Genomic DNA, 46537 nt, shown 5'->3' with positions numbered 1-46537 from the left:
TCCAGCGCACCGGCCTCGGCGGTGATCGTGGTCTCGGTCTGGACGGCGAAAGCGGCATCGACGATCGCGACCAGGATGCGGGTAGTGACCCGACGCCCACCCCAGCAGGGCAGTTCGGCGCGTACGTGTTCGCGGAGCCACGCCACCGCCTGTTCCCGGCTGCCCTGGGCGGTCAACGTTTCCGGGGTGCAACCGATGACGGCCATCGCGGCCAGCCAGGTCACCGATTTGAAGGGTTGCCCGGCGCAGTCAAGGGCGTGGGGCCAGGCGCCTTCGAGGAGGTCGCGGGCTTGTTGCTGCGCCGCACCACGGCGGGTGAGTTGCTGGGATCGGCGTACGCCGAGGTGACGTAGCCGGGTCCATTGCTCGTCGGCGTGTTCGGGTAGGTAGATATGAAGTTGGGTGGTCAGTCGTGCGATCAGCAGGGCGTCTTTGTCATCGGATTTGTCGTGGGTGAAGTCTTCGGTCTCTCGGGCCCGTGCCACCGCGATCGGCTGCACACACACCATCTGCACCCCGACCGCCGCGGTCAGGTCTCGGACCGTTTTCCAGCGATGCCCGGTCGGTTCACGCGATGACGATGCCGGCAAACCCGGCAGCGGTAGCGGCGGTACGGCTCCACTCGATCGCGGTGGCCAACTGCGGTGGCGCGCAGTGAAAAGTTCTGCGCGCCACGATGCGGGAGTCGTGATCGACCACAGCGACAACTTGCTTTTTCGACGCCAGATCAATCGCTGCGACCGCGTAGTCACGGCGCACGATGCCCCGGAACTTGCTCAACCGATCGTTGCGACGCTTGTCTCCACGACTCAAACGACTAGACTTAGACATTGACATCCTCCTTTTGTGGTTGGGATAACCAAGCCCCTACGACCACATCAGGAGGATGTCCCAGTTACCAGCCCTTCCAGCTATTACTAGCAGCGCCCGGAGCTTGCGGAGGGTGCGTCACGAAGGGTCTTCGCAACCCGACTCACCTGGACCCTTCGTGACGGCCTCCGCAAGCTCCGGCCTCCTCAGGGAGCAGTGATTGGGCTCGCGCCGAGCACAACGGGTTCTTTCGGAGTCCACGACGGCCGGCAGGCCGCAGACACTGAGGTATGAGGAGCGATAGCCGCCGGGCCGAGCAAGCGACGAAGGAGCGCGTCGAGGTCGGCGAGCTACGACGGGTTGCGTTGCAGCGCAGTCAGTTGCGTGCGAGGTACTCGGCTAGGAATGCTTCGACGAGGGAGGGTCGGAGCTGTCGTTGGCCGGGTCGGGGTGGTCTCACGTCGATGACGTGGCTGGTTCTCGACCATGAGCGACGCGCGTCGTCGTGGTGCCGGTTGTTCGGGCGCGCGTGATCGCCGGACCGCGTTGGTGGCCCGTGGATCTGCTCGCGCACGGTGTTCAGGTGTTGTGTGAATCGCCGGGGTATGTCGGGTCGGCGGTTGATGTGTTCGGGGTTGGGTGGTGCGCCGGGTTCGGCGTTGAGTCGCCAGATGCAGCGGCCTTCGTCTGGTCCGGACCGGGCGATGCGGGTGGTGTATTGGCCGGGTTGGTCACCGACCATCCGGTTGTGGCGTGGGCAGGCCGGTGCGAGGTCGTCGATGTCGGTGAGACCGCCTTTGGCCCAATCCTTCTGGGCGTGATGAAGCTCGATGTGGGTGGCGGGCTGCTCGCAGCCTGGTGCTGAGCATACTTCCCCGTCGGGGCGGGCGAAGGAGACGAGGCGTTGTTCGCGGGTGGCGAGTCGTTTCCCGCGCCCGAAGTGCAGGGGGACGGTGGTGGCGTCTTTGAAGATCGCCAACCATGGCTGGACCTCACCGGCCATGGCGATGAGGTCCGGGATGGGCAGCAGGGTTCCGGTGGCGGTGGTTGCGAGTCCGGCTTCGCGGATGAGGTCGTTGAGGTCGGCTTTGATGATCAGTTGCACGGGCAGTCCGCGGTGCGACTTTCCGAGGGTCCCGTCGGCGAAACCGGCGGCGAGTGCGGCGTCGAGGGCGTCGTGGTTGATCTGCGCGGGAGTGCGGCTGTCGCGGTCGGCTGCGGTGGTCAGGGCGTCGGGGTCGGCGGTGCCGGCCGGTCCGCTGGGTGAGGCGGGGTCGTCGGGGTTGTTGAGTCCGGGTTTGCCCCATACCGCGAACATCATCGTCAGCCGGGCGGCGAGTTCGGGGGTCAGCGTGCCCGATATTTTGGCGGTGCCGTCGGCGCGTTGGCGGCCGATCCACAGGTTGCGTTGCGGCGTCGTTTCTGGTCGGTGTCATCAGCCAATGTGCCGTCGGGGTCGAGATGAGCCAGCAGCCGGGCACCGAGTTGAGTGATGTCGGCGGGTGTGTGGTCGGTGGCGATCTCGGCCATCTGCCGTTCGGCCGCGACTTTCACGTCGTGGTCGATTCCGTGGGGGATCTGGTCGAGGACATCGAGGGCGGCCTGCACGTGCGCGGAACCGACCGCTCCTGCGGCGAAAGCCTCGGCCAGGGTGGGGTGTTCGGGTTCCAGTTTGTCGCCGCCGAGGCTGGTGCGGGTGGCGGTGGCGTCCATCTGCTTACGGCGTCGCATCGGGTTGGAGACGCGTAGCCGGTGGGTCATGTACTGCATGAGTGTTCGGCACCCGGCTTTGCGGGGCAGGTCGCGGGCCTCGACCTGATCGATCTGCCGGTCACCGGCAACAGTCAACCGTGCGATCGCTTTCTCGGTATCGGCTGCCACTTCGGCCAACTCGGCATCGGTGCACGGCCCCAGGTCGACCGTCTGCAACTCGTCCACGATGCGGTGGAGGTCGGCAATCAACTCGACGGCACGCGGCTGCGGCGTCGCTGATCCGTCAGACATGGCCACCCCCCAAGAACCGTAGCTGCGAATGTACGTTCGAGTGTACAGCACAGCCGGCATCTCGCAACTCGAAAGTTTCTGTTGTGCAACGGTATTCGTCGACGACAACTTGTCGGTGCGTTGTGGTAGATGGGGGTGCCGGTTTGCGTTGTCCTCGAATTATGTTGTTACGAGTTTTCTCTCGACTGCGGATGTGCGCGGGGAGGCCAGAGAGCGCTCAGACGTCCAGCACTTCGGTCAACTGCGGGACGATCTGCTTCTTGCGCGACACGATGCCCTTGCCGAATGCCTGACCGTCGGCGACGGTGACCCCGAGCGCCTGTTCGACCGCCGAGGCGGGTTCGCCGACCACCAACAGATCCGAGTCGGCCTTGATCACATCGGTGATGAGCAGGAGGTAGAGGTCGTAGCCGGCTGCCTCCTTCTCGGCGGTCATCGCCGTCAGGAACTCGTCGCGACGGTCGAGTATCTCGGCGGAGTCGACCGTGGTGATCTGCGAGACCCGCACCGTCTTCGGCCCCATTTCGAAGCTCTTGGAGTCCCGTCCGATGATCGCCGACACCGGCTCGTCGCCGAGCGCGGTCCCGGCCCGTAGAAGCGCGTCGCCGTACTCGTCGACGTCGACGCCCGCGATGTCGGCAAGCTCGGCGGCAGCGGCGCGATCGGCGTCGGTGCAGGTGGGGGAGTTGAACAAGAGGGTGTCGGAGATGATCGCCGACAGCATGATGCCCGCCTGCGGACGCGGGATCTCGATCCCGTTCTCCGCGTACATCCGGGTGAGAATCGTGCAGGTGCATCCGACCGGTTCGACGCGCATGTACAGCGGCGCCGCCGTCTCGAAATTGGCGATCCGATGGTGGTCGATGACTTTCAGGACGGTCACGTCGGTGATGTCGGCGACGCTCTGCTGGCGCTCGTTGTGGTCGACGAGCATCACCTCCGCCGGCGCGGCCGTCTCGATGACGCGCGGCGCGTCGAGTCCGAAATGCTCCAGTGCGAAGGCGGTTTCGAGACTCGGCCGGCCCAGGGCGACGGCCTCGACATCGCTGCCCAGCGCGGCTTCGAGGTGGGCGAGGCCGATCGCCGCCCCGATGGCATCGGTGTCGGGGTTGCGGTGTCCGAACACCAGGATCTTCGACATGGGACCTCGGCTTTCTCCTCGGCGGTGCGCGTGGGCCCAGACTACGACGATCCCGGCGCCTCGCGGTCTCGTTCCCGGTGAGCATGATCCTCACCGGGTCGGCGCCCGCCCCGGGGCCGGCGTTCTACATTGGCTCCATGTCCACGACCGGGCGTCGACGCGTCATCCTGGTCGTCTGCTGTCTGAGCATGTTCCTCGTCGGCCTCGACATCTCCGCGGTCAACGTGGCGCTGCCGTCGATCGGCGCCGATCTCGATGCCACGCCGTCTCAGCTCCAATGGGTGGTCGACTCGTACACGCTGGTCGTCGCGAGCCTGCTCATCCTCGGCGGCACCACCGGCGACCGGCTCGGTCGCAGACGCATCTTCGGGGTCGGCCTCGCGATTTTCGGAACCGGGTCGGTGCTCTGCGCGGTGTCGCCGACACCGGAGGTGCTCATCGCGGCCCGGGCCGTCCAGGCGGTCGGTGGCTCGATGCTGAACCCGGTGGCCCTGTCGATCGTGACCAACGTGTTCACCGAGCCGAAGGCGCGTGCGCGGGCGATCGGGTTGTGGGGAAGTGCATTCGGGGCGAGTCTGGCCTTCGGCCCGGTCGTCGGTGGTGCGCTGGTCTCCGGCCTGGGCTGGCAGGCGATCTTCGTGCTCAATGTCCCGGTGTGCGTGCTCGCCCTCGTTCTCAGCCGGCGGTACGTCCCCGAGTCGAGGGCGCCACAGCCTCGACGGGCCGATGTGGTGGGTCAGCTGCTGATCCTCGTGCTGTTGGGAACCGTGACGTTCGGGATCATCGAAGGGCATGTGCTGGGCTGGAGGTCCGGCGTCATCGTTGGCTGTTTCGCGGTCGCTGCGTGCTCGTCTGCGATCCTGATCTGCTACGAGTTGCGCCGCGACGAGCCGCTCCTGGACCCGCGGTTCTTCGGCAGTGTGCCGTTCACCGTCGCGGTCGTGTGCGCGGTCATCGCTTTCGCCGCGACCGGCGGGTTCCTCTTCCTCAACACCCTCTACCTGCAAGAAGTCCGCGGGCTGAGTCCGTTCGGCGCGGGTCTGATGCTGATCCCGATGGCTCTGGCCGCCGCGTGCTGCGCTTCGGTCTCGGGACGCCTCGTCGCCGCGCGGGGGTCTCGGCCGCCACTGTTCGCGGGCGGGATCGGAATGGCGGCGGGCGGGGTGCTGCTCCTCGGCGTCGGACCCGATACCCCGTTCACCTACCTCGGCGCGGCCTACCTCGTGTTCGGCATCAGCTTCGGACTGGTCAACGCGCCCATCACGAATGCCGCGGTCTCGGGCATGCCGCGGACCCAGGCGGGGCTCGCCTCCGCGATGGCCTCCACCGGGCGGCAGGTCGGGACGGCGCTGGGCGTGGCGGTGTCCGGTGCTATCGCGTTCTCCGGACGGGCGGAAACTGTGGCCGACGGCCTGAGCGCCACCGCACGACCGTTCTGGATGGTGGTGACGCTGTGCGGTGTGGCGATCGCCGTGCTGGCCTATCTCGCCACCGGCGCCTGGGCGGAACGAACCGCCGTGCGCACACGCGACCGCGTCGAGTCCCGATCGGGCTCCTGGACGGCGTGAGATTCCCACCATCGCGCGATCAGCTCGACGATCCCGTCAGGCGTCCGCGTCCATCCGAGGTGCGTCGCGACGCCCCCGGCCGGACCGTCGGAGGCCCGGTAACACAGTGTCGACATCGCGTCCTTGTCGAACGCCGCGTCGTAGGCGTCCGCGGCGCGGCCGGACACGACCTCGTCGTCGTGCAGCCGGATCGACAACGCCGGCAACCGCATTCGGGAGTCGAGTGCGAACGGCGCCCACCCAGTCAGCACCATGCGCGCCCATTCCCGCATCAGCGTGCGCGGCGTCGGACCGCCGAAACCGCGTCGTGGCCACCGGCCGGCGATCCCCGCGACCGTGGCGACCGACGCGGCCAGTGTGGCGAGCGGGACGCCGCGCAGGCCGTAGTGGCGAAAGTGGGGGACCGACGCGCCAATCGCCACGATCCCGTCGGGGGCGTGGTCCTCCCGCAGGGCCACCATCGCGGCCAACTGCGCTCCCAGGCTGTGACCGAGTACCAGGACCCTCGTCTCGGTGTCGTCCGCCCGGGCCGCGGCCACGGCGTCGGCCAGACCGTCCGCCTCGTCGGCATAGGACCAGTCGGAACGTCGAGACGGTGGCTCGCTTCCCTCCTCGATCCCTCGCCGAGGGACGATCACGACGTCGAATCCGGCTCTGCTCAGGGCCTCCGTCAAGCGCCGGTACACACGCGCCGGCACTCCCATCGCCGGCGAGATCAACACCGTCGTGTGCCGTGTGCGAACGGGGTCGTTCTCTATGCGGGTCATGTCCCCAACGTCTCGCACCCACGCCGCCGGCACCACTACCTACCAGGTAGTCGTTTCAGGGCGCGGCCCTGTGGATACCAACCAGCGATGGTCGACGCGGACACGAAGGGAGCGACACATGTCGGATGTGAGTGACTTCTCGGAGACCTGCAAGCGCGTGGCGGACGCTGCGATGGAAGCGGGCGTCCGGATCGCGGTCGCCGAATCGCTGACCGGCGGGAACCTGGCAACCGAACTGAGCAAGGCGCCGAACGCGGGTACGTGGTTCCGCGGCGGGGTCGTGGCCTACCACAAGGACGTCAAGTACGACCTGCTCGACGTGCCCGAGGGGCCGGTCGTGAGCGAGACCGCGGCGCGCGCGATGGTGGCGTCGACCGCCCGGTTGTTCGACGCCGACCTCGTCGTCGCGGTGACCGGTGAGGCCGGTCCCGAACCCGACGAGGCGGCACCGGGAACGGTGTGGTTCGGACTGGATCACCGGGGCCGCGTCAGCGCCTCCCGGGAAGTGTTCGACGGCGAACCCGAAGAGGTCCTCGCCCAGACGATCGGACACTCGTTGGAGTTGATCGAGTCCTGCCTACGGTCCTGATCGCCGGGCGACCGCTACCCGTGAGGTAGTCGCCACGCTCCCGCCCGGGACCTACCATGACCCCCATGACCGTCGAGGTGGGAAGCATGCTGCGGCAGTGGCGCTCTCGCCGCTCGTTGAGCCAGCTGGATCTCGCGTACGAGGTCGGTGTCTCGCCGCGTCACCTCAGTTTCGTCGAGACCGGCCGGTCACGCCCGAGTCCGGCGCTGCTCGAGGCGCTCTCCGAGCGGCTCGATGTTCCACTGCGAGAACGAAATTCGCTGCTCCTCGCTGCCGGGCACGCACCCCGCTACAGCGAGGAACCGCTCGACTCGGACACGATGGCCCACGTCCGGTCGTCGGTCCAGCGATTGCTCGACGCCCACAACCCGAACATGGGCATGGCGCTCGACCGGACCTGGAACGTCGTGCTGGCCAACGACACCGCGCTCACCCTTCTCGAGTTGTTGCCGCCCGAACTGCAGACCGGACCGGTCAACCTGTTCCGGGTGTCGCTGCATCCGGACGGATTCGCGCGGGCCACGCACAACTTCGACGAGTGGGCGACCTACCTGCTCGAGTTGCTCCGGCGGATGGCGCGGATCACCGGCGATCCGCGCCTCGCCGACCTCGAACGGGAGGTCTCGGGATATCCGACCGTCGCCGCACTCGACGGACGTCTCGCCCGCGACCGTGCCGGAGTCGGGGGACAACCGCAGTTGCTGGTGCCGTTCCGGCTCGCCCTCGGCGACCAGGTGCTGTCCTTCTTCAGCACCCTCACGACGTTCGGCTCCCCACGCGATGTCACCCTCGAGGAGCTGACCATCGAGCTGTTCTACCCCGCCGACGAGCCCACCGAGCGGTGGGTTGCGATGATGCAGGGGTGACCGATACCGCCCCCACCGTCTCCACCGCCGGCCCCACCTCACCCTCGGGTGCGCGACTCCCCGCTGCCGTGCTGTGGGACATGGACGGCACGCTGCTCGACTCCGAACCGATCTGGGACGTCGCGATGGCGGAACTGGCCGCACGGCACGGCATCGTCATGTCACCGGAACTCCGCGAATCCACTCTCGGGAACTCGCTGCCGGACGCATTGGCGAAGGTGCACGACGCCGCCGGTCTGTCCGCCGCGGAGCGCGATCCCGACGCCGACGGACGCTGGACCCTCGATCGGGTCGCCGAACTGTTCGCCGACGACCTGCCGTGGCGTCCCGGCGCATGCGAAGCACTCGACCTGGTGGCCGGGGCCGGGATCCCGATGGTGCTGGTGACGAACACGGTGCGGGAGTTGACCGAGGTGGCCCTGGAGACCATCGGGCGTGGACGCTTCACCACGACGGTCTGCGGCGACGAGGTGGCGGTGGGCAAACCCGCGCCAGACCCCTACCTGCGCGCGGCGGAACTGCTCGGTGTCCCGTCGGCCGACTGTCTGGCCGTCGAGGACTCGCCGACCGGCGCCCAGGCGGCATCGGCGGCCGGATGTCCGACGCTCGTCGTCGAGTCCGCGGCACCGGTCGAGCCGGGCCGGTTGCGCGTCTTCCGGACCAGTCTTGTCGGGCTGGACCTCGACGATGTCGCCGGTGCATGGACCGGCGGTCTCGCGCGCATCTCGACATGCAAAAATGAGGAATCGTGAAGACTTTCGAGGAGCTGTTCGCCGAACTCAGCGACAAGGCGCAGAGCCGTCCCGAGGGTTCGGGTACCGTCGCCGCCCTCGACTCCGGTGTCCACACCCTGGGCAAGAAGATCATCGAAGAGGCGGGTGAGGTCTGGCTCGCCGCCGAACACGAATCCGACGAGTCGCTCGGCGAGGAGATCTCGCAGCTCGTCTACTGGCTGCAGGTGATGATGATCAAGCGGGGACTGACGCTGCAGGACGTGTACCGACATCTGTGACCGGTTGACCCGGTCCGGACACCGTCCACACGACACAGTTCTGCTCCATCCCCGCGCCCGCAGGCGCACTCCACGAAAAGGACAACGAGATGCTGAGAGTGGCCGTACCCAACAAGGGTGCGCTCTCCGAATCCGCGTCGGCCATCCTCTCCGAGGCCGGCTATCGCCGCCGGACCGACGCCAAGGACCTCACGGTCCTCGACAACAACAACGACGTCGAGTTCTTCTTCCTGCGTCCCAAGGACATCGCGATCTACGTCGCCTCCGGCCGGCTCGACCTGGGCATCACCGGACGTGACCTCGCCCGCGACTCCGGCGCCGAGGTGGGCGAACAGCTGGCCATGGGCTTCGGCTCGTCGACCTTCCGTTACGCGGCTCCGGCCGACCAGCAGTGGGCAGTGGCCGATCTCGCGGGCAAGCGCATCGCCACGTCGTACCCGAACCTCGTGCGCGAGGACCTGGCCGGTCATGGCATCACCGCCGACATCATCCGGCTCGACGGTGCGGTCGAGATCTCGATCCAGCTCGGTGTCGCCGACGCGATCGCCGACGTCGTCGGTTCCGGTCGCACGCTGCGCCAGCACGGCCTGGTGGCGTTCGGTGAATCGCTGTGCGATTCCGAGGCGGTCCTCATTTCCCGACGCGACGCCGACCTCACCAAGGCCGAACGACAGTTCGTCGCCCGAGTGCAGGGCGTGGTGTTCGGACAGCAGTACGTGATGATCGACTACGACTGCCCCCGTTCGCTTCTCGATCAGGCATCGGCGCTCACGCCGGGCCTCGAGTCGCCGACCGTGGCGCCCATGGCCGACCCGGACTGGGTCGCGGTCCGCGCAATGGTGCCCCGCAAGGACCACCAGAACCTCATGGACGAGCTGTCCGAGCTCGGCGCCAAGGCCATCCTGGCGACGGACATCCGGTCCTGCCGGTTCTAGCGGAGGCAGATCCACCCAGTTTCGGCAAACCCACCAGCTGCGAGCTGGTGGGTTTGCCGATTAGTGGTGGGTTTGTGGCTACTGCACCGCGCTGAGCATCACCGTCTGGGCCGACCGGCCGATGTGGCCGGAGGCGTCGTAGAGGTCGGCGAAGGTGCTGCCGAACCCGTCCGGACCGGCGATCATGTGGGCGTCGATGCCGACCCACGGTCCGCTCGGGACGCGCGTCAGGTGCACGGTGGTGTCGGTGTTCATCCACGTCCACCGATTCGGGCGGAGTCGGGTGCCCAACCCGTTGGCGACGTCGATGACGGTGAACATCGACTCCAGGTCCTCGGTCTTCTCGTCGGCGACGAGCGGGATCGCCGGCCGCAGCCACACCGCGGGAGTCGAGCCGTTGCGTCCCTCGGCCCGGACCGACTCGATGGTGCCGATGAACCCGAGGGTGCCCCAGTCGACGGCCTCGCCGTTATCGTCGGAGAAGCCGATCACCGCCTTCGACTCGTCCGGTCCGGGCGTCAGGGGATCGGGACCGTTCGCGATCTCGGCGGTGAGGGCGACGCGGAGCCGCCACCCCACCGAGCGGGCGGCGGCGCGGAACGTTCCGTCGGCCTGCTGCACCTGCAGTTCGGTCTCGACGAGGCTGATCTGGCGGCCCGGCCGCACGACCCGGGCGGCGACCCGGTTGACGCCCAGTCCGACCGGGCCGAGGATCTCGGTGGTCACACGCGTGAAGTGCTGCGCCGGGTCGGGCTCGCACCGCAGCAACGACCGCATCAGCAGGGCCGACGGGGGACCACCGTGCTGCATCGTCGGCGACCACACGCTCAGCGTCGCCTCAGTCGGGCGGAAGTACTCGAAGTCGCCCTCGTCACGGGCAGCATTCGACGGGGCATCGATGGGTTCGTAGTACGAGTTCTCCACCCGAGTCACTCTATGACTGCCGACATAATGGGTCGGGGCGGGGGCGTCCCGCGGACGTCGGGGCTGCTCAGGCCGCGAAACCCGCCGGGGGACCGGGGTACGGCGGGATGACGCCCCCGAACTCCGGACACCGGGCGCGGTGCTCACAGAACTTGCACGACCACGACTTCTTCGGCCGGAAGTCGCCCGAGGCCACGGCCGTGCGGATCGCCTGCCAGATCGCGCGCAGGGTGCGCTCGAAGCGGAGCAGCTCGTCACGGTCCGGGCGATAGATCAGCTGTTGCCCGTCGGAGAGGTACATCAGCTGCAACCGGGCGGGAACGACTCCGCGGGTGCGCAGGATCGCGAGCGCGTAGAACTTCATCTGGAACAACGCCTTGGCTTCGTACGCCTCACCCGGCGACCGCCCGGTCTTGTAGTCGACGACGCGTATCTCGCCGGTCGGCGCGACATCGATGCGGTCGATGAACCCCCGTATGAGCATGTCGTCGGCGTCGATCTCGACGTGTTCCTCCACCGCGTCGGCGTCGAAGGCGGTCGGGTTCTCCATCGTGTAGTAGGTGGCGATGAGCTTGTGCGCATCGGCGAGGAACGCGGCCTGGCCACCTTCGCCGATGACCTTTGCGAGCTCAGGGTCGCCCTCGCACATCGCGGCCCAGGCGCCTTCGACCAGCAACTCGGCCGAGTCCTGCGTGCGGAGCTCGGCCGGGAGGTCGAACAGATTCTCCAGCGCGGCATGGACGACGGTGCCCCTGGTCTGCGCGGTGGTGGGGGTCTCCGGGAAGCGGTCGATCGCACGGTAGCGGTAGAGCAGCGGGCACTGCTTGAAGTCCGCGGCGCGGGACGGCGACAGCGCCAGCGGGCGCCCGACGATCCCTCGCGCATCCGAGCCGGGGCCGTCCGGGGTCCCTGTCGGGGTCGTGCTGGGGGAGGCGTCTCCGACTCCGGTCATCGTGCTCACCCTTCGCAGGGTAGGCGCCGGGCCCGACAGTCCGAGGTCCCGACACTCGGGTCCGCTCGCCGGCCACCCGGGCGGCGCCCTTCCCGCAGCGACACGAGGCAGGACCGGCCCACCTCGTCGGGTAACGTCCACACGGCCCACGAACCCCTGCGCCGAGTCGCGCGGGTTCGGATCGTTCACGAGAGGAAGCACCAGTGCCCACCACCGGACCGTTCGTCGTCGGCGACCGGGTTCAGCTGACCGATGCCAAGGGGCGCAAGTTCACGGTGCTGCTCGACGAGGGAAAGCAGTTCCACACCCACCGCGGTGCCATCTCCCATGACGACCTCATCGGTTCGCCCGAGGGCAGCATCGTCTCCGCGACCAGCGGTACCCAATATCTGGCGCTGCGCCCGCTGCTCGTCGACTACGTGCTCTCGATGCCGCGCGGGGCCCAGGTCATCTACCCCAAGGACGCCGCCCAGATCGTCCTCGAGGGCGACATCTTCCCGGGCGCCCGCGTCCTCGAAGCCGGTGCCGGCTCCGGCGCGCTGACGTGTTCGCTGCTGCGCGCGGTCGGTGCCGACGGTGAAGTCGTCTCCTTCGAGATCCGGGATGACCACGCCGAGCACGCGATCCGCAACGTCGAGACCTTCTTCGGGGGACGGCCGGACAACTGGCACCTCACCGTCGACGATCTGGCGAACGTGGATCGGGACGAACGGTTCGATCGCGTCATCCTGGACATGCTCGCGCCCTGGGAACCGCTCGACGTCGTGCGGACCGTGTTGAAACCAGGCGGGGTCTTGACGGTCTACGTGGCGACCGTCACCCAGTTGTCCCGGGTGATGGAGGCCCTGCGCGAGCAGGAGTGCTGGACCGAGCCCCGGGCCTGGGAGACGCTCCTCCGCGAGTGGAGCGCGGTGGGCCTCGCGGTGCGTCCCGAGCACAAAATGCAAGGCCACACGGCTTTTCTGATCACGGCCCGGCGCCTTGCCGACGGCACCACCACACTGCGTCCGCAGCGCCGTCCGAGCAAGGGCTGAGCCCGGTCGCGGAGCAACGGCTCGTCGCCGAGCTGTGCGGTGAAACATCGCGAATACGTTGCGAAGACGCACATTTAACACACCGTCAACACCGGCGATTGCGCGGTGGACGGCGATTCGCCGTCTCGGCCGGTAGCGTAGGGATACGGCGCGAGCATTCCGATCGAGGGATCGGGTGATTGCCGGCGAGAGGAGTCAGCAATGACCGAATCTGACCGCCACGACGCACTGGGGGACCGCGCGGTTCCCGAGGGCGCCAGTGCATCCGACGAGGGCTTCGTCCCCGCCTACACTCCGCCCCCGCCGCGGAGCGGCACCGAGTCGCCGCTGTCGCGGAGCGGCCCGGACTCGTCTGCGCGCGGCGCAGCCGGCCGGCCGGCCGGGGATCTCCAAGAGCGGGTGGACAGCCTCACCGCACGCAACGCGAAGCTGCTCGACACCCTCAAGGAAGCCCGACAGCAACTCGTCGCTCTCCGCGAGGAGGTCGACCGTCTGGGTCAGCCGCCGAGCGGGTACGGCGTCCTGCTGGACGTGCACCCCGACGCCACCGTCGATGTGTTCACCTCGGGCCGCAAGATGCGCCTCACCTGTTCGCCCAACATCGACACCGACCTGCTGACCAAGGGTCAGACCCTGCGTCTGAACGAGGCCCTGACCATCGTCGAGGCCTGCGAGTTCGACACCGTCGGCGAGATCAGCACGCTGCGCGAGGTGCTCGGTGACGGCAAACGCGCCCTGGTCGTCGGTCACGCCGACGAGGAGCGGGTGGTCTGGCTGGCCGAACCGCTGCTGGGCGAGGTCGACGGTGAGGACGGTCTGCGTCGCAAGCTGCGTCCCGGCGACTCGCTGCTCATCGACACCAAGGCCGGGTTCGCGTTCGAGCGGGTGCCCAAGGCCGAGGTCGAGGATCTCGTCCTCGAAGAGGTCCCCGACGTCGGATACGAGGACATCGGTGGCCTGGGCCGCCAGATCGAGCAGATCCGCGACGCCGTCGAACTCCCGTTCCTGCACAAGGACCTGTTCCGCGACTACCAGCTGCGTCCCCCGAAGGGCGTGCTGCTCTACGGTCCGCCCGGCTGTGGCAAGACGCTCATCGCCAAGGCCGTGGCCAACTCCCTGGCGAAGAAGATCGCGCAGGTGCGCGGCGACGACGCCAAGGAGGCGAAGTCGTACTTCCTGAACATCAAGGGCCCCGAGCTGCTCAACAAGTTCGTCGGTGAGACCGAACGGCACATCCGGCTGATCTTCCAGCGGGCGCGCGAGAAGGCTTCGGAGGGCACGCCGGTCATCGTCTTCTTCGACGAGATGGACTCGATCTTCCGCACACGCGGGTCGGGCGTCTCCTCGGACGTGGAGACCACCGTCGTCCCGCAGCTGCTCAGTGAGATCGACGGCGTCGAGGGCCTCGAGAACGTCATCGTGATCGGTGCGTCGAATCGCGAGGACATGATCGACCCCGCGATCCTGCGCCCAGGGCGCCTCGACGTGAAGATCAAGATCGAGCGTCCCGACGCCGAGTCCGCGATCGACATCTTCTCCAAGTACCTCACCGAGGAGCTGCCCATCCACGCCGACGACATCGGCGAGTTCGGGGGAGATCGCACGGCCTGTGTCAACGCGATGATCGAGAAGGTCGTCGAGCGGATGTACGCCGAGAGCGAGGACAACCGGTTCCTCGAGGTCACCTACGCCAACGGCGACAAAGAGATCATGTACTTCAAGGACTTCAACTCCGGCGCGATGATCCAGAACGTCGTCGACCGGGCCAAGAAGTACGCGATCAAGTCGCAACTGGACACGGGTGCACCGGGTCTGCGCGTCCAGCATCTCTTCGACTCCATCCTCGACGAGTTCGCGGAGAACGAGGACCTGCCCAACACGACCAACCCCGACGACTGGGCCCGGATCTCGGGCAAGAAGGGCGAGCGGATCGTCTACATTCGCACGCTGGTCACGGGCAAGAGTGCGGGCGCGAGCCGGGCCATCGACACCGAGACGAACACGGGTCAGTACCTGTAGCGACAGTGGTCTCGACCCAGCAGACAGCCGACTCCCACGGGGTCGGCTGTCTGCTCGACAGAACCGCGTGAACAGCGCCGTCAAGCACTAGAGTTGTCGGCGATGAACAGCACATCGATGGCGCGTGGACGAGTGATCGTCGACGGTGGGGCGCCGCATCCACTGGGCGGCGCTCAGCGCATCACCCTGGGGCGTGAGCCCGACAACGACATCGTGATCAACCATCCGATGGTGTCGCGTCGGCATCTCGCCATCGAGTGGCGCGGTACGGCCTGGTGTCTCGTCGACATCGGCAGCACCAACGGCTTCTTCGTCAACGGCCGGCGGATGGCCGAGTTCATGGTGCCCGGTACGACCCAGGTACGCCTCGGCGACGTGAACACGGGTCCGGTCGTCGACCTCGTGGTCGACGTGCCCGCATCCGGCGGCCGACCGCCCTCGAGTGGTCCCGGGCGCAGCGTGCCGTCCCGGCCGGGTCCGCCGGTCTCGCGTCCGATGCAGTCGGGCTACCCGCCGTCAGGTCCTCGCTCGGCGGGGTTCCCGGGCGCGGGCGTCCCGGCCTCCGGGCGGATGCCCGCCCACGCGCCGGGCGGACGACAGTACCGAGTGGACCCGATGCCGCAGGAAGTCCTGAGCGCGCCGCATCTGCAGGCGCTGCAGCAGAACGTGTCGGCGGTCTACCGCCTGCCCGGCGCGCCGACACCGCCCGAGCGCGAGTCGATCTCGCTCCGCGGAGTCCAGCGGATCGGACGCACGCCCGACAACGACATCGTCGTCAGCGACGTCCTGGCGTCCCGGCACCACGCTCAGGTGTCCAGCCGCGGGGCGGCCCTCGTGATCGAGGACCTCGGCAGCGTCAACGGAACCTTCGTCAACGGCCGGCGGGTGTCGAGCGCGCAACTGACCGACGGCGACGTCGTCACCATCGGCAACAGCGACTTCGTGGTGTCCGGCGGCACGCTGATGCGCGGGCAGGAGAGCGCCGCGGTCGCCGACGGCCTCCACGTCCACGGGGTCAGTCTCGTCGTCGACGGCGGGAAGCGTCTGCTCGCCGACGTGGACTTCAGCGCCAGTCCGGGCACGCTGACCGCGGTGATCGGCCCCTCGGGCGCGGGTAAGTCGACGGTGTCGAAGATCGCGGCCGGACTCAACTCACCGACGAGCGGCCTGGTCACCTTCGAGAGCCGCAACGTCCACGCCGAATACGACGCTCTGCGCACCCGCATCGGCATGGTGCCGCAGAAGGACGTCCTGCACCACAAGCTCACGCTCCGGCAGGCCTTGCGCTACGCCGCGGAACTGCGCCTGCCACCCGACCTCTCGAAGGCCGATCGGGACCGGGTCATCGACGGGGTGCTCAGCGAGCTGCAGCTGACCGAGCATGTCGACACCCGCGTGGAGAAGCTGTCCGGCGGCCAGCAGAAGCGTGCATCGGTCGCGATGGAGTTGCTGACAGGTCCGTCACTGCTCATCCTCGACGAACCGACCTCCGGTCTCGACCCCGCACTCGACCGGCAGGTGATGGCCACCCTCCGCCGGCTCGCCGACGCCGGGCGTGTGGTCCTCGTGGTCACGCACTCGCTGACCTATCTGTCCATGTGCGACCAGGTGCTGCTGCTGGCGCCCGGCGGCAAGACGTCCTTCTGCGGCCCGCCCGGACAGGTCGAGGGGGAGATGGGCACCTCCGACTGGGCAGAGATCTTCGCGTACGTCGCCGATCAGCCGGACACCGCACACATGCGGTACCTGGACCGGCACCGCCGAGCGCCGAATCCGCCGCCGCCCCAGCGTCCTCCCGGTCCACCGATACCGGTGCCGCATACGAGCTTCACCCGCCAGTCGTCGACCATCGCCCGACGCCAGGTGCGGCTCATCTTCGCCGACGTCGGCTACCTCGTCTTCCTCGTGCTACTACCCGTCGTGCTCGGCCTGCTCACCTTGGTGATCCCGGGTTCTAGCGGGTTCGCCCGCCTCGACGTGATCCCGAACGCGCCGCCACCGAAGGACGGCGCGGAGGCGATCCAGATCCTCGTCGTGCTCGTGGTCGGGGCCGCGTTCATGGGTGCCGCGCTCACCGTGCGCGATCTCGTCGGGGAGCGCGACATCTTCGAACGCGAGCGCGCCGTCGGGTTGCGGCCCGGCGCATACCTTTTCGCCAAGATCGTGGTGTTCTTCGTCGCCGCGGTGCTGCAGACGATCATCATGGTCGGCATCACCTTCGCCGGTCGGGGGCTGCCCGACTTCGGCGGTCCGATCCTCCCGCCGCCGCTGGCGTTGCTCGTCGCGGTGGCCGTCCTCGCCTGCGTGAGCACGCTCGTCGGTCTCGCGATCTCGTCGGCGGTCAAATCCAACGAGCAGGTCATGCCGCCGCTGGTCATCGTCGTGATGGTCCAGTTGGTGTTCTGCGGCGGCCTGTTCAAACTCGACGGCATCGGACTCGAACAGCTGTCGTGGATCTTCCCGTCGTTCTGGGGGTATGTCGCCGCGGCCGGCAGCGTGGACCTCTACAACATCAATGTGGCCGCGCCGCAGCGCATCACGCTGTGGGAGACATCGGTCGCGCACACCGCACTCGCCTACGGCGTGCTCGCGGTGATCAGCGCGCTGCTGCTCGCCTTCACCTATTCGCGGCTGCGGCTGAAGAAGCGCTGACGAGGCCCATCACCGGACGTCGAGCTAAACAAACCCCGGTAGGCGTCGCACATCGTTGCGCCGGACGCAACATCACACGACATCTGCGGACACGCTCAACCGGTCGCCGCCGGAAAGCGTACGAACCCGAGTTCGGACTCCGACGACAACTGCGGATGGCGGGGTAGCACCCGGACGGTATAGCCGAGATGACCGGAGGTCGACGGCGGCACCAGTGCGGTGAACACCATCCGGCCCGACGCATCGCGGTCGGGACCGGGGGTCATGTTGGTGAACGTCGGTGCCAGGATCTCGCCGTCGTCGCCGACCCGGCCGAGTACGACCTGCACCGCGACCGACTCGGGCGCGAGGTCTCCCAATGCCACATGGGCGGTGATCCAGAGTCCGTCCTCGCGACGCTCGTCCTCGACCCCGGCCACCTGCACCGACGACCATCCGGTCTCCAGTGTGCGCCGATAGACCGCGAGGTCGCGTGCGCCTGCGTAGGAGTCGGCGCATGCGGACTCGTAGGCGCGGGCGGCCGGGCAGTAGAGGTCGGTCGTGTAGTCGCGGACCATGCGCGAGGCGAGTACCTGCGGGCCGAGCCGAGTGAGGGTGTGGCGCATCATCTCCACCCACCGGCTGGGCACACCGTCGTCCGCCCGGCGATAGAAGAGGGGGATCACCGTCTCCTCGAGGAGCGTGTACAGCGCCTGCGCCTCCAGATCGTCCCGACGATGTTCGTCGGCGATCCCCTCCGCGGACGGGATCGCCCACCCGTTGTCGCCGTCGGCCATCTCGTCCCACCAGCCGTCCAGGATCGACAGATTGAGCCCGCCGTTGAGCGCCGATTTCATCCCCGAGGTCCCGCAGGCCTCCATGGGACGGACCGGATTGTTCAGCCACACATCGCAACCGGCGTAGATGAAACGCGCCATCGAGATGTCGTAGTCGGGGAGGAACACGATGCGATCGCGCAGTTCCGGATCCTCGGTGAACCGGACGACCTGCTGGATCAGGGACTTGCCTCCCTCGTCGGCCGGGTGGGCCTTGCCCGCGATGACCAGCTGCACCGGCCGATCGGGATCGGTGAGGATGGCGCGCATGCGCTCGGGATCGCGGAGCATCAGCGTCAGCCGCTTGTAGGTCGCCGCTCGCCGTGCGAATCCGATGGTCAGCACGTGCGGGTCGAACAAGTCGGCGGTCCATGCCAGTTCGGCGTGGGTGAAGCCGCGGTCGAGGCCGCTGGCGAGTGCGCGCCGCCGCACCTCGTCGACGAGTTCCGCGCGCAGCTCCTCGTGCGTTCGCCAGATCGTCTCGTCGGACAGGCCCGCGTACACCCCGGGCGCGGAGTCCTCGTCCCCGTCGGCGAAGTCGCGCCACGCCGGGGCCACCCAGGTCGGTCCGTGCACGCCGTTCGTGACCGCGCCGATGGGCACATCGGCGGCGTCGAAACCCGGCCACAGGTCGGCGAACATCTCCCGACTCACCGCACCGTGCAGCTGCGACACCCCGTTGCTGCGTTGCCCGAGCCGAAATCCCATGTGCGCCATGTTGAAGACGCCGGGCTCGGCCTCGTCGCCGAGTTCGGCCACCGTCGCCGCGGCCAGCCCGGGCAGCAGGCGGGATTTGCCGTCGGAGTCGGCGTCGAGGTAACGGGCGACGAGGTCGGCGGGGAAACGGTCGATCCCGGCCGGCACCGGGGTGTGGGTGGTGAACACGTTCGAGGCGCGGACCACCGCTTCCGCGGTGTCGAAGTCGAGCCCGCCGGCCACCAACTCGCGGATGCGTTCCACGCCGAGGAAGCCCGCGTGTCCCTCGTTCATGTGGAACACCGTCGGCTCGGGCCGGCCGGTGATCCGGACGTACTCGCGGAGCGCGCGGACACCGCCGATGCCGAGCAGGATCTCCTGTGCGATCCGGTGTTCCTGATCCCCGCCGTAGAGCCGGTCGGTCACCGCGCGCAGGGCGGCGCCTTCGGGCTCGTCATCGTTGCGATCGATGTCGGAGTCGAGGAGCAGCAACGGGATTCGACCCACCGACGCCACCCACACCTGGGCCGACAGGGTCGCCCCGCCGGGCATCGCGACCTCGACGATCACCGGCTCCGCGCCGTCGCCCGGGGCGAGGAGCGTGAGGGGCAGGTCGGCGGGATCGTTCACGGGATACCGCTCGATCTGCCACCCGTCGTGATCGAGGCCCTGGCGAAAATACCCGGAGCGGTACAGCAATCCGACGCCGATCAGCGGCAGCCCGAGGTCGGAGGCCGCCTTGAGATGGTCACCGGCGAGGATGCCGAGGCCGCCGGAGTAGATCGGCAGGACCTCGGAGACGCCGAACTCCATCGAGAAGTACGCGATTCCCGGGGGCACCACCCGGCCACGTGCCGAACCGTCCTGTATCGATGCCTCGGCCGCATACCGCTGGAACCACTGCGGTGCATCGAGATACTGCTCGAGGTCGGCGTGGGCCTCGGCGACCCGCGCCACGAAACCCTCGTCGTCGGCCAGCTCGGTCAGACGGGCGGGGTCGGTGTCGGCGAGAACCCGGACCGGATCGCCGGTCGACGACCACAGGCGCGGGTCGATGGTGGCGAACAGCTCCTGGGTGGGGGTGTGCCACGCCCAGCGCAGGTTGTGCGACAACGGCGCGAGGTTCGCGATCGGGTCGGGCAGCGGCACTCGAACGGTGAACCGGCGGAATGCTTTCACGGCGTCGACCGTACTCAGCACGTGCGGTGGTTGCGACCGGTGGCAAGTGAACATCTACCCTCGAAGGATGCAGCGAATCATCGGGACCGAGGTCGAGTACGGAATCTCCGCGCCCGGCGACCCGACCGCGAACCCGATCATGACGTCCACCCAGGCGGTTCTCGCCTACGCCGCAGCCGCCGGTGTACCGCGCGCGAAACGGACACGCTGGGACTACGAGGTGGAGTCACCGCTTCGCGACGCCCGAGGTTTCGACCTCGGCCGCGGGGCCGGACCCGCACCGATCATCGACGCCGACGAGATCGGCGCGGCCAACATGATCCTCACCAACGGGGCGCGGCTCTACGTCGACCACGCCCACCCCGAGTACTCCGCACCCGAGGTCACCGACCCGATGGACGCGGTCATCTGGGACAAGGCCGGGGAGCGCGTGATGGAGGCCGCGGCTCGTCACGTGGCGAGCGTCCCGGGCGCTCCGAAACTGCAGCTGTACAAGAACAACATCGACGGCAAGGGCGCCTCCTACGGCACCCACGAGAACTACCTGATGGCGCGGGAGACCCCGTTCACCGCCGTCATCGCCGGGCTCACGACCTTCTTCGCGTCCCGGCAGGTGATCACCGGTTCGGGACGCGTGGGTATCGGCCAGTCCGGCGACGAGGCGGGCTATCAGCTGTCGCAGCGGTCGGACTACATCGAGGTCGAGGTCGGGCTGGAGACCACGCTCAAGCGGGGCATCATCAACACCCGCGACGAGCCGCACGCCGACCCCGAGCGATACCGGCGACTCCACGTCATCATCGGCGACGCCAACCTCGCCGAGACCTCGACCTATCTGAAGGTCGGGACCACCGCGCTCGTCCTCGACCTCATCGAGGCCGGGGTCGACTTCTCCGACATCGAGCTCGCGCGGCCGGTGCAGGCCGTGCACACGATCAGCCACGACCCGTCGCTGACGGCCACGGTCGCACTCACCGACGGCCGCGAGCTCACCGGCCTCGCTCTGCAGCGGGAGTATCTGGAGCGTTGTCAGAAGTTCCACGACCAGGAGCACTCCGACGACCAGCGCGCCGCACACGTCCTGCAGACGTGGGCGGACGTGCTCGACCGGCTCGAGCGCGACCCGATGGAGTGCGCCGACATCCTCGACTGGCCCGCGAAGCTGCGCATCCTGGAGGGCTTCCGCCAGCGCGAGAACCTGTCGTGGTCGGCGCCGCGTCTGCAGCTCATCGACCTGCAGTACTCCGACGTCCGGCTCGACAAGGGGCTGTACAACCGGCTCGTCGCGCGCGGGTCGATGAAGCGTCTGACCGACGAGAACGACGTGCTCGCCGCGATCAGCGAGCCGCCGCGGAACACGCGCGCCTACTTCCGCGGCGAGTGCCTGCGCCGGTTCGGCGCCGACGTCGCGGCGGCGAGCTGGGACTCGGTCATCTTCGATCTGGGCGGGGACTCGCTGGTCCGTATCCCCACCCTCGAACCGCTACGCGGCACCGCGGCGCACGTCGGCAAGCTCCTCGACTCGGTGGACTCGGCCGCCGAACTGGTGGATCAGCTCACCACCTGACAGGCCGCGGCGCCTCGCCGTCTCCGACGGCATGTGCTTCGTTCCGCCACAGTTGTCGTCCCCACAGGTAGTGTGGGAGCACACGATTCCGCAGGGTCGAGACACCGGATCACCGCCGCGACAGCGACACCCGATCCCGACTCCCTCGACCGCGGTAGCCCGCCAAGGGGCGATCGGTTTCAAGGAGGCAGCAGATGGCGCAGGAACAGACCAAGCGTGGTGGCGGCGGCGACGACGAGGGCGTGGGCCCCGATTCCGGCGCCGGACAGGAACGTCGCGAGAAGCTGGCCGAGGACACCGACGACCTGCTCGACGAGATCGACGACGTGCTGGAGGAGAACGCCGAGGACTTCGTGCGCGCCTACGTCCAGAAGGGCGGCCAGTGAGCGACAGGTTCGGTTCACTGCCCCCGCTGTCCCAGTTCCGCCCCGGCGCGTTCGCCGTCGCCGACATCTCGTCGTTCACCGAATTCCTCCGGACGCATGCGCCGGAACAACTCCCGCAGGCCCAGGTCGACCGGGTGGGGTCGTTCGCCGGCGGCGCCGACGGCGCCGGTGACATCCCGCACGGCACGACGATCGTGGCCGTGTCGTACCCGGGTGGGGTCGTCCTCGCCGGGGACCGCCGGGCCACCATGGGCAACCTCATCGCCACGCGCGACGTCAAGAAGGTCTACATCACCGACGAGTACTCGGCGGCCGGGATCGCCGGCACCGCCGGGATCGCGATCGAGATGGTCCGGCTGTTCACCGTCGAACTCGAGCACTACGAGAAGATCGAAGGCGTCCCGCTGACCCTCGACGGCAAGGTCAGCCGGCTGGCCTCGATGGTGCGGGGCAATCTCGGCGCGGCCCTGCAGGGCCTGGCGGCCATTCCGCTGCTCGTCGGCTACGACATCGACCACGACGATCCGAACGAACGCGGACGCATCTTCAGCTTCGACGTCGCGGGTGACCGGCACGAGGAGTTCGGTGGCTACACCGCCATCGGCTCGGGATCGGTGTTCGCCAAGTCCTCGCTCAAGAAGCTCTACCGACCCGATCTGACCGCCGACGAGGCGCTCGCGATCGCCGTCGAATCGCTGTACGACGCCGCCGACGACGACTCGGCGACCGGCGGGCCCGATCTGGTCCGCAAGATCTTCCCGATGGCCGCCATCGTCGGCGCCGACGGGGCCCGGGAGGTGGACCCGACCGACATCGAGGCGGCGGCACGTGCCGTCGTCGAACGCCGCAGCGCCGAGCACGAGGGGGGTGCCCGATGACCTTCCCGTACTACGCCAGTGCCGAGCAGATCATGCGCGATCGCTCGGAGCTCGCCCGCAAGGGCATCGCCCGGGGTCGCAGCGTCGTGATCCTCACGTTCGCCGACGGTGTGCTGTTCGTCGCGGAGAACCCGTCCAACACGCTCCGCAAGACCAGCGAGATCTACGACAGGATCGGTTTCGCGGCGGTGGGCAAGTACAACGAGTTCGAGAGCCTGCGCAAAGCCGGCATCCAGATCGCGGACATGCGCGGCTACAGCTACGACCGTGCCGACGTGTCCGGGCTGTCGCTGGCCAACACCTACGCCAACGCACTGGGCAGCGTCTTCACCGAGCAGGCGAAGCCGTTCGAGGTCGAGCTCTGCGTCGCCGAGGTCGCCCGTCCGGGCAAGCCGAAGCGGTCGCAGCTGTACCGGATCTCCTACGACGGGTCGATCACCGACGAGACCCGCTTCCTGGTGATGGGCGGGGCGACCGAACCGATCGCGGCGGCCCTCAAGGACAGCTACGAGCCCGACATGGAGCTCGGCCGGGCGATCGGCGTCGCGGTCACCGCCCTGACGGCGCCGGCCGACAACGGTGGCGGGACCCCGACCGAACGTCGGGTGCTCGCCGCGGGCGATCTCGAGGTCGCCGTCCTCGACCACAACCGTCCGCGGCGCGCGTTCCGGCGCCTCACGACGTCCACGGTCGAAGGGCTCCTCCCACAGGCTGCGGCGGCCCAGTCCTCGGATACACCGTCCGAGGTGGACGAAGCCCCTGGTGAGACGCCATCCTCCGAACAGTGACGAGAACGCCGCGGCGCGCGGCGGCCGGTGCGTGTCGACCGGTCCGCCGCGGTCCGCGCGAGTAGGGTTGGTCAAGTGCAGCGACGAATCATGGGCATCGAGACCGAGTTCGGTGTCACGTGCACCTTCCATGGCCACCGCCGCCTGAGTCCGGACGAGGTCGCGCGGTACCTCTTCCGCCGGGTCGTGTCGTGGGGCCGGTCCTCGAACGTCTTCCTGCAGAACGGCGCTCGCCTCTATCTCGACGTCGGATCGCATCCCGAATACGCCACCGCGGAGTGCGACAGCCTCATCCAGCTGATCAACCACGACCGCGCGGGCGAACTGGTTCTCGAGGACCTGCTCGTCGATGCCGAACAACGCCTGGCCGACGAGGGCATCGGCGGCGACATCTATCTGTTCAAGAACAACACCGACTCGGCCGGCAACTCCTATGGATGCCACGAGAATTATCTCGTCGTGCGGGCGGGGGAGTTCTCCCGCATCTCCGACGTCCTGTTGCCGTTCCTCGTGACGCGCCAGCTGATCTGTGGTGCGGGCAAGGTTCTGCAGACCCCCAAGGCCGCGACCTTCTGCCTGTCCCAGCGCGCCGAGCACATCTGGGAGGGCGTCTCCTCGGCGACCACCCGGTCGCGCCCGATCATCAACACGCGCGACGAGCCCCACGCCGACGCCGAGAAGTACCGCAGGCTGCACGTCATCGTCGGCGACTCGAACATGTCGGAGATGACCACCCTCCTGAAGGTCGGTTCGGCGGCTCTCGTCCTGGAGATGATCGAGGCCGGTGTCGCGTTCCGCGACTTCGCGCTCGACAATCCGATCCGCGCCATCCGCGAGGTCAGCCACGACCCGACAGGGCGGCGCCCGGTGCGCCTCGCCGGCGGTCGGCAGGCCAGCGCCCTCGACATCCAGCGCGAGTACCACGCCCGCGCCGTCGAGCACCTCACCAACCGCCGGCCCGACCCCGAGATGGACATGGTCGTGGACCTGTGGGGACGGATGCTCGATGCCGTGGAGAGCGACGACTTCGCCAAGGTCGACACCGAGGTCGACTGGGTCATCAAGCGCAAGCTGTTCCAGCGCTACCAGGACCGGTACTCGATGGAGCTCTCGGATCCGAAGATCGCGCAGCTCGACCTGGCGTTCCACGACATCAAACGCGGCCGCGGCGTGTTCGACGTCCTGATGCGCAAGGGGCTGGTCGCCCGGGCGACCACCGACGAGGCCATCAAGACCGCGGTCAACGAGCCGCCGCAGACCACCCGCGCCAAGCTCCGGGGCGACTTCATCTCGGCCGCGCAGAAAGCCGGGCGTGACTTCACCGTCGACTGGGTTCACCTCAAGCTCAACGACCAGGCCCAGCGGACGGTGCTGTGCAAGGACCCGTTCCGCAGTGTCGACGAGCGCGTCGATCGCCTCATCGCCTCGATGTGAGCGCCGGGTCACCGGCGAACCCAGCGTGCCTCCGCACGCGGTGAACGGCCACGTTCTAACCTGACTCGGTGGCAACCCCCAAAGTCGAGCGTCTGCTCAACCTCGTGATCTGCCTGCTGTGGACGCGGCAGTACGTCACCGCCGACTACATCCGCCGCAACGTCGCGGGCTATTCGGACGACGGGCAGTCCGACGAGGCGTTCAACCGGATGTTCGAGCGGGACAAGAACGAGCTGCGAGATCTCGGGATCCCCCTCGTGACCGGCCGGTCGCCGATGGCGGCCGGCGCCGAGGGATACCGCATCGACCGCGACTCCTACGAGTTGCCGGAGATCTCGCTGGAGTCCGACGAGGCCGCCGCGATCGCCATGGCCGCCGCGCTGTGGGACACACCCGAGGTCTCGACGCTGTCGCAGACGGCGATCCTCAAGCTCCGGGCCGCCGGGCTCGATGTCCGCTCCGAGGACGATCTGGGGATCACCTCGGGCGGGTCATCACGATCGCTCGGCTCCGAAGAGGTCATCGCCGGCCTGCTCGCCGCGGTCCAGGACCGCCGCGCGGTCGAGTTCCAGCATCGATCGTCTGCCGCGGCCGCCCCGACCACCCGACGCGTCGAACCGTGGGGGGTCGTGTCACACCGGGGCCGCTGGTACGTCGTCGGGCACGATCGCGACCGCGACGCCACCCGGACCTTCCGGCTGTCGCGGATCACGGCGGTCGCCGCGGTCGGTGCCGCCGACGCGGTCGTGGTCCCGGCGGGCACCGATCTCCAGCAGATCGTCTCCGCGGCGGTCGATTCCGCTGCCGGTTCGGACGGACGGACCGCGCGGATCTGGGTCGCGGCCGACCGCGCATTCGGCCTCCGCCGGGCCGCGACGACGACCGAACCCGCCGACTTCGACGGCGAACCCGGCGACATCGTGACCCTCGACATCCACTCGCTGACCGCGGTGGCACGGATGGTGCTGGGTGTGGGCCGCGATGCGGTCGTCCTCGATCCACCCGAGCTGCGCGAGCTCGTCATCGCGAGCCTCGACCGTCTGATGGGGGTGAGCGTCTGATGGCCGCGGCAGCGCCGTCGAGACTCAACCGACTACTGGCGATGGTCCCGTATTTCCAGGCCCGCCGGGGCATCTCGGTTGCTCAGGCCGCCGACGAACTCGGGGTCACGCAAGCCCAGCTCACGAAGGACCTCGAGCTGCTCTTCGTCTGCGGGCTACCGGGCTACTACCCCGACGACCTGATCGAGCTCGAGTTCAGCGAAGGGTACGTGACGGTCGGGTTCACCGCGGGCATGGACCGGCCACTGCGGCTGACGACCGTGGAGGCGAGCACGCTCCTCGTCGCACTGCGGGCGCTGGTCGAGACCCCGGGGGTCGTCGATGTGGCCGCGGCCAGGCGGGCCATCGCCAAGATCGAGCAGGCGGTGGGTGCGACGGTGCCGGGGGTCGCGGGCGCGTCCGACGCACCCGCCGAGCCGCCGGGGGAGAACCCCACCTACACGACGATCCGCGAGGCCACCAAGAAGGCGCGGGCATTGCGCCTGCGTTACTACTCGGCCGGACGCGACAGCGTCACCGACCGCGTGGTCGACCCCATCCGCCTGCAGGTCATGGACCAGCACACCTATCTCGAGGCCTGGTGCCGGATGGCCGAAGGCGTGCGGTTGTTCCGGTTCGACCGCGTCGACACCGCGACCGCCCTCGACGAGCCGAGTCGTCCGCCGGCCGAGGCGGCGGCGTCGAATCAGTCGGTGCTCGTCGCCGAGGACCCCGACCTCCCGGCCGTCGAGATCGAGATCGACGCCGATCACCTGTGGATTCTCGATTACTACCCGCTCGAACCCCTCGAGACTGTCGAGGACCGGCCCGATCCAGGTCTCCCCGTCCGCGCCCGGTTGGTCTACGGCTCGCCGGAATGGCTCACCCGATTCCTGCTCGGATTCGCCGGCGCCGTGCGGGTCGTCGATGACCCTGCGATTGCCGCCGCGGTCGCCGACACCGCGGAGGCCGCCCGCGGGCGTTATCGCTGAGACCGGCCACGGCTGGGCCCTTCCGGCCCGGCGTGTGTCGGGTAGCATTGGACACTGTCTGCTCCGAACTGAAGGGTGATCTCATGGGCTTCACGTCATGGTGGCACTGGGCGATCGTCGCCATCGTGCTGCTGATCCTGTTCGGCTCGAAGAAGCTGCCGGACGCCGCCCGTGGTCTGGGACAGTCGCTGCGCATCTTCAAGAGCGAGGTCAAGGAGATGCAGAAGGACGACGACAAGGACGCGCAGGCCACCGCCGACGCGGCCGCGACCGATCCGGCACGACGCGAGCTGCCCGCGGGTGACTCGACCCAGCCGGCCACGCAGCGCGACGCCGACGCCAAGAAATCGGCTTAGGGGCGCGTCGGAGCATCGCCAGTGCGCACTCTCCCGATTCCCCGACGCCTCGACCCGCGGCAACGCAAGCGAAAACTCAATCCCGACGGCACCATGTCGTTGGTCGAGCACCTGTACGAGTTGCGCACTCGTATGGTCATCTCGCTGCTGGCCATCATCGCCACCACCATCTTCGGGTTCGTCTGGTACAGCCACGGCTTCCTGGGCATCCCGTCGCTCGGCGACGTCCTGCGCGGGCCGTACTGCGATCTGCCTGCGTCGTCACGCGCGACGCTGACCCCGGATGATTCGTGTCGCCTTCTGGCGACCGGTCCGTTCGACCAGTTCATGCTCCGGTTGAAGGTCGCGCTGACCGCGGGTGTGGTCCTCGCCTGCCCGGTGTGGATCTACCAGATCTGGCAGTTCATCACTCCGGGTCTGCACGCCCACGAACGTCGCTACGGCATCATGTTCGTCGCGATGGCGACGACCCTGTTCGTCAGCGGCGCGGTGCTCGCTTATCTGGTAGTCGCCAAGGCCTTCGACTTCCTGCTGACGGTCGGTAACGAGGTCCAGGTCACGGCACTCGCCGGTGACCAGTACTTCGGCTTCATGCTCAACGTCCTGGTGATCTTCGGCGTCAGCTTCGAACTCCCGCTCCTGATCATCGCGCTGAACGTCGTCGGCGTGCTTACCTACGCCCGGTTGAAGAGCTGGCGCCGCGGGCTCATCTTCGCGGTCTTCGTCTTCGCCGCGATCGCGACACCGGGCCAGGATCCGTTCACGATGCTCGCACTGGCCCTCGCGCTCACCGTGCTGCTCGAGTTCGCGATCCAGTTCGCGCGGATCTTCGACCGACGCAAGGCGAAGAAGGCGCCCGCATGGGCGGGCCTCTCCGATGACGAGGCCAGCCCACTGCCGCCGACGAAACCGATCGCCCCGGCATCGCCGATCCCGGCGCCGGCGAACGCGGTCGCCAACGCCACCCGTACGTCGACGCGGGCACGCGAGACCTTCGACGACGTCCTGTGACCCAACTCGACTCGTTCACGTCGAGACTCGCTTTCCGCCTCGACGACTTCCAGCGCCGCGCGTGTGAGGCGCTCGAGGGCGGCCACGGTGTGCTGGTGTGCGCACCGACCGGCGCGGGTAAGACCATCGTCGGCGAGTTCGCCGTCCATCTGGCCCTGGCCGGTGGCTCGAAGTGCTTCTACACCACGCCGATCAAGGCGCTCAGCAACCAGAAGTACAACGATCTCGTTGCCGTCCACGGGCACGAGTCGGTCGGGCTACTCACCGGCGACAGTTCGATCAATCCCGATGCCCCGGTTGTCGTCATGACGACCGAGGTCGTCCGCAACATGATCTACGCCGAATCACGGGCCCTGGACGGTCTGTCCCACGTCGTCATGGACGAGGTCCACTTCCTGGCGGACCGGTTCCGCGGGGCGGTGTGGGAAGAGGTGATCCTGCACCTCGAACCGTCGGTGCGGGTCGTCAGTCTGTCGGCGACGGTGAGCAACGCCGAGGAGTTCGGCGACTGGATCCAGACGGTCCGCGGTGACACCTCGGTGATCGTCGACGAACACCGTCCGGTGCCGCTGTCCCAGCACATGCTCGTCGGGCAGCGACTGTTCGACCTGTTCGATCCGGCCGACACCGGTCCGGCCCGCAAGGCCGGCACGCGTCCGCGCGTCAATCCGGAGCTCAAACGCCAGATCCGGCACCGGATCCTGATGGCCGACGACGAGCGGGAGGCGTCGCGCGGCCGTGGCCGAGGACGTGGCGGCGCGCCCCGTCGGCGCGACGGACGGGGGCCCGCGCTCTCCCGGCCGAACCTCGTCACGCGACTCGACCGCGAGGGGTTGCTCCCGGCGATCGGGTTCATCTTCTCCCGTGTCGGGTGCGACGCCGCCCTGGCGCAGTGTCTGCGATCCGGGATCTCGCTTCTCACACCCGCCGAGATCGGCGAGGTCGACGCGATCGTCGACCGCCATCTCACCGAACTGGCACCGGCCGACCTCGACGTGCTGGGGGTGCATGAGTGGCGCGAGGGGCTGCGACGCGGACTCGCCTCGCACCATGCGGGCATGCTCCCGACCTTCCGGCACACGGTCGAGGAACTGTTCGTGCGCGGCCTGGTCCGGATGGTGTTCGCCACCGAGACGCTCGCGCTCGGCATCAACATGCCCGCTCGCTCGGTGGTTCTCGAGCGTCTCGTGAAGTACAACGGCGAATCGCACGTCGACCTGACGCCCGGCGAGTTCACGCAGCTGACCGGTCGCGCCGGCCGTCGCGGGATCGACGTCGAGGGTCACGCCGTCGTGGTGTGGACACCCGAGGTGGTTCCGGAGGAGGTCGCCGGCCTCGCCGGCGCGCGGACGTTCCCGCTGCGGAGTTCGTTCTCCCCGGAATACAACATGGCGGTCAACCTGCTCGGTCGATTGGGCCCGGACGGCGCGCGTGAGCTGCTCCATCGGTCGTTCGCCCAGTTCCAGGCCGATCGATCGGTCGTCGGTCAGGCGCGAAAGCTGGACGAGGCGCAACGGGCACTGCGCAAGCTCGACGGCGAGCTGGCCCGCGCCGCGCAGGCTCGGGGGTTGGAACCCGGTGGCGCCGAATCGGATTCGGACGACGGTCCGTACGCGGGCTTCCTGGGTTACATCACTTTGCGCGAGGACATCCGCCGCCGTGAACGAGATCTGAAGTACCGCAAGCGGGTCAATACACACGACGCCATCACCGCCGACCTGGCCGCACTCAAACGTGGTCATGTCATCGGCGTACCCGTCGGCCGGCACCGCGGTCTGGCTGTCATCATCGAACCGGCCACGCAGGCGCAGGATCCGAAGCCGCTCGTACTGACCGAGGACGCCTGGTGCGGACGCGTCGGTACCCGCGACTTCGTCAACCCGCCCGAGGTGCTGGGCAACATGCGGATGCCGAAGAACGCCGACCGGCGCACCGGGCGCGGTCGCCGCGACCTGGCGTCGGCGTTGCGATCGACCGGCATCGAGATGCCGCGCGGACGTCAGAAGAAGCGCGCCGACGCCGCCGACGACACCGAACTCGCGAACCTTCGGCGAACCCTGCGCGCGCACCCGGCACATCAGCTGTCCAACGGTGACGAGCTGTTCCGGCTCGCCGAACGCCGTAACCGGCTGGTGCGCGACATCGTCAACGCCGAGCGGAGCATCGGGGAGCGGACGTCCACCCTCGGGGTCACCTTCGATCACATCGTCGGCGTCCTCAGCGAGCTGGGATATCTCGAGCGCGTCGCCGAGTCGACCGAGTCCACCGGGCACACGATGATGGTGACCGATTCGGGCAAGCTGCTCGGCCGTATCTACAGCGAGAGCGACCTGGTCGTGACCGAGTGCATCCGAGCCGGGGTCTGGGACGAGTTGTCACCCCCCGACCTCGCCGCAGTCGTCGCCGCACTCGTCTACGAGAGCCGGCGCGACAGTTACAGCGGGGTCGACGCCCTGCCCGGCAGCAGCTCGATGCGTGCGGCGATGGCCGCGACCGTCGAGATCTGGTCGCGGGTCACCGCGGTCGAGCAGCGTCATCGGGTCAGTCCGACACGCGAACCCGACACCGGTTTCTCGGTCGCCGTGGCCCCGTGGGCGTCGGGTCGTTCGCTCGGCGAGGCCCTGTTGCTGGCGGGCGAACGCGGACAGCTGCTCTCTCCGGGCGACTTCGTGCGGTGGAACCGGCAGGTCGTGGACCTGCTCGAACAGATCCGACTCGGGGTGGGCTCCGACACGCGCCTCGGTGGGACGGCGCGGGCAGCGGTCAAGGCCATCCGCCGCGGCGTGGTCGCCGCCGAGCTCGGCTGAACCGCGCCGTCGACCTCCGCCGACGAGTGTGGGCCGGTGTCGGTTCACCGGACGACGCGACGCCGGGCCACGCGCGATGTTCGCTGATAGTCCCAGGCCGCTGAGGTAACGTTCATCCCGCATTCGGTGTCGGCGTGTCCTGCCCCGATACTGCCGCGACGTCACAGTTCGCCGGCACCCGTCCGGGTGAACGGCCGAGTGGGAGGGACTCATGACCGACCCGTACAACCCCAACCCGTCCCAGCCGAATCCCTCCGGTGATCAGTCCGGTCCCGACGGCAAGACCGAGATCGTGAACCTCCCCGGCGCCACTCCGACGGGCGCCCCGCAGGCCGACCCGACCACGATGGCCCCCAACCCGGGCTCCGCCAACCCCGGGTCACAGAACCCGGGTTATGGTCAGCCGCAACAGAATCCGTATCAACAGAATCCCTACCAGCAGAACCCGTACCAGCAGCCGGGTGGGCCGACGGGCCAGCCGCCCCAGTCGGCCCCGTCTCAGTCCCAGCCGACTCAGGTCGGTCATCCCGGCGGACAACCGGGGCAGTACGGGCAACCGGCCGGTCAGTATGGCGCCGAGCAATACGGAGCCGGTCAGTACGGGGGACCGGGTCAGTACGGGCCCGGTCAGTACGGGGCACCCGGACAGTACGGCCAGCAGCCCCCCGGCCAGGACCAGTACGGCCAGAACCAGTACGCCCAGAACCAGTACGGACAGAACCAGTACGGGGGCGGCGACCAGTTCAGCGGGATGGCGACCGGGAAGTCGAACAAGACCGCCCGGACGCTGATGTTCGTCGGCGGCGGCGCGCTGCTCCTCATCGCCGCGATCGTGCTGATCACCGCATTCCTCTTCCCCGGATGGGCACCGAAGAACCTCGATCAACAGGCGGCGCAGGACGGCGTGCAGAAGATCCTCACCGAGGACTACCAGGCCAGCGACGTCTCCGACGTCCAGTGCCCGTCGGGGCAGCGGGTGGAGACCGGAGCATCGTTCACGTGCTCGGTCACCGTCGGCGGGCAGCAGCAGCAGGTCACCGTCACGTTCATCGACGACGACGGCCGCTACGAGGTCTCGCGCCCCAGCTGACTCGACCGGCTGTGAGCTCCAGCCTCAGTCGGCTGCGACATGCGGCCTCAGCCGGCCTGGGGCCAGCCGAGAGCCTTGGCCAGCCTCCCCACCGACGCTCCGATGCCCAGCTCCTCGACGAGCTCCGCGAGCGCGGCGGGGTCGGCGGGCTCGGCCGGGAGGGTGTCCGAACCGCTGTCGATCGTCTCGGCGTCGGTGCGCACGGAGACGACGGTCCGCGCCGCCTGCAGGTACTCGACCGAGGCGAGCAGTGCCTTGCGGCTCCGCGTCGGAACCGATGACGACGGGTCGGCGGCAGCCGCCTCCAGTGCGTCGAGGCTGCCGTACTCGGTGATCAGTTTCGCCGCGGTCTTCTCGCCGATACCGGCCACGCCCGGCAGACCGTCCGAGGGATCTCCGCGCAACATCGACATCTCCGCATAGCCGATACCCGCGCGCTCGACCGGCACGCCGTATTTCTCGGCGACCTCCACCGGGCCCATCATCTCGGCCTTCGCCAGACCGCGGCCGACGTACAGGACGCGCACCGGGACGGGATCGTCGGCGACCACCTGCAGCAGGTCCCGATCACCGCTGACCACGATCACCGGATCGTTCGCCTCGTCGTAGGCGAGCGTGCCGATCACGTCGTCGGCCTCGCAACCGACGGCGCCCGAGGTGGCGATGCCCGCGGCAGCGAGGACGGCCATGATCATGTCGACCTGCGGGGTGAGCGTGTCGGGTACCTCTTCGACGTCGATGTCCCGGCCCTCGACGTCGGTCCCACCGTCGGGGACCGCGACGCGATGGGCCTTGTAGGTGGGGATCAGGTCGGTGCGGAACTCGGGACGCCAGTCGAGATCGAGGCACACCACCAAGCGTGTGGGGCGTTCGCGCACGACGAGATTGGCGATCGTGTCGACGAAACCGCGTACCGCGTTGACCGGTCGCCCATCCGGGCTGGTCATCTTCTCCGGCAGCGCGAAGAACGATCGGAACCACAGGCTGGCGCCGTCGAGCAGCATCAACGAATCCGTCACCCCCACACTCTGTCATGAGTCGGCGGTAGTGTTCGTCGCATGGCATCTGGGAGTGGGGCAGCACGGGTCGCGACGGCGGGCGAAGGGACCGGAGCCGGGCCGCTCTTCGAGGCGCAGGTCTATCGCGACCGGGTCCGCCGCGCCGCCGAACTCACCCGCGCCGCGGAGTTGGACGCGCTGGTCGTCGCCCCCGGGCCGGACCTGCGGTACCTCATCGGTTCCCGGGCGGAGACCTTCGAACGGCTCACGGCGCTGGTGATCCCCGCGACCGGTGATCCCCGATTGGTGATCGCGCGGCTCGAGGTCCCGTCGCTGTCGTCCTCCGCGGTCGGCGATCTCGACATCGAGGTGGCCGACTGGGTCGACGGCGACGACGCCCACGCGCTGGCGCTGGCCGGATTGCCGTCGCAGCCGCGGATCGCGGTCTCCGACTCCATGCCCGCCCTCCACGTCATCCCGCTGGCCCGACACACCGGCGCGACACCGCAATTGGCGACCGACGTGCTCCGCGAATTACGAATGATCAAAGATGCCGCGGAGATCGACGCGCTCCGCCGCGCGGGTGCCGCGATCGACCGGGTGCACGCGCGGATGGGGGACTGGCTGATCCCCGGCCGCACCGAACGCGAGGTGGCCGCCGACATCGCCGCCGCGATCCTCGAGGAGGGACACACCGAGGCGGCCTTCATCATCGTCGGGTCGGGACCGAATGGAGCCGATCCCCACCACGAATTCTCCGACCGGGTCATCGAGCGGTCCGACATCGTCGTGATCGACATCGGCGGCCCGGTCGAGCCGGGCTACAACTCCGACTCGACGCGCACCTACTGCTTCGACGATCCGCCCGCCGACATCGCCGACGCCTACGCCGCCCTGCTCGAGGCCCAACGCGCGGCGGTGGCCGCCGTCCGGCCGGGGGTGAGCGCGTCCTCGATCGACGCGGCGGCGCGTGATCTCCTCGCGGAGCGCGGCCTGGCCGATCGGTTCATCCACCGGACGGGCCACGGGATCGGGCTGTCGGTACACGAGGAGCCGTACATCGTCGGCGGCAACGACATCCCGTTGCGCACCGGCATGGCGTTCAGCGTCGAGCCGGGGGTGTACGTGCCCGGTCACTGGGGTGCCCGCATCGAGGACATCGTCGTCGTGACCGATGACGGCTGCGAGTCGCTGAACAACCGCCCGCACGAACTCGTCCGGTTGTAGGCGAAATTCGACCGGTGAACCTCATTTCGACTGCTGGACTTCGATCGAGGTCCAGCAGTCGAGTTGAAGTTCGCTGGTTGGCGGGTTTGAATCCGGGGGCGCGTCACGAAGGGTCCGGCGACCGAGCCTGCCAAACCGTCGGGTGGTAGGTCCGTGGATCTCATCGCGCCCGGTGTTCAGATGTTCTGCGAACCGTCGGAGTATGTCGGGTCGGCGGTTGATGTGTTCGGGGTTGGGTGGTGCGCCGGGTTCAGGGTTGAGTCGCCAGGCGCAGCGGCCTTCGTCGGGTCCGTTGCGGACCACCCGGGTGGTGTATTGGCCGGGCCGGTGCCGGACGGCTCCGCAAGAAGCATCCGACTTCCGACGCGCGTCACTAGCTGAACAGCGACGCCGAACCCAGCACCCGGCTCACGCTGATCTCGATCACGACGCGGCGCGGGTTCGGCCTGGGCTCCCGGTATCGCTGCGCGTAGCGCTGCTCGGCCTCGCGCACGCGCTCGGGCTCACGACTCACCGTCGCGGGTCCCTCCAGGGTCAGCCATCGCGGGCCGTCGACGTTGGTGACAGCCGCGTAGCCACCACGCTCGGTGTTGCGGACCTTCTGATTGCCGTCCGAGGTGATGACCCGCGCCAGACCGGCATCGGGATCCCAGGTGAACCCGACGGCCACGGCGTGGGGGGTGCCGTCGGCGCGCAGTGTGGTGAGGGTCCCGAGGTGGCGTTCGACGAGGAAGGCGAGCGCATCGGGCCCGAGATCGGCGGCGGTACGAGGCATGACACCAAACTAGCCGCGACGCCGCACACGGTCGGTCGCGGGGCCGATGCGATACTGGCAGCCATGGCGTCACGCAGCAGATGGGCATCAGCGCGTCCGGACACCGACCCGGCCGGTGCCCTCGTGCTGTTCGGCGGCCGCAGCGAGATCGGCGTCGCCACCGCGGCGCGCCTCGCATCCGGGCGGACCGTCGTCCTGGCGGCCCGCCGTCCCGACGACCTCGCGGCCGAGTCCGCACGACTGCTCGACGCCGGTGCAACCGAGGTACACACCGTCGCCTTCGACGCGAACGACACCGACAGCCATCCAAGGCTCGTCGAGTCGTTGGCGCAGCGACACGGGCCGATCGGGATCGCGATCATCGCGTTCGGCATCCTCGGCGACCAGGCTCGCGCCGAAACCGATGTGGCGCATGCACTTCAGATCGCCCACACCGACTACTACGCCCACATCAGCGTGCTCACCCCGCTTGCTTCGGTACTGCGCGCGCAGGGCTCCGGAACCATCATCGTCTTCTCCTCGGTCGCCGGTGTCCGGGTGCGCCGCGCGAATTACGTCTACGGGTCGACCAAGGCGGGTCTCGACGGATTCGCGAGCGGACTCGCGGATGCGCTGCACGGCACCGGCGCTCGCCTGCTGCTGGCCCGCCCGGGCTTCGTGATCGGCGCGATGACCCGCGACCTGATGGCCTCGGGGGTCAAACCGGCCCCGCTGTCGCGGGATGCCGAGCAGGTCGCCGACGCGGTGGCACACGCCTATCGCATGGGCCGCGGTGAGGTCTGGATCCCCGGGACGTTGCGTCCGTTGTTCTTCGGGATGCGACTGCTGCCGCGTGCCGTGTGGCGGAGACTTCCCCGATGACGTCTCCGGACACCGAAGTCACGTCGTCTGTCCCGTCCGAGTTCGTCCCATCGGAGTTCGTGGTGGTCGGGATCGGCGCCGACGGTTGGTCCGGTCTGGGTGAGACCGTCCGCGACGAACTCCGCCGCGCTCGCGTGATCTACGGCGCTGCGCGGCAACTGGCGCTCCTCGACGGCGCGGTGCCCGAACTGGACGCCGAACTGCGACCGTGGCGGTCGCCGATGTCTGAACACCTCGCAGAAGTGGTCGAGAGCGAGGCCGCGGACGCCGTTCACCCGGACACGATCCACATCCTGGCGAGCGGCGACCCGATGTTCCACGGCGTCGGTGCGAGCATCATCGCGCGCGTCGGTGCCGACCGGGTACGGGTGTATCCGGCAGTGTCGAGCGCGAGCCTCGCCTGTGCGCGTCTGGGCTGGGACCTCGCCACGACCCGGATCGTCAGTGCGGTGCGCGCCGAGCCGGGCGTGGTGCTCGGCGAGGTCACCGACGGGGCTCGCGTACTTCTCTTGAGCCGCGACGAGACCACACCCGCCGCACTCGCCGGCATCCTGGTCGACGCCGGTTTCGGTGCGTCCACGATGACCGTCCTCGAGCAGCTCGGTGGGCCCGCCGAACAGATCGCCACCGGTACGGCCGAGACCTGGCGCCGCCGGGCCGGGGACCCGCTCAACATCGTCGCCGTCGACTGCGTCGGACCCCGCCGGTCCCGGCTCCCGGGCCGGCCGGACGACACCTATGAACACGACGGTCAGATCACCAAGTCGACGATCCGTGCCCTCTCCGTGTGCGCGTTGGAACCGGCCGGCGCGCAGCTCCTCTGGGACATCGGGGCCGGGTCGGGCAGTGTGACGATCGAGTGGTTGCGCGCGGACGACCGGGGAGTGGTCGTCGCCTTCGAACGCGATCCCGATCGCGCTGATCGATTGCGACGCAACGCCACCCGACACGGGGTGGCGCATCGGCTCTCGGTGCGGGGCCCGGCTCCCGACGGCCTGTCCGACGCACCGCAACCGGATGCCGTCTTCATCGGTGGCGGACTGGACGAGGAGATCCTCTCGCTCGTCTGGACCAGGCTGCCGGACTCGGGGCGGCTCGTCGTGAACGCGGTGACCGTGGAGAACCAGACGCTCGTCACGCGCTGGCACGCCCGACACGGCGGTGACCTACGACGCCTGTCGGTCGAAAAGGTGGCACCGCTCGGCACGATGCACACCTGGCGCCCCGCGCTGCCGATCGTGCAGTGGGCCGTCGCGAAGACGGCACCCCACGCTGCCGCCGCGGATTCGACGGAGGCGCTCCGTTGACCGTCTACTTCATCGGGGCCGGCCCGGGTTCGCCCGATCTCATCACGGTGCGCGGAGCGCGGCTGCTGGGGGAGTGCCAGACCTGCGTCTATGCCGGGTCACTGGTGCCCTCGGAACTGCTCGACCTGTGTCCCGACGGTGCCGAACTGATCGACACCGCCCGGATGCCGTTGTCGGACATCATCGATGTCATCGCGGCGGCCGTCGGCAAGGGGCACGACGTGGCCCGCCTCCACTCCGGTGACCTCTCCGTGTACTCGGCGATGTCCGAGCAACAGCGTGAGCTGACCGCGCGCGGAATCGATCACGAGATCGTGCCCGGTGTCCCGGCGTTCGCGGCTGCCGCGGCGGCACTCGACACCGAACTCACCATCCCCGGTGTCGGCCAGAGCCTGCTGATCACGAGGGTCTCCACCCTGTCGACGGACATGCCGCCGGGGGAGGACCTCGCGACCCTGGCCCGGACGGGGGTGACACTCGCGCTGCATCTCGCAGCCCATCGGGCCGAGGAGATCGTGGCGGCGCTCACCCCGCACTACGGCGATGACTGCCCTACCGCCACAGTCGCTTTCGCCAGTCGGGAGAACGAGCAGATCGTACGGTGTCCGCTCAACCGGTTGCCCGAGGCCCTCGACGCCGCCGACATCCGGAGGACCGCGGTCATCTTCGTCGGTCACGTGCTCGGTCCTTGCCGGTCGGACGTCACCGACAGCTATCTGTACTCGCATGCGCGGATGACCAAACTCCGCGCTGATCGCCACTCGACGTCGTGACCGACCAGAGCCCGCCGGATCCTGTCCCGCACGTCCTGATCCTCGGCGGGACCGGGGAGGCGCGAGCGCTCGCCTCGACCCTCGCCGACACCGACATCGCGTTCATCAGTTCCCTCGCCGGCCGGGTGAAACACCCCCGCCTACCGGTCGGGCCGGTGCGCATCGGCGGGTTCGGCGGATCCGACGGGCTCCGGGAGTGGTTGCAGAGCAACCGCATTCAGGCAGTGGTCGACGCGACCCATCCATTTGCCGCGACGATCACCCGCAATGCGGCGCGAGCCACCGCCGATGCGGGTGTGCCGCTGCTGCGCCTGCGTCGCGATCCGTGGGTGCCCGGCGACACCGACACGTGGACACGCGTGCCCGACCTCCCCGCCGCCGCGCGTGAAGTGGCCGCCCGCGGCAGACGTGTCTTCCTGACCACCGGCCGCCAGGACGTCGGTGTCTTCGCGGGGATCGATTCGGCGTGGTTCCTGATCAGGGTCGTCGACGCCCCGACCGGAGCGCTTCCGCCGCATCACGAGGTGCTGCGCTCGCGGGGGCCCTATGACCACCGGTCGGAGCGAGAGCTGCTGCGGAACAACGACATCGATCTGCTGGTCACGAAGAACAGCGGCGGAACGCTGACCTCGGCCAAGCTGGCGGCCGCGGCCGAACTCGGGATCGCGGTCATCATGGTCGACCGGCCCGCCGAACCCGACACGCCGGTCGTCTCAGATGTCGGTGCCGCCCGGAACTGGCTCGAGGAGCTGTTCGGCTGACTGATCGGCGGTGTGATCGTCGCTGTCGACCGGGTGGTGACTGCGCGGTGTGAACACCAACGTTCCGGCCGCGCGCGGCGCGACCCTTGTGGCCGACGACCCGATGATGATCATCGTGCGCATGTCGACGACCGCGGGATCGAAGTCCGCGACCGTGGTGGTGGTGAGTTGCTGCTCCGGACCACCGACGTCCCGTCCGAGGATGACGACGCGATCGGGCGACACCGTCTGCGAGAGAGTGTGTTTGAGGGCCCCGACCTGCCAGGTGCGGCTCGCCGAGCCCGGGTTGTAGATGGCGATCACCAGGTCGGCGCCGAGTGCGGCTCGGATGCGCCGTTCGATGACCGACCACGGCTTCAACCGGTCGGAGAGCGAGATGATCGCGAAGTCATGCCCGAGGGGCGCTCCCACGGCAGCGGCGACCGCGGTCGCCGCCGTGACGCCGGGCACCACACGGACGGGCACCTCGTGCCACCGGGGCTGTGCGGCGACCTCGGCGACCGCGGCGGCCATCGCGAAGACGCCGGGATCACCGGACGAGACGACGACGACGCGAGCGCCGCGTCGAGCGAGGTCGAGCGCGAACTCGGCCCGCTCGGCCTCGACCCGGTTGTCGCTGGCGTGTACTCGCTGCCCCGGCCGCGGGGTGACGCGCTTGAGATAGGTGGTGTAACCGACGAGGTCGGTGGCCGTGGCCAGCTCCGCGCGGACCTCCGGGGTGGTCCAGCTGTCGTGACCCGGTCCGAGCCCCACGACGACGAGCTCACCGGGGACGGGCTCCGGTTCGAACATCGGGTTGTTGCGGCGTCCCGGGACGACGAGGATCGAGAAGTACGGCACCTCTGCGGGATTCACGTCGGCGGCCGGCAACACCCGCTCGACGGTCGTCGACGCGCGTTCGACGTAGAAGGCCTCGTCGAGACGCCCGGCCTCGCGGAGGGCGTCGCGCACCCGCTCGAAGGTCCGACCGAGTTTCATGACCACGATCGCGTCCGCGGACCGGAAACGGAAGAGCAGCTCCGAGGTCGACGCGGTACCGGGCACGACGGTCAGCGTCTCCTCGCCCTCGACGAGGGGGACCCCGGTCGCCGCGGACGCCGCGCTCACCGAGGTGACGCCGGGCACGATTTCGGCGTCGAAATGCGGTGCCAGGCGTTTGTGCATGTGCATGTAGGAGCTGTAGAAAAGCGGATCGCCCTCGGCGAGCAGGACGACATCGCGGCCCGCGCGCAGGTGCACCGCGAGACGTTCGGCGCTCTCGGCGTAGAAGTCGTCGAGAGCGCCCTGATACCCGCCGGGGTGGTCGGTCGTCTCGGTGGTGACCGGGTACATGAGACGTTCCTCGGTCTGGCCGTCGCGCAGGTAGGGTTCGGCCACCGATCGCGCGATGCTGTTGCCGTGTCGCGCCGAGTGATACGCGATCACGTCCGCGGTGCTGATCAGGCGGGCGGCCTTGACGGTCATCAGCTCGCTGTCACCCGGGCCGAGCCCGATGCCGTAGAGCGTGCCCGGACGTGACTCCCGTCCGGCCGCTGCGGTGCTGTCAGAGTTCATGGGGTCCACCATCATTCCTGCGGGGTCGCGAGCGCGTTGACCGCGGCCGCGGTGATCGCCGATCCACCACGCCGACCCGTGACCGTGATGAATTCGAGGTCGTCGCGTTCGGCCAGTGCCGCGCAGGATTCGACCGCGCCGACGAAACCGACGGGTGCCCCGACGACGGCGGCGGGACGCGGTGCGCCGTCGTCGATCATGTCCAGGAGCGCGAACAGTGCGGTCGGCGCGTTGCCGATCGCGACCACGGCACCTTCCAGGCGCGGCCGCCAGAACTCCAGTGCCGCAGCGGTCCTCGTGGTTCCCATCTTCTCGGCGAGGGCTGGGAGGGTGGGTTCGGACAGGTGGCAGAGCACCTCGTTGTCCGCGGGGAGACGCTTGCGCGTGATCCCGGACGCCACCATGTTGGCGTCGCAGAGGATCGGGGCGCCGGCTTCGAGGGCACTGCGCGCGGCGGTCACGACGCCGGGCGTCGCGACCACGTCGCGCGTCAGGTCGGTCTGGCCGCACGCGTGGATCATGCGGACGACAACGGTCGCGACGTCGGGTGCGAACGCGGAGAGGTCGGACTCGGCGCGGATCGTGGCGAAGGACTGGCGGTAGATCGCGGCGCCGTCACGCAGGTACTCGGTCATGGTGGGAACGAGCCTAACGGCGCCGCCGTTCGTATCCGCCGTCGGGCGTGGCCTGCACCGACAGGTGCGATTCGGCCGGCGACCCGCAGCCACGGGCGCAGCCCACCCAGTGTTCACGCTCCTCGACGGGGTCGCCGTCCTGCACCCGGGCCACCAGGTCGTCCCGGACCGGCGCATGCGCGGACGAGCAACCCGGGGCTCCGACGCAGCAGCTGACCTGGGCCCATGGCGAAGCGGCGTCGAAGATCAGACCCATCGGTGCGAGCACGCGGACGACGGTCTCGGCCACGCCTTCGCCGAGGTCGCACAGGAGGATCTCGCGGTCGGGGGTGAACACGACCGGCGCCTGCACGGCCGCGATGAATTCCGCCAGCCGGGCCGGCAAGCGTCCGAGTTCGACGACCGCGCCGAGCAGCACCGCGCCGTCGTCCTGGTCGAACCAGCCGACGATCGGTTCCTCCGAGGCGACCTGTGCCGCGTCCGGGTCGGCCCCGATGACGGGATCCAGCGTCGGGGCGATGATTTCCGCGAGCCGGCGCCGGGAGTCGTCGTCGAGGTCGCGGACCCGCCAGGCGCCGGGCGAGACCTCGCCCAGACCCGCGGCCACCGCGATGAGCGCGCGCACGATCGCCTCCGTACCGGTGGCCGATCCGACGGCCGTCCCGCCGATGAGGACGTCTGCGGCCAGGGGAGTGTCGCTCCGGATCATCGCGCACGCGTCGGGTCGTCGTCCGGCGATGTCACCGCGCCCGTCGTCGATGCCGAACAGGAACCGGCCGGACAGGGTGGCCGCGGCCGGGTCGGCCCGCAGGGCGTCGTCGAGGGCCGCGGCGAGCGGACGCGCGTCGGCGACGCCGCCGATGCGACCGGTCAGGGGGCTGAGCTCGATGTTGCGCACCTTGTCGTGGCTGCTGCTCGGCGCGAGCCCGGCGGCGACGACGGCCTGCGCGACGGCTTCGACGTCGGTGATCCCGCGCAGTTGGAGGTTGCCGCGCACCGTCAGTTCCAGGTGCCCGTCGGCGTGGTCGGCGGCGGCCCGGGCGAGCGTCTCCAGCTGGTCCGGACGGATCCGTCCGCCCGGCAGCCGGACACGGGCCAGCGCGCCGTCGGCCGCCGGGTGCGTGTCGAAGACCCCTGGGCAACGGTCGGTGGCGGCCCGGGCTGGCTGGTTCATCCCACCAGCCTACGACCGGCGGGCGCGGTGGCCGTAGGCTGAACGCACCGCGAGCGGGCTGAAGCCGGTGCGATTCCGGCGCGGTCGCGCCACTGTGACCGGGGGTCGGCATCGGCCGGACATCCGGAAGTCGGACCAGTCCCTCGCACTGCACCCGCCACCCACGGCACCGACACGCACCGGGCGCGACAACCCGGCGAGGAGACACGATGATCCTGCTGCTCTCGACCTCGGACACCGACCTGCTCACGGCCTCGGCTGCCGACGAGGGCAGCGCGTTGCCCGATGCGTCGGTGTCCTACCGCGGCGCGAATCCGTCTCGCATCCTGATCGAGGACATCCCGCGTCTCGCCGCCGACGCCGACCTCATCGTCGTGCGCATCCTGGGCGGTGTACGCGCCTGGGAGGACGGGCTGGCTGCGGTCGAGGCGACCGGCAAGCCGCTCGTCGTCTGTTCCGGTGAGCAGCAGCCCGACCCCGATCTGATGGCGCACTCCACCGTGCCCTCCGGCGTCGCCGCCCAGGCCCACGACTATCTCGCCGCGGGCGGGGTCGCCAACCTCGTGAACCTGCACCACTTCCTATCCGACACCGTCCTGCTGACCGGCAACGGTTTCGAACTCCCGCAGCAGACCCCCGCGTGGGGTGTGCTCGAACGTTCTTCGGCCGCCTCCTCTCCGCTCCCTGAGGTGCGAGGAGCGCAAGCCGACCCTTCTTTGCTCCCTGAGGTGCGAGGAGCGCAAGCCGACCCTTCATTGCTCCCTGAGGTGCGAGGAGCGCAAGCGACGAGCCACGAAGGGCCCGACGCCCCGACCATCGCGGTCCTCTACTACCGCGCCCAGCACCTGGCGGGCAACACGCGGTACATCGCTGCGCTGTGCGATGCGATCGAGGACCGCGGGGCCCGCGCGCTGCCGATCTTCTGCGCGTCGCTGCGGACCGCCCCCGACGACCTCCTCGAACTGCTCGGTACCGCCGACGCCCTCGTGGTCACGGTGCTGGCCGCCGGTGGCGCCACCCCGGCCACCGCATCGGCCGGCGGCGACGACGAGGCCTGGAACATCGAACGCCTCGCGGCACTCGACATCCCGATCCTGCAGGGTCTGTGCCTCACCGGTTCCCGCGCGGACTGGGAGGACAGCGATGACGGCCTGTCGCCACTCGACGTCGCCACCCAGGTGGCGGTGCCCGAGTTCGACGGCCGCATCATCACCGTGCCGTTCTCCTTCAAGGAGTTCGACGACGACGGATTGCCGTGGTACCAGCCGGATCTCGAGCGCTGCGCACGGGTGGCGGGGATCGCCACCGCGCACGCCCGGTTGCGTCGGACCCCGGCCGCCGACAAGCGGATCGCGGTCATGTTGTCGGCCTACCCGACCAAGCACGCGCGGATCGGCAACGCCGTCGGTCTCGACACCCCGCGCAGCCTGCTGCGCCTGCTCGCCGCGATGCGCGACGCCGGCTACGACATCGGCCCGGAGTCCGGTCCGGACGCGATTCCCGGTCTCGCCGACGATGATTCGGATGCGCTGATCCACCAGATCATCGCCACCGGCGGTCAGGATGCGGATTGGCTCACCGAGGAGACCCTCGCCGCCAACCCGATCCGCCTGTCGGCGCGCGACTACCGGTCGTGGTTCGACACCCTGCCCGAGGGGCTTCGCTCGGCGGTCACCGAACACTGGGGTCCCGCACCGGGCGACCTGTTCGTCGACCGCACGCACAACCCGGACGGCGACATCGTCATCGCCGCACTGACCTTCGGCAACATCGCGATCATGGTGCAGCCGCCGCGCGGGTTCGGCGAGAACCCGGTCGCGATCTACCACGATCCCGATCTGCCGCCGTCGCATCACTACCTCGCCTCGTACCGGTGGATCGCGGCGCACGACAACGGCTTCGGCGCCGACGCCATCGTGCACGTCGGCAAACACGGCAACCTCGAGTGGCTGCCCGGCAAGAACCTCGGCATGTCGGCGGACTGCGGCACCGACGCCGCCCTCGGCGACCTCCCGCTCGTCTACCCGTTCCTGGTGAACGACCCGGGCGAGGGGACGCAGGCCAAGCGCCGCGCTCATGCGGTTCTCGTCGACCATCTGATCCCGCCGATGGCACGCGCCGAGTCCTACGGCGACATCGCCCGGCTGGAACAGCTTCTCGACGAGCACGCCAACATCTCCGCACTCGACCCGGCGAAGCTGCCCGCGATCCGCCAGCAGATCTGGACACTGCTGACCGCGGCGAAGATGGACTCCGACCTCGGGCTCACCGAACGGCCCGACGAAGAGGTCTTCGACGACATGCTGCTGCACGTCGACGGGTGGCTGTGCGAGATCAAGGACGTGCAGATCCGTGACGGGCTGCACGTGCTCGGCGAGCCCCCGCGCGACGACGCCGAGGTCGACCTCGTCCTCGCCATGCTGCGCGCACGCCAGCTCTGGGGTGGCACGTCGGCCCTGCCCGGCCTGCGCGAGGCCCTCGGACTCGTCGAAGACGGCTCGGCCGAACGCGGTTCCGTCGACGCCGTCGAGGCGCAGGCCCGCGAACTCGTCGCCGCCTGCGCCAAGGACGACTGGTCGACCGAAGCAGTTGCCGCGGCCACCGCGGGACTGCCCAGCGCGGTCGGGGATGTGCTCACTTTCGCGGCGACCGAGGTCGTCCCGCGCCTGCGTCAGACGACCGCCGAGGTCCCGCGGGTGCTGCACGCACTGGACGGCGGGTTCATCCCGGCCGGACCGAGCGGGTCACCGCTGCGCGGGCTGATCAACGTGCTGCCGACCGGACGCAACTTCTACTCGGTCGACCCGAAGGCCGTGCCCTCACGGCTGGCGTGGGAGACCGGCCGCGCGATGGCCGACTCCCTGCTCGAGCGCTACCTGACCGACCACGGCGAATACCCGGCGTCGGTGGGGCTGTCGGTGTGGGGGACCAGCGCCATGCGCACCTCGGGTGACGACGTCGCCGAGGTGCTCGCGCTGCTCGGGGTCATGCCGGTGTGGGACGAGATGTCGCGGCGGGTCTCCTCGCTCGAGCTCATCGGCCTCGAGGAACTCGGACGTCCCCGCATCGATGTCACCGTCCGCATCTCCGGCTTCTTCCGGGATGCCTTCCCGCACGTCGTCACGATGCTCGACGACGCGGTCGCGCTCGCCGCGGCCGCCGATGACGAGTCCGACGAGCAGAACTTCGTCGCCGCCCACGTGCGCGCCGCGATGTCCGAGCACGGCGACCGGCGTCGGGCCGTGACACGTGTCTTCGGTTCCAAGCCCGGCACCTACGGCGCCGGCATCCTGCAACTCATCGACTCACGGGACTGGCGCAGCGACGAGGACCTGGCCCGCGTCTACACCGAGTGGGGCGGTTACGCCTACGGACGCGACCTCGACGGTGTACCTGCGGTCGACGACATGCGCGCCGCGTACAAGCGGATCGCCGTGGCGGCCAAGAACACCGACACCCGCGAACACGACATCGCCGACTCCGACGACTACTTCCAGTACCACGGCGGCATGGTCGCGACCGTTCGCGCACTGACCGGTTCCTCGCCCGAGGCCTACATCGGCGACAGCACCCGCCCCGACTCCGTCCGCACCCGCACGCTGTCGGAGGAGACCAGCCGGGTGTTCCGCGCCCGCGTCGTCAACCCGCGCTGGATCTCGGCGATGCAGCGCCACGGATACAAGGGTGCGTTCGAGATGGCCGCCACGGTCGACTACCTCTTCGGGTACGACGCGACCACCGACGTCGTCGCCGACTGGATGTACGAGAAGCTCACCGAGTCCTATGTCCTCGACGAGACGAACCAGCAGTTCATGCAGCAGTCCAATCCCTGGGCGTTGCACGGCATCGCCGAACGTCTCCTCGAGGCCGTCGAACGCGACATGTGGCGCGAACCGCCCGCCGAGCTCCTCGACGCCCTGCGCACCGTCTACCTCCAGACCGAGGGCGACATCGAGGGCCGCGGCGAGGACGCCTCTGCCGGTCGAGCCGCCCAGCGCTGGTTGAGCCGCCCAGCGCTGGTTGAGCCACCCACCGCTGGTTGAGCCGCCCACCGCTGGTTTCAGTGTCAGGGTTGTCTAGCCACTTCGGTGGTGGTTGGGTTCTGACCATCAGGCATCTGGCTCTACCGCTGGTTACCGCCCCTGGCTGTATTGGGCTGG

General features: G+C 69.0%; 37 protein-coding genes, 3 pseudogenes and 1 riboswitch. Of the genes and pseudogenes, 26 read left to right on the top strand and 14 right to left on the bottom strand.

From position 1 onward, the window contains the following. The 4 genes and pseudogenes from FFS52_RS19395 to FFS52_RS19385 all read right to left on the bottom strand — a co-directional run. The coding region (locus tag FFS52_RS19395) for an IS110 family transposase (RefSeq protein ID WP_249356637.1) at window positions 1–509 on the bottom strand (509 nt) is incomplete at its 3' end. A gap of 58 nt (window positions 510–567) precedes the next feature. Then, complete coding sequence (locus FFS52_RS23725) at window positions 568–780, bottom strand: hypothetical protein (RefSeq protein ID WP_171011680.1); 213 nt, start codon at window positions 778–780, stop codon at window positions 568–570. Window positions 781–1186: 406 nt separating this feature from the next. Continuing rightward, window positions 1187–2814: pseudogene (locus FFS52_RS19390) on the bottom strand (DUF222 domain-containing protein). A 217-nt stretch (window positions 2815–3031) separates the two neighbouring features. Next, a complete protein-coding gene (locus FFS52_RS19385; protein ID WP_137810647.1) occupies window positions 3032–3955 on the bottom strand; it encodes a manganese-dependent inorganic pyrophosphatase in 924 nt (307 codons plus the stop codon). Window positions 3956–4092: 137 nt separating this feature from the next. On the opposite strand from FFS52_RS19385, the gene FFS52_RS19380 reads away from it, so the two are divergent. Then, complete coding sequence (locus FFS52_RS19380; RefSeq protein ID WP_137810646.1) at window positions 4093–5523, top strand: MFS transporter; 1431 nt, start codon at window positions 4093–4095, stop codon at window positions 5521–5523. Here the strand turns inward: FFS52_RS19380 and FFS52_RS19375 are convergent. Next, window positions 5436–6290, bottom strand: a complete 855-nt coding sequence (locus FFS52_RS19375) for an alpha/beta fold hydrolase (RefSeq protein ID WP_137810645.1) — start codon at window positions 6288–6290, stop codon at window positions 5436–5438. The two genes, FFS52_RS19380 and FFS52_RS19375, sit on opposite strands and share 88 nt — an antisense overlap. Before the next feature lie 118 nt (window positions 6291–6408). On the opposite strand from FFS52_RS19375, the gene FFS52_RS19370 reads away from it, so the two are divergent. The 5 genes from FFS52_RS19370 to hisG all read left to right on the top strand — a co-directional run bounded on the left by FFS52_RS19370 (window position 6409) and on the right by hisG (window position 9692). Beyond that, window positions 6409–6879 carry a CinA family protein gene (locus tag FFS52_RS19370; RefSeq protein ID WP_137810644.1) on the top strand — a complete coding sequence of 157 codons (471 nt, stop codon included), beginning with the start codon at window positions 6409–6411 and terminating at the stop codon, window positions 6877–6879. Window positions 6880–6944: 65 nt separating this feature from the next. After that, window positions 6945–7745 (top strand): helix-turn-helix transcriptional regulator, encoded by an 801-nt coding sequence (locus FFS52_RS19365; protein WP_058250424.1) that lies wholly within the window; start codon window positions 6945–6947, stop codon window positions 7743–7745. 80 nt (window positions 7746–7825) lie between these two features. Then, complete coding sequence (locus tag FFS52_RS19360) at window positions 7826–8497, top strand: HAD family phosphatase (RefSeq protein WP_137810652.1); 672 nt, start codon at window positions 7826–7828, stop codon at window positions 8495–8497. Continuing rightward, on the top strand, window positions 8494–8757 hold the full coding sequence (locus FFS52_RS19355) for a phosphoribosyl-ATP diphosphatase (RefSeq protein WP_014926729.1): 264 nt from the start codon (window positions 8494–8496) through the stop codon (window positions 8755–8757). Before FFS52_RS19360 ends, FFS52_RS19355 begins: the two co-directional genes overlap by 4 nt. Window positions 8758–8846: 89 nt before the next feature. Then, entirely contained in the window at window positions 8847–9692 is an 846-nt protein-coding gene (gene hisG, locus FFS52_RS19350) for an ATP phosphoribosyltransferase (protein WP_065632205.1), read from the top strand. A 78-nt stretch (window positions 9693–9770) separates the two neighbouring features. Here the strand turns inward: hisG and FFS52_RS19345 are convergent, their stop codons facing one another. Together FFS52_RS19345 and FFS52_RS19340 are read right to left on the bottom strand one after the other, a co-directional pair. Then, entirely contained in the window at window positions 9771–10616 is an 846-nt protein-coding gene (locus tag FFS52_RS19345; RefSeq protein WP_137810643.1) for a thioesterase family protein, read from the bottom strand. A 67-nt stretch (window positions 10617–10683) separates the two neighbouring features. Beyond that, window positions 10684–11568, bottom strand: coding sequence for a RecB family exonuclease (locus FFS52_RS19340; protein WP_137810642.1), 885 nt, complete (start codon window positions 11566–11568; stop codon window positions 10684–10686). A gap of 203 nt (window positions 11569–11771) precedes the next feature. Between FFS52_RS19340 and FFS52_RS19335 the strand changes: the two genes are divergently transcribed. The 3 genes from FFS52_RS19335 to FFS52_RS19325 all read left to right on the top strand — a co-directional run bounded on the left by FFS52_RS19335 (window position 11772) and on the right by FFS52_RS19325 (window position 17273). Next, window positions 11772–12602: a tRNA (adenine-N1)-methyltransferase gene (locus FFS52_RS19335; protein WP_065632207.1), complete on the top strand. Its 831-nt coding sequence runs from the start codon at window positions 11772–11774 to the stop codon at window positions 12600–12602. A 201-nt stretch (window positions 12603–12803) separates the two neighbouring features. Then, window positions 12804–14621: a proteasome ATPase gene (gene arc, locus FFS52_RS19330; protein ID WP_058250428.1), complete on the top strand. Its 1818-nt coding sequence runs from the start codon at window positions 12804–12806 to the stop codon at window positions 14619–14621. Between the two features lie 117 nt (window positions 14622–14738). Then, complete coding sequence (locus tag FFS52_RS19325) at window positions 14739–17273, top strand: FHA domain-containing protein (RefSeq protein ID WP_137810651.1); 2535 nt, start codon at window positions 14739–14741, stop codon at window positions 17271–17273. Between the two features lie 95 nt (window positions 17274–17368). Here FFS52_RS19325 and glgP read toward each other — a convergent pair whose 3' ends face one another. After that, window positions 17369–19963: an alpha-glucan family phosphorylase gene (glgP, locus tag FFS52_RS19320; RefSeq protein ID WP_137810641.1), complete on the bottom strand. Its 2595-nt coding sequence runs from the start codon at window positions 19961–19963 to the stop codon at window positions 17369–17371. 67 nt (window positions 19964–20030) lie between these two features. Between glgP and dop the strand changes: the two genes are divergently transcribed. The 11 genes from dop to FFS52_RS19265 all read left to right on the top strand — a co-directional run bounded on the left by dop (window position 20031) and on the right by FFS52_RS19265 (window position 32312). Next, window positions 20031–21530: a depupylase/deamidase Dop gene (dop, locus tag FFS52_RS19315; protein WP_058250430.1), complete on the top strand. Its 1500-nt coding sequence runs from the start codon at window positions 20031–20033 to the stop codon at window positions 21528–21530. Window positions 21531–21724: 194 nt separating this feature from the next. Further along, window positions 21725–21916, top strand: a complete 192-nt coding sequence (locus FFS52_RS19310) for a ubiquitin-like protein Pup (RefSeq protein ID WP_004019064.1) — start codon at window positions 21725–21727, stop codon at window positions 21914–21916. Continuing rightward, window positions 21913–22794, top strand: coding sequence for a proteasome subunit beta (gene prcB / locus FFS52_RS19305; RefSeq protein ID WP_137810640.1), 882 nt, complete (start codon window positions 21913–21915; stop codon window positions 22792–22794). The genes FFS52_RS19310 and prcB overlap by 4 nt, the downstream gene beginning before the upstream one ends. Beyond that, window positions 22791–23582: a proteasome subunit alpha gene (gene prcA, locus FFS52_RS19300; RefSeq protein WP_058250432.1), complete on the top strand. Its 792-nt coding sequence runs from the start codon at window positions 22791–22793 to the stop codon at window positions 23580–23582. The genes prcB and prcA overlap by 4 nt, the downstream gene beginning before the upstream one ends. 75 nt (window positions 23583–23657) lie before the next feature. Next, window positions 23658–25016 carry a Pup--protein ligase gene (gene pafA / locus FFS52_RS19295; RefSeq protein WP_004019052.1) on the top strand — a complete coding sequence of 453 codons (1359 nt, stop codon included), beginning with the start codon at window positions 23658–23660 and terminating at the stop codon, window positions 25014–25016. Between the two features lie 68 nt (window positions 25017–25084). Continuing rightward, complete coding sequence (locus FFS52_RS19290) at window positions 25085–26077, top strand: WYL domain-containing protein (protein WP_137810639.1); 993 nt, start codon at window positions 25085–25087, stop codon at window positions 26075–26077. Further along, window positions 26077–27048: a WYL domain-containing protein gene (locus FFS52_RS19285; protein WP_137810638.1), complete on the top strand. Its 972-nt coding sequence runs from the start codon at window positions 26077–26079 to the stop codon at window positions 27046–27048. Before FFS52_RS19290 ends, FFS52_RS19285 begins: the two co-directional genes overlap by 1 nt. Window positions 27049–27131: 83 nt before the next feature. Beyond that, on the top strand, window positions 27132–27404 hold the full coding sequence (gene tatA, locus FFS52_RS19280; protein WP_137810637.1) for a Sec-independent protein translocase subunit TatA: 273 nt from the start codon (window positions 27132–27134) through the stop codon (window positions 27402–27404). Window positions 27405–27497: 93 nt separating this feature from the next. Continuing rightward, a complete protein-coding gene (gene tatC / locus FFS52_RS19275) occupies window positions 27498–28415 on the top strand; it encodes a twin-arginine translocase subunit TatC (protein WP_091344258.1) in 918 nt (305 codons plus the stop codon). Then, on the top strand, window positions 28412–31222 hold the full coding sequence (locus tag FFS52_RS19270) for a DEAD/DEAH box helicase (protein WP_137810636.1): 2811 nt from the start codon (window positions 28412–28414) through the stop codon (window positions 31220–31222). Before tatC ends, FFS52_RS19270 begins: the two co-directional genes overlap by 4 nt. Before the next feature lie 211 nt (window positions 31223–31433). Next, complete coding sequence (locus tag FFS52_RS19265; RefSeq protein ID WP_137810635.1) at window positions 31434–32312, top strand: DUF4333 domain-containing protein; 879 nt, start codon at window positions 31434–31436, stop codon at window positions 32310–32312. Between the two features lie 47 nt (window positions 32313–32359). Here the strand turns inward: FFS52_RS19265 and FFS52_RS19260 are convergent, their stop codons facing one another. Beyond that, window positions 32360–33316 (bottom strand): 5'-3' exonuclease, encoded by a 957-nt coding sequence (locus tag FFS52_RS19260; protein WP_137810650.1) that lies wholly within the window; start codon window positions 33314–33316, stop codon window positions 32360–32362. Between the two features lie 54 nt (window positions 33317–33370). On the opposite strand from FFS52_RS19260, the gene FFS52_RS19255 reads away from it, so the two are divergent. After that, on the top strand, window positions 33371–34537 hold the full coding sequence (locus FFS52_RS19255) for a Xaa-Pro peptidase family protein (protein WP_137810634.1): 1167 nt from the start codon (window positions 33371–33373) through the stop codon (window positions 34535–34537). 21 nt (window positions 34538–34558) lie between these two features. Here FFS52_RS19255 and FFS52_RS23935 read toward each other — a convergent pair. Both FFS52_RS23935 and FFS52_RS19245 read right to left on the bottom strand, forming a co-directional pair. Continuing rightward, window positions 34559–34864, bottom strand: a pseudogene (locus tag FFS52_RS23935) (HNH endonuclease); the annotation flags it as partial. Between the two features lie 46 nt (window positions 34865–34910). Continuing rightward, the gene (locus tag FFS52_RS19245) at window positions 34911–35312 is read right to left on the bottom strand and encodes a PPOX class F420-dependent oxidoreductase (protein WP_078112421.1); all 402 of its coding nucleotides are present in this window, start codon (window positions 35310–35312) and stop codon (window positions 34911–34913) included. Window positions 35313–35375: 63 nt separating this feature from the next. Between FFS52_RS19245 and FFS52_RS19240 the strand changes: the two genes are divergently transcribed. Genes FFS52_RS19240 through FFS52_RS19225 form a run of 4 tightly spaced genes read left to right on the top strand, consistent with a single transcriptional unit; the run spans window position 35376 to window position 39014 of the window. Next, the gene (locus FFS52_RS19240) at window positions 35376–36173 is read left to right on the top strand and encodes an SDR family NAD(P)-dependent oxidoreductase (RefSeq protein WP_171011679.1); all 798 of its coding nucleotides are present in this window, start codon (window positions 35376–35378) and stop codon (window positions 36171–36173) included. Then, window positions 36170–37480 carry a precorrin-6y C5,15-methyltransferase (decarboxylating) subunit CbiE gene (cbiE, locus tag FFS52_RS19235; RefSeq protein ID WP_137810633.1) on the top strand — a complete coding sequence of 437 codons (1311 nt, stop codon included), beginning with the start codon at window positions 36170–36172 and terminating at the stop codon, window positions 37478–37480. The genes FFS52_RS19240 and cbiE overlap by 4 nt, the downstream gene beginning before the upstream one ends. Beyond that, complete coding sequence (gene cobM, locus FFS52_RS19230; protein ID WP_137810632.1) at window positions 37477–38253, top strand: precorrin-4 C(11)-methyltransferase; 777 nt, start codon at window positions 37477–37479, stop codon at window positions 38251–38253. The genes cbiE and cobM overlap by 4 nt, the downstream gene beginning before the upstream one ends. Continuing rightward, entirely contained in the window at window positions 38250–39014 is a 765-nt protein-coding gene (locus FFS52_RS19225; protein ID WP_137810631.1) for a cobalt-precorrin-6A reductase, read from the top strand. The genes cobM and FFS52_RS19225 overlap by 4 nt, the downstream gene beginning before the upstream one ends. Here the strand turns inward: FFS52_RS19225 and FFS52_RS19220 are convergent. The 3 genes from FFS52_RS19220 to cobG are packed head-to-tail and all read right to left on the bottom strand — an operon-like array spanning window position 38967 to window position 42377. Beyond that, window positions 38967–40568, bottom strand: a complete 1602-nt coding sequence (locus tag FFS52_RS19220; RefSeq protein ID WP_137810630.1) for a precorrin-2 C(20)-methyltransferase — start codon at window positions 40566–40568, stop codon at window positions 38967–38969. The two genes, FFS52_RS19225 and FFS52_RS19220, sit on opposite strands and share 48 nt — an antisense overlap. Before the next feature lie 11 nt (window positions 40569–40579). Continuing rightward, a complete protein-coding gene (locus tag FFS52_RS19215; protein WP_137810629.1) occupies window positions 40580–41203 on the bottom strand; it encodes a precorrin-8X methylmutase in 624 nt (207 codons plus the stop codon). Between the two features lie 13 nt (window positions 41204–41216). Continuing rightward, on the bottom strand, window positions 41217–42377 hold the full coding sequence (gene cobG / locus FFS52_RS19210; protein WP_137810628.1) for a precorrin-3B synthase: 1161 nt from the start codon (window positions 42375–42377) through the stop codon (window positions 41217–41219). 60 nt (window positions 42378–42437) lie between these two features. Beyond that, window positions 42438–42515, top strand: a riboswitch (cobalamin riboswitch). Between the two features lie 71 nt (window positions 42516–42586). Between cobG and cobN the strand changes: the two are divergent. Next, window positions 42587–46348: pseudogene (cobN, locus tag FFS52_RS19205) on the top strand (cobaltochelatase subunit CobN); the annotation flags it as partial. Between the last annotated feature and the right edge of the window lie 189 nt (window positions 46349–46537).

The sequence above is a fragment of the Gordonia sp. ALPHA1B1 genome, assembly GCF_005502615.1.
Taxonomy (GTDB): domain Bacteria; phylum Actinomycetota; class Actinomycetes; order Mycobacteriales; family Mycobacteriaceae; genus Gordonia; species Gordonia hongkongensis.
This window is presented reverse-complemented; position numbering and strand designations above follow the sequence as displayed.

Excerpts from the sequence above, each read along its gene's own strand:
- FFS52_RS19385 (WP_137810647.1), bottom strand. The coding sequence starts at position 3,955 with ATGTCGAAGATCCTGGTGTTCGGACACCGCAACCCCGACACCGATGCC.
- FFS52_RS19380 (WP_137810646.1), top strand. The coding sequence starts at position 4,093 with ATGTCCACGACCGGGCGTCGACGCGTCATCCTGGTCGTCTGCTGTCTG.
- FFS52_RS19375 (WP_137810645.1), bottom strand. The coding sequence starts at position 6,290 with ATGACCCGCATAGAGAACGACCCCGTTCGCACACGGCACACGACGGTG.
- FFS52_RS19370 (WP_137810644.1), top strand. The coding sequence starts at position 6,409 with ATGTCGGATGTGAGTGACTTCTCGGAGACCTGCAAGCGCGTGGCGGAC.
- FFS52_RS19365 (WP_058250424.1), top strand. The coding sequence starts at position 6,945 with ATGACCGTCGAGGTGGGAAGCATGCTGCGGCAGTGGCGCTCTCGCCGC.
- FFS52_RS19360 (WP_137810652.1), top strand. The coding sequence starts at position 7,826 with ATGGACGGCACGCTGCTCGACTCCGAACCGATCTGGGACGTCGCGATG.
- hisG (WP_065632205.1), top strand. The coding sequence starts at position 8,847 with ATGCTGAGAGTGGCCGTACCCAACAAGGGTGCGCTCTCCGAATCCGCG.
- FFS52_RS19340 (WP_137810642.1), bottom strand. The coding sequence starts at position 11,568 with ATGACCGGAGTCGGAGACGCCTCCCCCAGCACGACCCCGACAGGGACC.
- arc (WP_058250428.1), top strand. The coding sequence starts at position 12,804 with ATGACCGAATCTGACCGCCACGACGCACTGGGGGACCGCGCGGTTCCC.
- FFS52_RS19325 (WP_137810651.1), top strand. The coding sequence starts at position 14,739 with ATGGCGCGTGGACGAGTGATCGTCGACGGTGGGGCGCCGCATCCACTG.
- dop (WP_058250430.1), top strand. The coding sequence starts at position 20,031 with ATGCAGCGAATCATCGGGACCGAGGTCGAGTACGGAATCTCCGCGCCC.
- FFS52_RS19310 (WP_004019064.1), top strand. The coding sequence starts at position 21,725 with ATGGCGCAGGAACAGACCAAGCGTGGTGGCGGCGGCGACGACGAGGGC.
- prcA (WP_058250432.1), top strand. The coding sequence starts at position 22,791 with ATGACCTTCCCGTACTACGCCAGTGCCGAGCAGATCATGCGCGATCGC.
- FFS52_RS19285 (WP_137810638.1), top strand. The coding sequence starts at position 26,077 with ATGGCCGCGGCAGCGCCGTCGAGACTCAACCGACTACTGGCGATGGTC.
- tatA (WP_137810637.1), top strand. The coding sequence starts at position 27,132 with ATGGGCTTCACGTCATGGTGGCACTGGGCGATCGTCGCCATCGTGCTG.
- tatC (WP_091344258.1), top strand. The coding sequence starts at position 27,498 with ATGTCGTTGGTCGAGCACCTGTACGAGTTGCGCACTCGTATGGTCATC.
- FFS52_RS19265 (WP_137810635.1), top strand. The coding sequence starts at position 31,434 with ATGACCGACCCGTACAACCCCAACCCGTCCCAGCCGAATCCCTCCGGT.
- FFS52_RS19260 (WP_137810650.1), bottom strand. The coding sequence starts at position 33,316 with ATGCTGCTCGACGGCGCCAGCCTGTGGTTCCGATCGTTCTTCGCGCTG.
- FFS52_RS19255 (WP_137810634.1), top strand. The coding sequence starts at position 33,371 with ATGGCATCTGGGAGTGGGGCAGCACGGGTCGCGACGGCGGGCGAAGGG.
- FFS52_RS19245 (WP_078112421.1), bottom strand. The coding sequence starts at position 35,312 with ATGCCTCGTACCGCCGCCGATCTCGGGCCCGATGCGCTCGCCTTCCTC.
- FFS52_RS19240 (WP_171011679.1), top strand. The coding sequence starts at position 35,376 with ATGGCGTCACGCAGCAGATGGGCATCAGCGCGTCCGGACACCGACCCG.
- cbiE (WP_137810633.1), top strand. The coding sequence starts at position 36,170 with ATGACGTCTCCGGACACCGAAGTCACGTCGTCTGTCCCGTCCGAGTTC.
- FFS52_RS19220 (WP_137810630.1), bottom strand. The coding sequence starts at position 40,568 with ATGAACTCTGACAGCACCGCAGCGGCCGGACGGGAGTCACGTCCGGGC.
- FFS52_RS19215 (WP_137810629.1), bottom strand. The coding sequence starts at position 41,203 with ATGACCGAGTACCTGCGTGACGGCGCCGCGATCTACCGCCAGTCCTTC.
- cobG (WP_137810628.1), bottom strand. The coding sequence starts at position 42,377 with ATGAACCAGCCAGCCCGGGCCGCCACCGACCGTTGCCCAGGGGTCTTC.